This is a genomic window from Streptomyces sp. NPDC006872 (genome assembly GCF_040635845.1).
Lineage (GTDB): Bacteria > Actinomycetota > Actinomycetes > Streptomycetales > Streptomycetaceae > Streptomyces.
Genome location: NZ_JBEYIL010000022.1, coordinates 112,438 through 170,108, shown reverse-complemented (window position 1 = coordinate 170,108; position 57,671 = coordinate 112,438). Strand labels below are relative to the sequence as shown.

Sequence of the window (57,671 nt, the reverse complement as noted above, 5' to 3'; positions counted from 1 at the left end):
TCTTCCTCTACGTCTACGAGCCCGGCGGCAACCGCATCGAGCTGTGCAACCCGCTCACGCGCCTCGTCCTGGCCCCCGACTGGCCGCTGGTCACCTGGACCGAGGAGGAGCGCAAGAAGGGGCAGGCCTGGGGCCTGAAGACGATCGAGTCCTTCCACACGCACGGCACCCCGCCGGTCGGCTAGCCCGTTCCCGGCGCGTGTCGGACCCGGGAACCGATGGTCGATGAGATTGTTGACAAAAACGTTGACACTTTTGGTTCCCGCTCCCTAGCGTGTGCGCACCACGTCCCCTCCAGGGAACGCCTCCTGGACGAGAGGAAAACAACGATGTCCTCCTCCCCCGCTCTGACCGCCCGCGGCAGCAGACTGGCCCTTCTGGTCGTCGGCCTGTGCTGGCTGGCCGTCCTCTTCGACGGCCTCGACATGTTCATCTACGGCTCGGTGCTCCCCCACCTGCTGGAGACGAAGACCTTCGGCCTCACCCCCGACACGGCCGGCGACCTCGGCAGCTACGCCACCTTCGGGATGCTGGTCGGCGCCCTGACCGCGGGCACCGTGGCCGACCGCATCGGGCGCAAGAAGCTGATGGTCGGCTGCGTGATCCTCTTCTCGCTGGCCTCCGGCGTGTGCGCCATGGCGGGCAGCGTCGAGGTCTTCGGCCTCGGCCGGACCCTGGCCGGCGTCGGCCTCGGCGGGCTGCTCCCCACCGCGATCAGCATGGTCTCCGACTACGCACCGCGCGGCCGCGGCGCCATCGTCATCGGCCTGCTGATGACCGCCCACCACGCCGGCGGCATCCTCTCCGCCTACGTCGCCAAGTGGCTCATCGAACCGGCCGGCTGGCGCGCCGCGTTCTGGGTGTGCGTGCTGCCGCTGCTCTTCGCCCCGGTGCTCGCCAAGCTGCTGCCCGAGTCGCTGAGCTTCCTCGTCGCCAAGGGCCGCACCGACGAGGCCCACGAGCTGGCCGCCCGCTACGACGTCGAACTGCCCGCCGCGAAGTCCGCCAAGCAGGGCGCGGCCGACCGCTGGAACGCGCTCAAGAACCTGTTCCGCGGCGGTGAGTGGACCCAGACCCTGCTCTACTGGCTGGCCTCCTTCGGCGGTCTCCTCCTCGTCTACGGTGTCGCCACCTGGCTGCCCACCCTGATGCGCGCCGAAGGCTATGAGCTCGGCTCCGCCCTGTCCTTCGTGGTCGTCTTCAACCTCGGCGGCATCGTGGGCATGCTGGTCGCCGGGCGCGCCGCCGACCGGTTCGGCGCCCCGCGCATCTCGGCGATCTGGTTCGCGCTGACCGCCGCCGGCGTCTTCCTGCTCAGCGTCCACATGCCGATGAGCGTGACGATGGTCGTCGTCTTCCTCACCGGCGTGTTCCTGAACAGCGCCCAGACGATGATCTACGCGACGGTCTCCATCCGCTCCGACGCCGACAACCGGGCCACCGCCGTCGGCTGGACCTCCGGCATGGGCCGCTTCGGCGCGGTCTTCGGCCCGTGGCTAGGCGGCCAGCTGCTCGCCGCGAACCACGGCGACCGGGGGTTCACCGCGTTCGCGATCGCCGGCCTGTCGTCCATGGTCTTCATCGGCATCGCCGCGCTGCGCAGCGCGAAGGCGGCTCCGCGCAGTGCTGACGAGGAGCTGGTCGGCGTTCACTGAACCGGCCCACCGGGGGCGAGGACGGACGCCGGTCGCCGCACGGGGTGCGAGGCCGGCGTCCGGCGTGTTCGTCGGGTGCGGGTGGGTGGGGGCTGGTCGCGCCCACGCGGCGGAGCCGCACATCGATACAGCCCCGCGCCCCTGGGGGTTGCGGTCGCCGGTGTTGTCCGGTGCCCGGTGCTGCTCGGGGTGCGGTCGGGCTCGTCTCGCGGGACGCTCGTCGTATGGGTGAGCGTTGGGATGTGCGGCGGGCGGGGGCGACGGACGCCTCGCACCGGGTGCTGATGATTCCGGGGGCGCTGTGCACGACCGAGTTCTACGCGGACGTCATGGCGGAGCCGGCGGTGGCGGGCCTCGGGATGGTCGCGGCGACCCAGCCGGGGTTCGGGCGGACCGAGGCGCCCGCGAACGTCTCCATGGAGAGCTACGCCCGGCTCATGGCGGACTTCGCCGCCGAGGCCCGCTGCGACGCGGTCGTCGGGCACAGCCTGGGCGCGAACGTGGCGCTCGAGATGGCCGCGCTGGGCCTGTTCAAGGGGCCGCTGGTGCTGCTGTCGCCGACCTTCTCACGCGGTGACGAGGAGCGGTTCCTGACGGTCCTGAACAGCCTGGGCAGAGTGCCGGTGCTCGGCGCTGTGGCTTGGAAGGCCCTGCTCACGCTGCTGCCCCGGGCCGTGAAACGCGAACTGCCGCCGCATCGCGCCGAGGCGCTGGCGGCGGACATGGGCGGCCACGACCCGGCGGTCTGCCGCCAGATCGTGCGCGGTTACTACGCGTATCTGGACCGGTATCCGTCCCTGGTCCCGAGGCTGTGCGAGGCCGGCGTCCCCGCCTGGGTGGTGCGCGGCGACCGCGACGCCATCGGGCTGACCGACGCCGAGCGGCACGGCCTCGAAGCCTGCCCGGGCGTCCGCATGGTGACCGTGTCCGACGCGGGGCATCTCCTCCTCGTCGACCAGCCGGCCGCGATCGCCGAGGTCATCGCGGAGGCGGCCACGGCGTCGGTGCGCTGAAAGCCGTCCCCAGCCGCCTCAGCCGCGTCAGTCGTCCGAGCCCATCTGGTCCTCCGCCGACAGGTGTTCCACCGTCCGGCCGGTCTCGGTGAACGTGCGCGTCACATGACCGGACGAGTACACCCACAGGATCCGCAGCGGGACGTCGCCGATGTTGCGGAACAGGTGGGGGATCGGGGAGGGGACGTACGTGGTGTCGAAGCGCTCCAGCTTCGTCACCTCGCCGTCGACCCACACCTCCGCCTCGCCCTCGAGGATCGTCACGTGCTCGTCGCAGTTGTGCGAGTGCAGAGGGGCGCCGGAGCCGACGGGATAGACGCTCATCCCACTGGTGATCCGGTTCTCGCCGTTCGCCGAGGACGTGGTGACGAGCGGGGTCGACGACACCGCTCCGCCACGGTTCAGCAGCGGGACCGACGCGGCTTTGATGATGGTGGTCATGCCGGACGACGTTAGGTCGCCGCTCGCCGAATGGGGGGCCTCCGGCGTGCAGTTTTACGTTGCGCTCCGAGGTGGGTGAGCTTCTCGGGCACGGCTGTACCTTCACCTGGCACCGCACGGCTTCACGACCCGTGCCCGTAATGCGCCGGAAAGAAAAGGCAGGTATCGGCCCGATGAGGCTCCCCGTTCTCAGCGAAGACGACATGGACGCGCGGCAGCAGGAGCTGGCCGCACGGATCGCCGGCCGCCGTGGCGCGGTGCGCGGTCCCTTCCGGGTCTGGCTGCACAGCCCTCAGATGTGCGAACGGGCCGAGTCGCTCGGCGCGTTCGCCCGTTTCGACTGCAGCCTCCCGAAGCACCTGCGCGAGCTGACCCTGCTGATGGCCGCCCGCAACTGGGACGCGCAGTACTCCTGGAACGCGCATGTGCACCAGGCGATCGAGGCCGGCATCCCGGAGGCCGCGGTGCAGGCCATCGCCGAGAAGCGCGAGGCGGTCTTCGACGACGAGGCGGACCAGGCCTTCTACCGGTTCTGCCGGGAGGTCCTCGAGGAGCACTTCGTCACCGACGAGACCTTCGCCGCGGCCCACGCGCACTTCGGCTCCAAGGGCCTGGTGGACGCCATCGGCGCGCTCGGCAACTTCACCATGCTCGGCATGTGCCTGAACACCTTCCAGGTGGACCTCCAGGCCGACAAGGAGCCCCCCTTCCCCGACATCCGCGGCTACGGACGTCTCGCCCCCGACGGCGACCGGGCATGACGGCCGTTCTGCGCGTCCGGGGCGTCACCAAGAGCTTCGGCGGGGCGGCCGCACTGAAAGGCGTCGACCTCGACCTGTACCCCGGTGAGATCCACGCCCTGATGGGCATGAACGGCGCCGGCAAGTCGACCCTCGTGCAGGTGCTGTCCGGCGTCCACCGGGCCGACGGCGGCACGATCGAGGTCGACGGGCAGGAGCAGCACGGGCTGAGCGTGCGCCGGGCGCGCAGGCTGGGCATCTCGTCCGTGCCGCAGCGCCGTGAGCTGGCCATGGGCCTCAGCGTGGCCGAGAACGTCCTGCTCGGCGATCTGCCCACGCGGGCTCGCGCCGTGCGCTGGAAGGCCGTCGAGGAGGAGGCCGGGCGGGCCCTCGCCGCCCTCGGCATCGTCATCGACGTGGAGCGCGCCGCCGGTTCGCTCACCGTCGCCGAGCAGACCATGGTCGAGGTGGCCCGCGAGGTCCGCCGCGGCGGCCGGATCCTGATCCTGGACGAGCCGACCGCATGCCTGAGCGCCAAGGACGCCGACCAGATCCGGGCCCTGGTGCGCACCCTGCGGGACGAGGGCGTCGCCGTCGTCTACATCTCGCACTACATCGACGAGGTGATGGCCGTCGCCGACCGGCTCACCGTCCTGCGGGACGGGGCCGTGGTGACGAGTGCGCCCGCCGCCGAGCTGGACCACGCGGGACTCGTGCGCGCCATGGTCGGCCGGGACGTCGTCTCCACGCGGCCCGAGCGCCCCGCGCCGAAGCCGGAAGTCGGCCTCGCCGTAAGGGGGTTGAGCGACGGCCGGGCCGTCCGCGACTTCACCGTGGAGGTGCGCAGGGGCGAGATCGTCGCCGTCCTCGGGCCTGCCGGGGACGCCCAGTCTTGGCTGTTCGACCTGTTGTCCGGGCGGCGGCGGCCGGACTGCGGCGACCTGCACGTCGACGGTCGCTCCGTGCCGTTCGGCAAGGTGGCGGCCTCGCTCGGCAGCGGCCTGCGCTGCGTCACCGGCGACCGCCGCGCCCTGGGCCTGGTCCCGGGCCTGTCCCTGGACGAGAACCTGATGCTCGCCGACGACCGGCTCGCCCGCCGCCGCCTGCACCGCCGGGGCGAACTCGCCCGCCGCGCCGCGCCGCCCCGGCTCCGCTACGGGGTCAAGGCGCTGGCCGGGAACCCGCCGGTGAGCGTGCTGTCGGGCGGCAACCAGCAGAAGGTGCTGCTCGGCAAGTGGCTGGAGACCTCGCCCGCCGCGTGCTTCCTGGAGGACCCCACCAACGGCGTGGACATCGCGGCCATGTCCGACATCCACACCCTCGTCGACGACCTCGCCTCGCGGGGCGTGGCCGTACTGCTGGCCTCCTCCTCCGCCGAGGAGGTCATGCGGCTGGCCGACCGGGTCCTCGTCGTGAGCGCCGGCCGCACGGTCGCGGAGCACGACATCACCGCCATCACCCGCGACGAACTCGTCGCCACGGCTCTCGGAGGACAACCGCAGTGAGCGTCAAGACACTTCGCCGTGCGCCCGGCGTCTCCGAACGGAGCGAGACGGCCGACTCCCGTTTCTCCCTGGGCAGGTTGCGCGATCTGCCGCATGCCGGTCTGATCGCCGTCCTCGTCCTCGTCGTGGTGTTCACCGCCGTGCAGAGCGAGACGTTCGCCACCGACCGCAACATCGTCAACATCCTCAGCCAGGTCAGCGTCAACGCCGTACTCGCCGCGGGACTCACGCTGTTGATGACCGCGGGCGGCATGGACTTCTCCATGGGCAGCAACGTCGCCGTCACGGCCGCCGTCTCGGCGAAACTGCTCGCCGACGGCCGGCCGACCGTGTACGCCGTCGTCGTCGCGCTGGTGCTCGGCACCGCCATCGGACTCGTCAACGGGCTGGTGGTGACGTTCACCAGCGTGGCGCCGTTCGTCGTGACGCTGGCCTCGGCCACCCTGCTCGACGGGGTCGCGCTCCTGGTGCACGACGGCAACACCGTCTCCATCGGCACCCGGATGTTCGCGCTCGGCAACGACAAGGTGCTCGGGGTGCCGTATCTGCTCGTCGTCGCCGTGCTGGTGCTGGTCGTGACGGCGCTGGTCATGCGGTTCACGGTGTTCGGCCGGGACGCCTTCGCGATCGGCGGCAACGAGCACGTGGCCCGCCTCAGCGGCATCGACGTCACCGCCCGCAAGCTCACCCTGTACGGCCTCACCGGCACCCTCTCCGGCCTCGCCGGTCTGATGCTGCTGTCCCGGCTCGGCTCCTCCAGCCCGGGCGGGACCGCCGGGCTCTCGCTCCAGCTGGCGGTGGTCGCGGCGGTCGTCATCGGCGGCACCTCGCTGGCCGGCGGACACGGCACCGTCATCGGCACCGCCCTCGGCCTGGTGCTGCTCGGCGTGGTGGCCAACGCCCTGAACCTCCTGGACTTCTCCAGCAACTACCAGCCGGTCTCCGTCGGCGCCGTGCTGCTCGTCGCGGCCGTCGCCAACGAGATGCACAAGGCCCGCTCGGGCTCCGCCCGCCACTGACCGTCCCGCCCGTTCCTGTCTGCCTGCCTGCCTGCCTGTTCCTGCCTGCCCGTTCCTGCCTTCCCTCTCCTGCCTGCCCGTTCATGTTTCGCCCTGAAAGGCGGTTCACCATGAGACTCTCCGCCCGTTCGCGCCACGCGCTGCTCGCCACCGTCGCCGGCTCCACGCTGGTGCTCGGCGGCTGCGGTGACAGCGAGGCCGGCAGCTCCGACAGCGTCTCCCTCGGCTTCGTCAACGGAGGCGACACCAACTTCCACAGCTGTCTGCTGAAGGCCGTCGAGGGCCAGGCGAAGACGGAGGGCGCCAAGGTCTACACGGCCAACTCCCACCAGAACGCCGGGACCGAGCTGTCCAACATCGAGGACATGATCTCGCGCGACGTGAGCGCGCTGATCGTGCAGACCGTCAACGTCGACGCGCTCAAGGGCGACATCGCCAAGGCGAAGGCCTCGGGCATCCCGATCTACCTGACCTCGGTGTCCACCGGCGATGCGAACGACATCCTCGGCGCGGCCGTCGTCGACCTCAAGAAGGTCGGCGGTCTCGACGCCGGCTGGATCGCGCAGGACGCCGGCCCGAAGGAGGTGCAGGTCGGCATCGTCGCCGGCGCCCCCGGCGCGGCCTCGGACCTGCTGGTGGGCGGATTCGAGGCCGGCCTCCCGGCCACCGCGAAGGTCGTCGCCAACCAGCCCGGCATGTTCAATCCGGCGAAGGCCCAGGACGTCGCGGAGAACATGATCCAGGCCCATCCGGACCTCGACTACGCATTCGTCGCCAATGAGGAGATGGCGTTCGCCGTCCGCAAGGCGTTCGACGCGGCCGGCGCCGAGGACGTCAAGATCGTCACCGTGAACGGCACCGAGGAAGGCCTGGCCGCCGTCAAGAGCGGGGACTTCTCGGCGACCGTCGCGAATTCGGCGAAGACGATCGGGGAGACGGCCGTGAAGAACGCCGTGGGTCTGCTGGACAAGCAGAAGGTTGACAAGATTGCCAACATTCCTCTTCTGTTGGTGACCGAGGACAACCTGAGCGAGGCCCCCCAGTACTGCCCGAAGTGAGAAGAAGGACCCATGGACCGCTTGCTGCTGATGCACAGCTTCGTCACCGTCGCCCAGGCCGGAAGCTTCAACGGAGCCGCGAAGAAGCTGGGCTCCTCCGGATCGCTGGTGTCACGGCACGTGGCCGAGTTGGAACGGCAGGTCGGGGTACGCCTGGTCAACCGCACCGCCCGCTCGGTCAGCCTCACCGAGCCGGGCGTGAGGTACGCGGAGTTCGCCGCCCGCATCCTCGACGAGATCGAGGCCCAGGACGCGGCGCTCGCCGACTCGCACGACCGGGCCGAGGGCGCCCTCAGCATCATCTGCCCGAAATGGATAGGCAGCCTGGACCTCGGTGACGCGATCGCCGCCTTTTCCGCGGCCCATCCGAAAATCCAGGTCCGTTTCGAACTCGGCGGTATGTCCGACCGCACCTACGATTTCCTGGACAGCGGATTCGACGTCGCTTTCCACACCCGGGATCTGCGCGACTCCAGCGTCCGGCTGAAGAAGATCTCCTCGCTGCCGTTCGTGCTGTGCGCCTCCGCGGACTACGTCGAGCGGCAGGGTGCCCTCGCGCATCCCAACGACATCGCCGGCCACGACTGTCTGGTGCACGTCAACGACCCGGTGTGGCGCATCGGCCACGGACACGCGAGCACCCTGCACAAGATCCGCAACATCGCCTTCTCGTCCAACTCCTACCTGGCCCTGCAGAAGGCGGCCGTGCACGGCCGTGGCATCGCCCTGCTCCCGCAGCGCCCGGCCTACGACGACCTCGTCTCCGGCGCCCTGCAGGTCCTGCTGCCCGACCTGGCCGTCCCCGACCGCCCGCTGTACGCGATCTACGGCCCCGGGCAGGACACCCCGCGCAAGGTCAGCGTGTTCCTGGACTTCCTCTCCGAGTGGTTCGCGCAGAATCCCATCCCCGCGATCCGGCCATAACCGCAAGAAACGATTGCGCACCTCGTAGAGCTCGGGACATTGAGGCCCGCACACCGAAAACCTACGCTCACGAGGCGACCCGGAAACGAGGAGTCCATGGGAATCCAGAGAATCGAATCGGTCACCTACGGCATCGACGAAAGCATCGACGCCGTCGACGAATGCGTCCGGTTCTTCGACGACTTCGGGCTGTTCCTCGTGGAGCGGACCGACGACCACGCCGTGTTCGAGACGCGCACCGGCCAGACCCTCTGCCTCGACGCCCGTCCGGGCCCGCTGCTGCCGCCCCCGGTGGAGTCCGGGCCCACCCTGCGCGAGGTCGTGTGGGGCGTCGACACCCGGGAGGAGCTGGTGCGGCTGGTGGCCGCCGCGGGCAAGGACCGCGAGATCCGCGAGAGCGCCGACGGCGTCCACCACACCGTGGACGAGACCGGCTTCGGCGTCGGCCTCACCCTGGCCCGCCCGAAGCCGGCGCCCGTCACCCCGCGGGCCGCCAACGCACTCGGCGCCGTGAACCGCTGGAACACCCCGCTGGAGCCGATCGAGCGGGTCCGTCCGCTGCGGATGTGCCATGTGGCCCTCAACATCCCCAAGCCGGGCAAGGACGAGGCCGTCGCCTTCTACACCGAACGGCTCGGCTTCCGGCCCACCGACGTCGTCGAGCCCATGGGCGTCTTCCTGCAGGCCCCCGGCGACGACGACCAGCACACCATGCTGCTGTGCCACCGCCCCGACAAGGCGGGCGTCAACCACATCGCCTACGAGGTGCCCGGCTTCGACGACGTCATCGAGGGCGGCAACTACATGATCGAGCACGGCTGGCGGGAGGCCCGCAGGCTCGGCCGCCACACCGTCGGCTCCAATGTCTTCCGCTTCCTGCACGCCCCCTGCGGCGGCCGCGTCGAGTACGCCGCCGACATGGACCGGGTCGACGACAGCTACGAGACGCGCGTCCACGAGACCACCCCGCCCCACCACATCTGGGCCCTGCGCACCAACCGCGACCAGGAAGCCTCCGCCCGGTCCTGACCCTGAGAGGGCACCCACCCATGACCACCGACCACGGCTACCCCGCCGTCCGCATGTACCTCGCGGGCGAGTGGCGCCAGGGCGGATCCGGCGCCACCGCCCCGATCGTGAACCCGGCCACGGAGGAGGTGATCGGAGAGGTACCGCTGGCCACCGCAGCCGACCTGGACCGCGCACTCGGCGCCGCGGAAGACGGCTTCCGCGTCTGGCGCTCGACCCCGATCGCCCGCCGCACCGCCGTCCTGCACGCGGCCGCCGACCTGATCGCCGAGCGCGCCGTCGAGATCGGCCGCATCAGCACCCTGGAGCAGGGCAAGCCGCTCGCGGAGTCGACCGGCGAGGCCCGCCGCACCGCGGAGACCCTGCGCTGGCACGCCGACGACGCCCGCCGCGCGTACGGCCGCATCATCCCGTCCGAACCCGGCACCGTGCTGACGGTACGACGTGAGCCCATCGGCCCCGTAGCCGCCTTCGTCCCGTGGAACTTCCCCGTGGGCGGCCCGAACCGGAAGATCTCCTCCGCCCTGTCCGCGGGCTGCTCCCTGGTGATCAAGGCGTCGGAGGAGACTCCCGCCACGGCCATGGAACTGGTCCGCTGCTACGCCGACGCGGGCCTGCCCGCCGGTGTCCTCAACCTCGTCTTCGGCGAGCCCGCCGAGGTCTCCGCCCACCTCATCGCCTCGCCGGTCACCCGGCTGATCGCCTTCACCGGCTCGGTCCCCGTCGGCAAACTGCTGGCCGCCGAGGCAGGCAAGGTCATGAAGCCCGCCCTGATGGAGCTGGGCGGCCACGCCCCGGTGATCGTGTGCGCCGACGCCGACCCCGTACCGGCCGCCCGCAAGGCCGCGCAGGCCAAGTTCGCCAACGCCGGCCAGGTGTGCACCTCGCCCAGCCGCTTCCTGGTCCACGAGAGTCTCGTCGAGGAGTTCACCGCCGAGTTCGTGCGGGCCGCCGAGGAGATCGTGGTCGGCGACGGGCTGACGGAGGGCACGAGGATGGGCCCCCTCGCCAATGAGCGCCGGCTCAAGGCCATGGAACGTCTCACCGCCGACGCCGTCGCCCGCGGCGCCAAGGTCCGCACCGGCGGCGAACGGCTCGACCGCGCGGGGTACTTCTTCGCCCCGACCGTCCTGACCGACGTACCCGCGGACGCGGAGCTGCTGCACGAGGAACCGTTCGGACCGCTCGCGCCGATCGTGCCCTTCACCGACCTCGACGAGGCGCTCGCCACCGCGAACGCGCTGCCGTACGGCCTCGCCGCGTACGGCTTCACCCGGTCCGCCGCCACCGCCGAACGGCTCTCCGCCGAGCTGGAGGCCGGGATCCTGTCGCTCAACCACTGCGGCGGCTCGGTCCACGAGGCCCCCTCGGGCGGGGTGAAGGACAGCGGCTACGGCCGGGAGGGCGGCCCCGAGGCCCTGGACGCCTACCTGGTCACCAAGCGCGTCTCCCACCTGCTGGCGCCATGAGGTACACGCGCGTCTCGGTCGACGGCCGGGCGGTGTGGGGCCGGGTGGGGGAGGAGGACGTCGAGCTGCTGTCCGACTCCCCGATCGAGGGCGAGCCGACGGTGACCGGGCGGGTGCCGCGGGCCACGGCCCGTTGGCTGCCGCCCGTCGTGCCGCCCGTGTTCTACGCCGTCGGCCACAACTACCCGCGGCACATCGCGCACGCGGGAGCCGCGACCCCCGAGCGGCCCGAGGTCGGCTACCGCGCCAACAACGCGTTGACCGGGCACGGTTCGCCCATCGTCAGGCCGGCCGAGGTCGAGGGCCGGTTCGAGGCCGAGCCCGAACTCGTCGCCGTCATCGGCCGGACGATCCGGCACGCCACCCCCGAGGAGGCGCGGAGGTCCGTCTTCGGCTGGACCATCGGCAACGACGTCAGCGCCCGCGCCTGGCAGCACCAGGACCGCACGTTCTGGCGCAGCAAGAACAGCGACACCTTCAAGCCGATGGGCCCCTGGATAGACACGGACGTCGACGCCATGGCCCAGACCACCACCCTGCGCGTCAACGGCGAGGTCCGTGCGGAGTTCCCCACCGGCGACATGGTCTTCGACCCCTTCGACTACATCGTCGAGATCACCCGGCACATCACCCTGCACCCCGGCGACGTGCTGTGGATGGGCGCCGAGTCGACCTGCCGACTCGAGCCGGGAGACACCGTGGAGGTCGAGATCAGCGGCATCGGTGTGCTGTCCAACCCCGTACGACTCGAAGGGAATCGAGCATGAGCAAGGAACCCCGCTACATCCACCACGTCAACTTCCCCACCACCGACCCCGACCGGACCGCCGAGTGGTACACGAAGGTCTTCGGGATGAAGCGCATCCAGCCCAAGTCCAACACCAAGGTGGTGCTGATGACCCGGGGCAACTTCGATCTGCACTTCACCCCGGTCGAGGAGATGGAGCGCATGGCGCCCTACCACTTCGCCGTCGAGGTCGACGACTGGGACGACTTCCTGGAGCACCTGGGGGAGTTGGGCATCCGGCACACCCGGCCGATCCAACGCCCCGAGAACCAGTCGAAGTTCTGCTACATCCACGACCCCGACCACACCATGATCGAGCTGGTCTGGCACGGCAAGCGCCCCAACTGACCCTGCACATACGGGAGTTGTTCCCATGCCCATCGCCGACTCCGACGGCACCTCCATCTACTACGAGCGCCACGGCAGCGGCCCGGCGATCCTGTTCGTGCACGGCAGCGGCGGCCACCATGCCGCCTGGTGGCAGCAGGTCGCCGCGCTGCGGGGCGAGTTCACCGTCGTCACCGTCGACCTGCGGGGCTTCGGCAGGTCCGACTCGTCGATGCCCGAGTTCGACGGCCAGGACTTCCCCGGTGACGTCGTCGCCGTCCTCGATCAGGAGGATCTCACCGACGCCATGCTGGTCGGCCAGTCCATCGGCTCCGTCGCCGCCCTGCGCGCCGGTCTGCTGCGCCCCGAGCGGGTCTCCTCCGTCGTCCTCGGTCACTCCCTCGGCGGCATCAGCCACCCCGAGCTGAAGGAGCTGGCCGCCGCGGACCGCGCCGAGGCCGTCAAGCTGCCCGTCATCGACCGGCTGCTCACCGGGCCGTTCCAGCGCGAGCGCGCCGACCTCACCTTCCTGTTCCAGCAGATGGGCACGTTCAACGTCGCCAAGATGCAGGATCTGCGCAACCTCGACACCGACGGCCCCTCCCTGGCCGAGATCGAGGCCTCCGGCATCAAGGTCGCCTTCCTCGCCGGCGAGAAGGACGCGGTGCTCGGCGTCAGGACCGTCACCCGCGCCCATGAACTGCTGCCCGGCTCGCACCTGGAGATCGTCCCGGGCGCGCCGCACTCCATGTACTGGGAGACGCCCGACGCGTACAACACGGCCGTCGCCCGCCTGCGCCGTACCCTCACCGCACCGAAGGAAGCAGCATGAGCAGCCTGACCCTGGCCGCCGCCGAGGAGATCATCGACGCCGCCCACCAACGCGCCCAGGCGATCGGCAAGGCGGTGAGCGTCGCCGTGGTGGACGCCGGCGGCTTCCCCATCGCCATCCGCCGCCCGGACGGAGCCCGCCCCCTCACCCCGGACATCGCCCGGGCCAAGGCGTACACCGCGGCGGTGATGCAGCGGCCCGGCAAGATGCTGAAGAAGTGGCAGGAGAGCCAGCCCGTCTTCTTCGCCCAGCTCTCCCAACTGCCCGGCGCCGCCCTGCCGATCATGGCGACCGAGGGCAGCATGACCATCAAGAAGGACGGCGAGATCATCGGCGGCCTCGGCATCGCGGGCGGCACCGCGGACGAGGACCAGCGCATCGCCGACGAGGTCCTCGCATCCCTCGGCTACGAGCTGGAGTTCGCCGCCTGGGGCGTCACCGGCGGGCCGGCCGGTCCCGGAAAGGACGCGTGACCCATGGCGGACACCTTCAACTACCGCATCGACCACCACGGCAGCCTGGTCCGCCCGGCCGGCCTCGCCAGGATCGGCGCACAGCAGGCGGTCGAGGACGTGGTGGCCTTCCAGCGCAAGCTGCGCTCCACGGTCGTCACCGACGGCGACTTTCCCCGGGAGGACTTCCGCAGCGCGGTTCTTGACGGAGTATCAGGATTCCGTCGTACGGACGAGAGGGGCTCCGACGGCCTGGTCCGGTGGGTCGCCGAGTCCCTGCCGAAGGCCAACGGCCCGCTGGTGGCGGAGTGGGTCGAGCGGCTGGCCGAGCTGACGGTGATCGCGCCCAAGGTGTCGCTGCCGTCCCCGGCGTACCTCGCCGCGACCACCTTCCAACCCGGCCTCGGCGTCTCCTCCGCCCGTGAGCTGGGCGAGGCCCTCGCGGAGATCATTCAGGCCGAGATCGCGCTGCTGGTGTCCAAGGGCGCACGGCTGATCCAGCTCAACAACCCGCTTCTGCTGGGTCAGTTGGGCACCGATCCGGCCGGCCCGGACGCGCTGTCCTTCGAGGACGCGCTCGCCGTCGACGCCCTGGCCGTCCGGCTGGACGAGCGCCCCGAGGGCGTCCGGATCGGCGTCTGCCCCGGCTGGAGCGCACCGGGGGAGGTGGACCGGGCCCGCGCCGAGAAGCTGTACGGCGAGATCGGCGCCGACCGCTGGATCCTCCCCTTCGACCAGGGCACCGCCGCCGAACTCGACCTCGTCAGGGCGCTCCCGGAGGACCGGGACGTCTGCCTGGGCATCGTCGACCCGACCGTGCCCGCGCTGGAGGACATCGACACCGTGATGTCCCGCATCGACGCGGCCGGCGAGTTCAAGGACGTGGAGGACGCGGCCCTGTCCCCGTCGAGGGGCTTCGCCGACGCGGCAAGCCGCCCGTTGCTGACCACCGAGCAGCAGCGCAAGAAGCTGGTCTTGGTGGAGACACTCGCCCGGTACGTCTGGGGAAACGAGTTCTAGAACGCCGTCAGGGGCGCGGGGCTGTATCGATTTGCGGCTCCGCCGCGTGAGCGCGACAAGCCACAGTCCACCCGCGCCCCGACACGGAACACAAGCCAGGCAGACGCTAAAGCACCTCGGCGAACGTAACGGAGCGCTCCGTGAGCAACGGCCACACCGCCCCCACGACCAGCTCCCGGAAGTGGCCGGAGGCCTTGTGCGCCTCGAACCCGGCCCGGTCCGTGTACCGCTCGTAGAGCAGAAAGCCGCCGGGCTGTCCTTCGACCGCGTGCACCTCGTACCCCTCGTTGGCGGGCTCGGCGCGGGTCTGCTCGCGCGCCTTCAGCAGCGCGGCGCGCACGGTCGCCTCGTCGGCGGGGTCGCAGCGGTAGTGGGCGACGACTGCGTAGGACATGAACGTGTCTCCTCGGATCGGGTTCGACCCGGTGATTCCAGCACGGACCCGCCCGTGTCCGACCCGCGCACGGTGCAACCAATGCCTGCTGCCGCGGAGCTGGTGGCACGCCCCCGACATGGTGTGTTGTCGCATTCCGCACCCGTGGCCGACGAAGGAAGTGACCCGACATGCGTACCGTGGAGACCCTCTTGGGCGGGGAGTGGACGGCGAGCGCCGAATGGATCGACGTCCTCGATCCCGCCGACGTCCGCACCCCGATCGCCCGTGTCCCGGCCCTGGCCGCCAAGGACGTGACCCGGGCCTTCGACCACGCGGAGCGCGGGTTCGCCCTCTGGAAGCGCACCAGCCCCTTCGAGCGGGCGCGGGTCTTCACCGACGCGGCCCGGCTGATCCGCGAGCGGGTCGAGGAGATCGCCGCCGACGTGACGGCGGAGAACGGCAAGACCCTCGCGGAGGCGACCGGCGAGACGCTCAAGGCCGCCGACTTCCTGGAGTACTACGCCGGTCTCGCCCGCCAGGGCTACGGCACCCTTCTGCACGACGTACGGCCGAACCACCGCACCCACACCCAGCGTGAGCCGATCGGTGTGATCCTGGTGATCAGCCCGTGGAACGACCCGCTGATCACCCCGGCCCGCAAGCTGGCCCCGCTGCTCGCGGCCGGCAACGCGGCCGTCTTCAAGCCGGCCACCGAGACCCCGATCTCGGGTCTGCACTTCGCCAGGGCCCTGCACGACGCCGGACTGCCCCCGGGCGTGCTGAACGTCGTGACCGGCCGGACCGCCGAGATCGAGGAGGCGCTGCTCGACGACCCGCGGATCGTCGGCATCACCTTCACCGGCTCCAACGCCGTCGGTAACCGTATTCGACGCCGTCTCCTCGACCGCAACGTCCGCTTCCAGGGCGAACTCGGCGGCAAGAACGCCTCCGTGGTCCTCAGGGACGCCGATCTGCCGGCCGCCGCCAGGGCCGTCGTGGCCGCCTCCTTCGGTCAGGCGGGCCAGCGCTGCACCGCCACCAGCCGCGTCGTCGTCGAGCGGCCGGTGTACGAGGAGTTCACCCGGCTGCTGGTCGCCGCGGTCGAGGCGCTCGAGGTCGGGCCGGGGAACGACCCGGCGACCACGCTGTGCCCGCTGTCGAGCCCCAGGCAGCGCGACAGCGTCCTCGCCGACCTGGCCAGGGCCGTGGCGGAGGGCGCGACCGTCCTCACCGGCGGCGGCCCCGACACCGAGGGCGAACGGGCGCACGGCTGCTATGTGCGGCCGACCGTGCTCGGCGAGGTCACGCCGGGGATGGCGATCTGGCGGGAGGAGGTCTTCGGGCCGGTGCTCGCCCTACACGCGGTAAACGGTTTCGACACGGCCGTCGACGCCGTCAACGACTCCGATTTCGGCCTCGCCGCCGCCGTCTTCACCCGCGACCTGTCGAACGCCTACCGCTTCGCCGACGAAGCCGAGTGCGGGCAGGTCGCCGTCAACACCACCACCACCGGCTGGGACGTCCATCTGCCGTTCGGCGGGTTTCACGACTCCGGCACGGCCTACAAGGAGCAGGGCGAGGAAGTCCTGCGCTTCTCCACGCGCGTCAAGACCGTCGCCGTCCACTTCGGCGGCTGACGATCGGCAGCAGCGAGAAAGAGAGAGGAGCTGTCGATGGCTGACGAGACGATCGGCGTCGTCGGCGCCGGCATCGTGGGGCTGGCCACGGCCCGCGAGATCGCCCTGAGCCGGCCCGGCACCCGGGTCGTGGTCCTCGAGAAGGAGCGGGAGGTCGCGCTCCACCAGACCGGCCACAACTCGGGCGTCGTCCACGCCGGCATCTACTACACGCCCGGCAGTCTCAAGGCCGACCTGACCGTCCGGGGCGTGTCCCTGCTGCGCGAGTACTGCCAGGACCGCGAGCTGCCCTACCGCGAGCTCGGCAAACTGGTCGTGGCCGTCCGCGAGGACGAGCTGGGCCGGATGAACGACCTCTACGACCGCGCCCGCAACAACCACGTGCCCGATCTGCGCAGGATCTCCCGCGAGGAGATCCGGGAGATCGAACCGAACGCCGGCGGTGTCGCCGCCCTGCACTCCCCGCGCACCGCGATCACCGACTATCCGGCCGTCGCCCGCGCCTTCGCCGAGGACGTCGTCGACTCCGGAGGCGAGGTGAAGCTCGGCTTCCCGGTCACGGGCGTCACCGAGGTGCCCGGCGGCATCGAGGTGGCCTCCGGGCAGGAACGCGTGCGCGTGGACCGGCTGGTCCTCTGCGCGGGACTGCACTCCGACGCCGTGGCCAGGCTCGCGCAGGACCGGCCGGAACCGCGGATCGTCCCGTTCCGGGGCGAGTACATGCTGCTCAAACGGGAGCGGACGGACCTGGTGCGCGGGCTGATCTACCCGGTGCCGGATCCGCGCTACCCGTTCCTCGGCGTCCACTTCACGCCACGCGTGGACGGCTCCGTGGAGGTCGGCCCCAACGCGGTCCTGGCCCTCGCCAGAGAGGGCTACACACGCACCCGGATCTCCCCCAAGGACCTGCTCGGCCTGGCCGCGTACCCGGGCGCCTGGCGGATGGCGGCCCAGCACTGGCGCACGGGCTTCAGGGAGTACCGCGGATCGTTCTCGGCGGCGGCCTTCATGAAGGACGCCGGGCTGTACGTCCCCGGCATCGGCGTCCAGGACGTCGTACGCGGCGGAGCGGGCGTGCGCGCCCAGGCCCTGGACCGGGACGGCACCCTCCTGGACGACTTCCGCATCCATCGGCTGGGCCGGGTCACCGCCGTGCGCAACGCGCCCTCGCCGGCCGCCACGGCCTCCATGGCGATCGCCGAGCACATCGCCGCCGCGGTTTTCGCAACCGGTTCCACAACAGGGCGCCCGTGAGCCGGGAAACGCCCTGCGAACAGGGCGGATTCACGCAACAACAGCTTGCGCTCCCAGGGGCTCCGCAAGGCCTTTCCGCCCGCCTAGCGTTCCCTCCGCAACGCCCCACCGCCTGCCTGACCGCCTGCCTGACCGAGAGAAGGAAGTACGGGACATGTTCGTCGTCGACACGCAGATCCACATCTGGCTGGAAGAGACCCCGGACCGCCCCTGGGTCCCCGGAGCCCGGGAGCGGATCCGCCTCAACGGCCACCGCGAGGACCCCTTCTCCTACGAAGAGGCCCTGGAGCTGATGGACGAGGCCGGCGTGAACCGCGCTCTGATCCTGCCGCCGTCCTGGGAGGGCGACCGCATCGACTACGCCCTCGAAGCCTGCGAGGCGCATCCGGACCGCTTCGGCATCATGGCCCGCATCCCGCAGAACAAGCCCGCGGAGGGCAAGGCGATGCTCGCCGACTTCGCGCAGAATCCGCACGTCAAGGGCACCCGCCTCACCTTCCACCGGCCGCAGGACCGCAACTGGATGATCGACGGCACCAACGACTGGTACTGGCCGATCGCCGAGCAGCTCGGCATCCCGACCATGGTCCACGCCCCCATCTGGAAGCGGGAGCTGGGACAGATCGCCGAGAAGCACCCCGAGCTGAAGATCATCATCGACCACATGGGCATCATGGCGCGCTGCGTCGACGACTCGATCGGCTACTGGGTCTCGGAGACCGCCGACCTGGCCGCCCACCCGAACATCTACGTCAAGGTCTCGGCGCTGCCGGGCTACTCGACGCAGCCGTTCCCGAACAACAACATCCAGAAGTACGTGCGCGAGATGGTCGACAGGATGGGCCCGCAGCGCTGCTTCTACGGCACCGACATCACCCGCCTGCTGGGCCACGGCATCACCTACACCGACACCATCGAGCAGTTCACCAAGCACTGGGACTTCACGCCCGAGGAGCTGGAGTGGATCATGGGCCGCGGTATCTCCGAGGTCCTGAACTGGCCGATCGAGGGCTGAGGACACACCAGAGATGACGGACAGCACCCACGCGCCCGGCCGTGACGGCGGTGATGCCTTCGTAGCCGCCTTCAACGCCGTCGGCGCGGACTACCTCTTCTGCTCGTCGGGGTCCGAGTGGGCCCCGGTGTGGGAGTCCCTGGCCCGGCGCCACCGCGACGGCGAGCCGGCGCCGCGCTACCTCGACCTGACCCACGAGACCGTCGCCGTCGGCATGGCCACCGGCTACGGCCTGGTCGAGCGCCGCCCGCAGGGCGTACTGCTGCATGCGGCCCCCGGTCTGCTCCAGGGCTCGATGGCCGTCCACGGGGCACTGCTCGCGGGCGTCCCCATGGTGGTCTCCTCCTCGGAGTCGACCACCTACGGCGACGGCCCGGGGCAGGACCCGGGCGGCCAGTGGTACCGCAACCTGTCCATCGTGGGCGGCCCGCACGGCGTCGCGGGTCCGTTCACCAAGTGGGCCAACGAGGCCGCGAGCGTGCACACCCTGCCCACGATGATCACGCGGGCGGCGGAGCTGGCCCGGCGGGCGCCCTCGGGACCGGCGTACCTCAACATCCCGCTGGAGATCCTCCTGGAGGACTGGGACGGCCGTGAGGCCAAGCCCGTCGTGCCGCCGGGCTCCACCCACAGCTCGCCCGAGGAGGTCGACCCGGTCGCACAGCTGATCCGGGAGGCCCGCAACCCGGTCGTCGTGACCGAGACGGCCGGCCGTGAGGCGGGCGGCTTCGAGGCCCTCGTCGCCTTCGCCGAGGCGTGGAGCATCCCGGTCGTCGAGCCCGACTCGGCGGTGTGCGGCAACTTCCCGCGCACCCACCCGCTGCACGCCGGCAGCGACATCGGGCCGTGGATGGACGAGGCCGACCTCATCCTCCTGGTCAACTGCCGCGCTCCCTTCTACCCGCCGTCGCGTCGCCCCTCCAAGGCGCAGATCGTCGTCATCGACCAGGTGCCGCAGCGCCCGCACGTCGTCTACCAAGTCCTGTTCGCGGACCGGTACTTGGAAGGCGACGTCGCCAACACCCTGCGCCAGCTGGCCAAGCGGGCGAAGGATCTCGACGAGAGCGCCGTGGCGGTCCGCCGGGCGGCTCAGCAGGAGCGGCACGCAGCCGAACAGGCCGCGATCGCCGCCGCCGAGGCGAAGGCCGCCGCCCGACCGGACGGCATCGACCCGGTCCTGGTCGCCGCCACCCTGCGCAGGCTGCTCGACGGACATGACGGCATCGTCGTCGACGAGACCATCACCCACAGCCGGACCGTCAGACGCCATGTCCGCACCGACGCCCCCGACTCGTACTTCTATGTGCAGGGCGGCCTCGGCCAGGGCATCGCGGTCGCCCTCGGCGTCAAACTCGCCGCGCGGGAACGGCCGGTGGTGCTCACGATCGGCGACGGCGCGTTCACGTACAACCCGGTCATCCCGTCGTACGACGCGAGCGCCTCCTATCAACTCCCGCTGCTGATCGTGGTGTTCAACAACCGCGTCTACAAGTCCATGAACCTCAACCACCGCAGGTTCTACCCCGAGGGCGCGGCCGCCGAGACGGGGGAGTGGCTCGGCACCGATCTGCACCGGCTGCCCCGACTCGCCTCGTTCGCCGAGGCGTTCGGGATGCATGCGGAGACCGTCGACGCGCCGGATGCGTTGGCGCCCGCGCTGGAGAGGGCGCTCAAGGCTGTCGCCGAGGGCACCACCGCCGTCGTCGATGTGCTCGTCGACCGCTGAGCGCCTTGCGGGACTTGTCGTCCACCCACTGCGGGCCGCCTGTGGCTGGTCGCGCAGTTCCCCGCGCCCCTTTCGGGGCGCTGCAACCCAGGAGGTTTCGTCATCATGTCCGCCACACCCCCCAAAGTCCTGGTGTCTGCAGAGGACCTGCGTTCCTTCTCCGCCGCCCTCCTCGAGAAGGGCGGCCTGAGCGCCGAGCACGCCCGCGTCACCGCCGACGTGTTCGTGTGGGCGGCGCTGCGGGGTGTCGACTCACACGGGATCGCTCGGGTTCCCGCCTACCTGGATCTGCTCGCCAAGGGCGTCGCCAACGCGCAGGCCGAGATCAAGGTCGAGTCGACGACCCCGGCCGCCGCCGTCCTCGACGCCGACCGCGCCCCCGGTCCGGTGGCGCTGAGCGCGGCCGCCGAGGAGGCGGTACGGCGGGCCAGGGCGACCGGCATCGCCTCCGTCGGGGTCCGGCGTACGGTGCACACCGGCGCCATCGGCTACTACGTGTCGAAGATCGCCGAACAGGGCATGGTCGGCCTCGGGTTCGTCGCCGGGATGCCGAACATGGGGTACACGGGCGTCAAGGGCGCGGCGGTCGCCACCAGCCCGCTCGCCATCGCCGTACCGACCGCCGAATCGTCGGCGCACGCCCCGCTGCTGCTCGACATGGCCACCGCGACCATCGCCCTGGGCAAGATCCGCCAGGCGAAGGCGAGCGGCACACCGCTGCCGGAGGGGGCCGCCGCCACCGAGGACGGCACCCCGACCACCGACCCGGAGAAGGCGGTCATGCCGCTGCCGCTGGGCGGGGCGAAGGGCTCGGGCATGTCGTTGGCCTTCGAGCTGCTGACCAGCGTGCTCGTCGGCGCGCCCATCTTCGCCTCGTTCCACTCGGACGACCCGGCCGGCCGTGCGCACCGGCAGAACGCGCTGCTCATCGCCGTCGACCCGGCGGCCTTCGGGGGCGCGGACGCGTTCGCCGAGGCCGTCGACGCCACCCTGGACACGCTCAAGGGCCTGCCGGTCGCGGACGACGCCGAGGGCGTGTTCTACCCCGGCGAGCGCAGTGCCGCCGTGGCCGTCGGACGGGGCGAGAAGGGCATCCCGGTGGCGCCGAAGGTGTGGCGCGACCTCGCCGAGCGCGCCGAGAAGCTGGGCGTCGCCCTCCCGGAAGTCGCCGGATAGGGACTGGCGCGGGGGCCCCGGGGACGCCGAGGGGGCAGCGGCGGGCCGTGGGAGGGGGAGCTTCCGCCTCCCCCGGTCCCTCAGGAGGCCGCCGCGGTCGCCTGTCTGATGTGACGGGCGATCAGGGCGTAGGTGGCGCGGGCCCGTTCGTCGTCCTTGGTGTCGTAGCCGTGGTCGGCTCCGCCGACCTCGTGGTGCTCGACGAGGGCGCCGACCGTGCCGAGGCGCTCGGCGTACCGCGCCGCCTCGTTCCTGAGCAGGTCGTACTCGGCGGTGATCACCAGCGCCGGGGCGATGCCCTTGAGGTCGGCGGTGTCCGCGGCCCCCGCGGGCGAGACGAGCCGGTGGGCGCGCTCGCGAGGGTCGGGCACATAGGCGGTGTCGAAGATCTCCCCCATCCAGGGCCGCAGCATGGGCTTGGCGACGGCCGCCTTCTTGGCCTTCGCGGCGGTCGCCAGGTCCAGCGGCGGGTAGTGCAGCACCTGGAGCGCCATCGCGGGGCCGCCCTGCTCCAGCGACTGCCGGGCCGCGGCCGCGGTGAGTCCGCCGCCGGCGCTCTGCCCGCCCACGGTGAGCCGCCCGCCGTCCCAGCCGTGCTCCGCGCCGTGCCCGGCCACCCAGCGGACGACGTCGTACGCCTGCGTGGTCGGCGCCGGGAACGGGTGCTGCGGGGCGACGACGTACTTGACGTTGACGACGACCACGCCCGCCTCGACGGCGAGGAACCGGCACAGCGCGTCGTCCACCTCCGGCATCGACATGACATAGCCGCCGCCGTGGAAGTTGATGTGCACGGGCGGGCGTGTCGCCGTCCCGGTCGGCGGCGCGTACACCGTGACCGGGGCCGGGGCGACGGAGGTGGGGACCGTCAACTCGCTGACATCGCGCGGGTATTCGGGGAAGCGGGCCTGCCAGGCGGCCGACGAGCCCGGGCCGCCGGAGCGTCGGCTCGCCAGCCCGGTGAGGCCCTGCATCGTCTTGGCGGCGAGGGCGGCCACCCCCGGTCGGGCCAGGATGGACATACGCGTTCCGTTCGTCGAGCCGTACCGGCGATCGCCAGGATTCCTGATGATGGGAACGGGGCGAAGCTAGCACGGCGCGACCCGGATGCGCACCCACGCGTCACTCGCGCCGGGCCACGATCCGATAGGCGTTGGACACGCCCAGCCGGTGCGACAGCGGCCGCACCGCGAACCGGTCGAGCAGGGCGCTCACGATCAGCGCCGGAATCCCGGCGAGCAGCAGCACCCCGCGCACCGTGCGGCGCAGCGCGTTCGGCGGCTCGGGCAGCCACGGCGCGTCCTCGCGCGGCGCCGCGTGGTCCAGCGCCAGCCAGACGGCGGCCAGCAGATCGACCGGGTCGTGCGGTTCGGCGTGCTGCTCCGCCACCACGGTGAAGCCCAGGTGCGAGAGCCGTTCGCGCAGGTTGGCCACCGGCACGAAGTGCAGGTGCTGCGGCTGCAGCCAGGGCAGCCACCAGCGGCCCAGGAGCCGGGCGTATCGGCTCTCGGGGTCCGGCACCTCGATGAGGAGATGGCCGCCGGGTCGTACCGTCTCGCGTGCGGCGCGCAGTTCCCGGTCGGGGTCGGTGCTGTGCTCCAGGTAGTGGAACATGCTCACCACGTCGTAACGGGCGGCCAGTTCGGGCGCGAGGTCGGGGAAGGCGCCCCGGTAGCCGTGCGCCACCCGGCCCTCCCGCTCGGCGAGTTCGACGCCGTCGGTGAAGTCGAGGCCGTCGAACGTCGTGTCGGGCAGCACCTCCTGGGCGGTCGCGCAGAAGTGACCGTGCCCGGTGCCGACGTCCAGCCAGGTCTTCGGCGCGGGGTCGTGCGGCAGCATCGACTCGACCCGCCCCCGGTACATCTTCGTACGGCCCCCGAAGGTGTCGCCGAGCTTCTTCTCGCCCAGCCCGTCGTAGAAGTCCCGGTAGTAGAACTCCAGTCCCGCCGCGCTCAGTCGAGGGTTCTGGAAGGTGTGCCCGCAGCCCCCGCACCGGTCGAGGACGAAGCGGCCCGGCTTGTGCTGGAGCAGGTCGGTGGTGCGCAGCCGGGTGGTCAGCTCCGTCGATCCGCACCAGGGGCAGGCGGTGCGCCGGGGCTCGAAGAGGCGGTCCGGGCCGGCGGCGATGTCCGCCTGGTAGGCGGGCCGCAGCCCGGCGATCCGCTCGGCGGGCTTGGTCTCGTCGCTCATCTGAACTCCCTGGCCAGTTCGTCGAGTCGGTCCGCAGCGGCGGGGGCGCCGCCCGCGGCGCGGAACGCCTTGCGGATCCGGTCGGCCGCGACCCGGTATCCGGGGTCGTCCAGGACGGCGTCGATCGCCGCGCCCACCTGCCGTGCGCCGGCCCGGCCGAACCGCACCCGCACCCCGGCCCCCGCCTGCGCGACCTGCCCGGCGACCACCGGCTGGTCGTCGCGGATGGGGGCCACCACGAGCGGCGTCCCGTGCCACAGCGCCTCGCACACGCTGTTGTGCCCGGCATGGCAGACGACCGCCCCGACTCCCCTTTCCAGCAAGGCGAGTTGGGGCACGGACGGCACGACGAGCACGTCCTTGTCGTCCGTGTCGCCCTTGTCCTCGTCCTGGGCCGGCTGCAGCGTGCCGCCGGGGTCGACGATCACTGCCTGCACCCGGTCGGCCCGCTCCCGCAGCGCGCTTCTGCACACGTCGAGGAACCGGCCGCCGACGTCGGTGTTGGCCGTTCCGAGCGTGACCAGCACGGTCGCTCGACCGGTGTCGCCGGGCGCGTCGCCGCGGGCGTCGAGCCACTCCCAGGGGAAGTCGGACGCGGTCGGGCGGGCGGTGATCGACGGTCCGACCCAGCGGACCCCTGCGCGGGAGTCGCCCGCCAACTCCGGTGTGCTGAAGGCGAGGACGAGATGCGGCGAGAAGCGGGGGTCGGCGGCGCCCGCCGGATCCCCGACGGCGGCCCGCAGCCCGGCCAGTCGCTCGTCCAGCCACCGTCCGATCTTGGGCAGCCCGGAGAGGGGGTCGGTGAACTCGGCCGAGGTGGTCGCCGAGGTCGCCCACGGCAGCCCCAGACGCTCCGCGACCAGCGCACCGGCGAAGGCCTGCTGGTCGGCGACGACGACGTCCGGCCGGAACGCCTCGACGGCCGTCCGCACCCCCGGCGCCATCGCCTCGGCCAGCGGCAACAGGTACCACTCCCACAGGAACTTCAGCGCTTCCGGGCCGCGCAGTTCGGCGGGCCGCTCGCCCGGCGGAGCCCCGGCGCACGCGAAGACCGCCCCGGCCCCGGAACCCGCCAGCCGCAGGACCAGCTCCGGGTCGGGGCACGCCCACGCCACCAGGTGTCCCCGCGCGGTGAGTTCGGCGGCGACGCCGACCGTCGGGTTGATGTGCCCCACCAACGGCGGCACGACGAACAGGAATCGGCTCACCCGGCCGCCTCCGCCGCGACCCGCCCGGCCCCGTCGACGAGGGACAGGATGTGCCCGCCGACCGTCCCCGAGGCCTCCACCAGGACCGAGTGCTCGTGCCCCGGGATCACCACGGTCCGGCAGTCCGGCAGCACCGCCTCCAGCCAGGGCGCCTGACCGGCCAGGTCGGAGTCGCCGCCGTACAGGCCGAGCACCGGGCAGCGTACAGCACCGATCTGATCATCCGTCAGTACCCGGCTCGCCGGGATGTCCCGGCCGAGCGAGGTCTCGCGCACCAGACGGGCGGCTCCCTTGGCGAGGCGGGCGGTGTGGTGGCCGCGGTGGGTGGCGATCCAGTCGATGGTCTCGGACTCGCTGTGGGCGAGCTGCGTCACCACCCGGCTCAGGATGTCGTCCAGCTTCACCGCCCAGGCGGGGGTGGCCGGTTCGGACTCGATGAGACTGACGCTCGCCGCCCGCCCCGGATGCCGGGCCGCGTAGCCGAACGCGATCGTGCCGCCGTAGGAGTTGCCGACCAGGTGCACCGGGCCGCGCACCCCCAGCCGGTCCAGGAGCGCCTCCAGGTCGTCGATGTTGTGGTCCAGGGTGTAGCCCTCGGCGGGTCGTTCACTGCGGCCGTGGCCGCGCAGGTCGTACATGACGACGTCGAGGCCGGCCGCCGCGAACGCGGGCGCGACGGTGAAGTAGTAGCTGGCCAGGCTGTCGGTGAGCAGACCGTGCACCAGCACCACGGTGGCGGTGGCCGGCCGGCCCTCCCGGGGGCCGAGCCGCTGTACGTGCAACCGGACCGTGCCGGTGTCGACCATCGCCATGACTCAGCTCGCCTCCGCGGCCTTCAGGCTCGTCACGACGTACTCGACGAGCCGTCCGACGGTCAGCTCGATGATCTCGTCGAACTCCATGCCGGCCAGGAACTCGGCGAAGTTGACCCGGTCGCCGTACCGTTCCTGGAGCAGACCGGCCAGGGTGACCAGGTCGATGCTCTCCAGCTCCAGATCGCGGTTGAAGGTCGTCCGCATGCCGATCTCGACGTCGTCGAGGCCGTACTCGTCCTCCAGGAGCCGCGCGAGCATGCCGGTGAGATCGGCGAGGACGGACTCCTGATCGGCGGCGATCGGAGTCTCGTCGGCGGCGACCGGGGTGTGGGGGGTGGGAGAGGTCATCGGGCGTCGTGCTCCTTCGTGGTCGGGTGTCCCGTCGTCCATGCCACTACGTAGGCGCGGTCCGGCAGCCGGGGCGGGTTGGCGGCCGGTGCGCAGTGCACGGCGTAGGCGCGTTCCAGGCGGCCCGAGACGGTCAGCCGGTCGCCGGACGGCGCCGCGTCCAGCACGGTGAAGTCCCTCGGCCTGCCGCCGAATCCGGTGCCCTCCGCCTTGGCGACGGCCTCCTTCGCCGTCCAGAAGCGGGTGAACCACAGGGCCTCGGAATCGCCGGTCTCCGCCGACAGCCGGTGCAGCAGCCGCAGTTCGTCCGGGCCGAGGGCGGCGGACAAGGTCTCCGGGGTGCGGTCGGCGACCTCCTCGATGTCGATCCCCGGACCGGGGCCCGGCGTGTGCGGCCGGACGATCGCCGCGCCCGCCTCCGCGCAGTGCGCCAACGACACGTCCAGCGCGGGCAGTTCACGGCCGTGGACGCCGGTGACGTACGGGCGGCCCGTCTCGTCGTTGCGCACCCGTAGCTCCGCCGGGAAGACCGGGCCCTCGCCCTGGTCCCACAGCCACTGTCGCACCGCGTCCTTGACCGCGATCCGGCCCAGCAGCCACTGCCGACGTCCGCGCGGCGCATGCTGCGCGTACTCCGAACGCTCCACTCCGCCGAGGGAGTTGCGCATGATCAGCTCGCGGGAGGCCAGGTCCGGCCAGCGCTCGTGCAGCAGCTGCCAGCCGCCCGGCCGGGACTCGGACAGCGTGTGGCGATCGGGGAAGCGCTCGACGGGCCGGGTCTTCGGATCGTTGTCGAAGCGACGGTCCTGCCAGCCGTACAGCTCCGCCCAGACCGCGCCCCCGACCGTGAGCTGGACGTCGGCCTCCAGGAACGTGTCGGTGAGCGAGGTGATCCGCACCAGGCAGCCCACCTCGGTCCCCGGTGCCGGATGCGGCCCGTGGAAGCGCATCTCCCGCATCCCGACCGGGAACACCACGGTCCGCTCCGTACGGGTCGCCATGATCCAGTAGCCGAGGATCTGGCCGACGTTGTCCAGCAGCGCGCCGGGCGCGGACGGGGTGGTGATGACCCCGCGTACGTGCCGGTCGCCGATCGCGGTGAGTTCCGTGACGCCCTGGAACGCCGGGCCGTGGAACATCCAGCGCTCGTCGTAGAGCTGGGCGGCGGTGTGGTCGGGGGTGCGTTCGGTCGCCGGATCGGTGGTCCAGGGGGCGGGGGGCGGGGCGGGGTGGGCGGCGGCGAGCTCCACCGTGGCGCGGGCCCGGGGGCCGAAGGAGACGGCCACGCGGTCCGGGCCCTCGGGGGTCGCCGTCACCGGCACGTCGACGGCCGGGGTGGCGGTGAGCCACTCCTCGAACCGGGCCCCGTGCACGGCGACCGGCACGGTGCCGGGGGCCGCCGCGCAGGCCGTGTCCACGATGTGCTGCACGATCGTCGTAGCCGGGACCACCGGCCACCGGTCGGCGACGTCCGGCCAGCCGGGGCGTTGGGGGTAGAAGCAGTGGTCCATGAGGTACGGCATGGTGTCGGGGGAGACATGGACGGTGGTGCGGCGCGGGGCGAGCGGGGCCGGCCGGGCCGGGGCGTTCATCAGGGCCGCGGCCGTGTCCGCCGTCTCCCGCAGCAGCGCGCTCAACTCGGCGGCCATCGGCGAGCGTTCGACGAGCGCGTCGAGTGGCGAAGGGCCGCCGGCGGCGGTGCGAGGGCGCAGTCCACTGCGCAGTTCGGCCAGCTTCTCCGGCGGGAGCGACACCAGCGCGCCGCCCAGGTCCAGCCGAACGGGCGGCCGTTGCGCCGTGGCCGTGGCCGCGGTGGCAAGGGCCGGCGCCACCGCCGCTCCCGCCGTCCACAGTGCGGTCGCCGCCCGGCGGAGTTGGGCGAGGCCCGTGCGGTGGGGCGAGTTGGCGGCGACCACCAGGTGGTCCTGGTCGCCCAGGGTGTCGCCGACCAGGGAGCCGAGCTGCCCGGGCCCGACCTGGACGTACACCCGGTGACCGGCCGCGTACAGGGCCTCGGCCAACTGCCGGAAGCGGACGGGTTCCAGCAGGTGCCGCACGAACAGCGCCCGTATCCCCGCCTCGTCCGCGGGGAACGGCGCGGCGGTCGTCCCCGACCAGACCGGGGTGTGCGGCTTGTGCAGCCGGAACCGGTGGGCGGCCTCCTCGATCGGGCCGAGATGGGGGCGCAGCATCGGCGTGTGGAAGCCGGACCGGAACGGCAGTACCTGGCTGAGCACGCCCTGCGCGCGAAAGGCCCGCACGAAGGCATCCACGGCCGCCTCGGGGCCGCACACCATCGACTGGCCGGGCGCGTTGTCGTGGGAGAGCACGAGACCGGCCGTGGTGCCGCCCTCGTCGCGCAGGGCGGCCAGGACGCGCTCGGCGGACGCGCCGATCGCGCCGAAGGCCAGCCCGGGGACCGTCACCGAGTCCGGGTCGAAGCCGGCCATGAACGCGTCGACCTCGTCCCCGGCGTACATCCCGGCCGCCGCCATCGCCGTCCACTCGCCCACGCTGTGCCCCGCGACCGCGTCCGGCACGATCCCGCTGCGGCGCAGCGCCGTGTCGAGGAGGCGGCCCACGGCGACGACGCCGAAGCCGTGCCGGCCGACATCGCCCGCCCGGCCCGCGTCGACCGGGAGGGCGGGCAGGCCGAAGTGGGCGGCCACGTCGTCGACCTGAGGAGTGAAGTCGCCCTCCAGGCCGGGGAACAGGAACGCGAGGCCGCCCCGGCCGGCGCCCAGGAGGGGGCTCGGCCGGAACCAGACGTCGCTGCGGCCGTGCCAGGCGCGCTGCTTGGCGACCGCGCGGCGGGCCAGGGCGAGCCGCTTGGCGGTCGGGTCGACGATGCCGAGGCGGGCCGGGCCCGCGTCCGGGTGCGGGTGGGCGGCGTCGAGTCCGGCGGCCCGTACGGCGCTGTCGTCGGCGTCCAGGAGGGCGGCGAGGCGCGCGGGGGAGTCGGCGGCGAGCAGCAACACCCGCTCGGGTTCGGCGACTTGCAGAGCGGGGGACCTCGGCGTCGGCACGGTCGCGCGGGCGCCGCGTGCGCCCGGCGCCTCCTCCAGCACCACGTGGGCGTTGATCCCGCCGAACCCGAACGCGTTCACGGCGGCCCGGCGCACGGGCCGGCCCGCGCCGGTCTCCCAGTCGGTCGCCTTCTCCAGGGTGCGGAACCGGGTGCGGGCCAGGGCGGGGTGCGGGTCGTCGCAGTGCAGCGTCGGGAGCAGCGTGCGGTGGTGGACCGCGAGGGCGGCCTTGACCAGTCCGGCGACCCCGGCGGCGGGCATGGTGTGCCCGATCATCGACTTGACCGATCCCAGGACCGCGTCGCCGTCCCCGGGCCCGCCGAACACCTCGGCCAGCGTGGACAGTTCGGCCCCGTCGCCGGCCGGGGTCGCGGTGCCGTGCGCCTCCAGCAGACCGACCGAGCCGGGTTCGGCGGGATCGAGCCCGGCCGCCCGCCACGCCTGCCGCACCGCCTGCGCCTGACCGCCTGGATCGGGGTTGACCAGCCCGGCCGCCCGGCCGTCGCTCGCCACGCCGGTGCCCCGGATCACGGCGTAGATCCGGTCGCCGTCGCGCTCGGCGTCGGCCAGCCGCTTGAGGACGACGACGCCCGTCCCCTCGCCGATCAGGATGCCGTCGGCGTCCCGGTGGAAGGGGCGGATGCGCTGGCTGGGGGAGAGCGCGCGCAGCTGGGAGAAGACGCTCCACAGCGTGATGTCGTGGCAGTGGTGGACGCCCCCGGCGAGCATCAGGTCGCAGCGCCCGGAGGCGAGTTCGCCCACCGCCTGGTCCACCGCGACCAGCGAGGAGGCGCAGGCCGCGTCCACGGTGTACGCGGGGCCCCGCAGGTCGAGCCGGTTGGCGACCCGGGACGCGGCGAGGTTGGGCACCAGACCGATCGCCGACTCGGGGCTGTCCGGACCGAGCCGCTCGGTGAACGCCGTGCGCACCCGGTCGAGTTGGTCACCGGTCAGGTCGGGCAGCAACTCGCCCAGGGTGCGCACGAGTTGGCCGGCGGTGCGGACCCGCTGGTCGAGTCGGACCAGACCGGGGGTGAGGTAGCCGCCCCGGCCGAGGACGACGCCGACCCGCCCTCGGTCGGGGAGGCGGTCCGGGCCCCCGGCGTCCTCGACGGCGGCCGCGGCCACGTGCAGGGCGATGAGCTGGTCGGGCTCGGTCCCGGCCACCGAGTTCGGCATGATCCCGAACCGGGTGACCTCCACCTCCGCCAGCCCGTCCACGAAACCGCCCCGCCGCGCGTACACCCGGTCGGCGACGGCCGGTTCGGACGCGGTGCCGGGGCGGTAGAACTCGGCGTCCCAGCGGCCGTCCGGCACCTCGCCGATCGCGTCCACGCCGTCGCGCAGGTTGCGCCAGTAGGCGTCCAGATCGGCGGCCCCCGGCAGCAGCACCGCCATCCCGACGATGGCGACCGGGGTCTGACGTGCCGTCACCGGTGCTTTCACCAGCCCGAGGCGGTGTAGACGACGGCGGTGGCGGACTCCTCGCCCCAGGCCAGCTCCCGCAGCAGCGCCGCGGTGCCCTCCTCGGGGTCGATCAGCCGGATGCCGCGGCGGGCGTACTCGCGGGCCAGCTCCACCCCGACCATGCCGGCGTGCGCGGCCGCGGGCGCCCACGGGCCCCAGTGCACGGTCACCGCACGGCGCCCGGTGCGGGCGGCGAAGGCCGCGCCGAGGGTCTCCAGCGCGTCGTTGGCGGCCGCGTAGTCCACCTGGCCCCGGTTGCCCAGGACGGCCGAGATCGAGCCGAACAGCACGGTGAACGCGGGCGCCGCGGGCAGTTCCTCCAGCGCGGTGAGCAGGGCGTCGGCGCCGGTCGCCTTCGTGCCGTAGACCCGCTGGAAGGACTCGGCGCTCTTCTCGGCGACGAGCCGGTCCTCGATCACCCCGGCCGCGTGCACCACGCCGTCGAGCCGGCCGTGCTCGGCGTGGATCTCCTTGACCGCCTGGAGCACCGCCGCCGGCTCCCGGAAGTCGACCGAGCGGTAACGGGCCCGGCTGCCGAGCGCGGTGAGTTCGGTCAGGGTCGCCGTGATCTCCCGCTGGGCCAGCAGGAGTTCGGCCGCCCGGTTGATCTCGGCGGGCTTCGTGCCGCCGCGGGCGGCGAGCGCCGCGCGCAGGTCGGCCGGGGTGCGCGCGGCCGCGGTGTCCGCGTCCTCGGGACCCTCCGGCGCCGGCGTGCGGCCGAGCAGCTCCAGACGGCAGCGGGAGGCGGCGGCGAGCGCGACGGCGAACTGTGCGGTGATGCCCCGCGCCCCGCCGGCCAGCAGCACCACCGAGTCCTGGTCGAGGCCGAGCGCGGCCGCCTCCGCGGCTCCGTCCCCGGCCGGTCCGGCGCCCGTGGAGCCGAGTGCGCCCAGCGGCGCCTCGACCAGCTCGAAGCCGTGCCGGCCGGCCGCCGTGCGCAGCACGACCGGGGTGCGGTCCGGTGCGACGGCCTCGGCGACGACGGCGTCCGCGACGGCGGACGGCGAGGCGTCGGCGAGTTCGACGACCCGGGCGAGCGTCTCCGGGTACTCGCGGGCCACGGTCCTGAACAGCCCGCGCAGTCCCGCGGTGCGGGCGTCGGGCGTCTCGCCGTCGGCGGCCCGGAGGGCGAGGAGCCGACGCGGGCCGCGCGCCAGGGCCGCCTTCAGGACCGGGAACGCGTCGGGCAGGACGGGCGTGTCGTCGTCACCGGCGAGGGCCCCGAGACACAGCACGCCGTCGACCGGCCCGTCCGCCTCCGTCAGGACGTGATCAGGGGCGCGCACGACGACGTCGGCGCCGTGGGACGCCAGACGGGCGGCGGCCTCGGGGGCGTCCCCGAGGAGGATCCAGCGGGCGCCCGAAAGAACGGCGGCGGGGGCGGGCCGCTCGTCGGGTTCGTCGAGCGGGACCGGCCGCAGCACGTGCCGCCGGGGCGGTTCGCCCGTCACCTCCGGCGGGGCCTGCCGTGCGGCCTCCGTGGTTGTGGGCGCGCGATCCCCGGCCGCCGGTACGGGCGCCGGTCCGCCGATCCGGGCGGTCAGCCAGTCGGTCACCGCGGCGGCCGTACGCGCCTTCGCCAGCTCCTCCAACTCGTCGTCGCCCATCGAGGTCAGGTCGGCGTCCGCCCCGGCGCCGAGGCGCTTGGCCAGCTCGCCCGCGATCTCGGCCCGCTTGATGGAGTCGATGCTGAGGTCCGCCTCGAGGTCGAGGTCGGGCTCGATCATGTCGATGGGGTAGCCGGTGCGTTCGCTGATGATCTCCAGGACGACCTGCTGGACGTCGACCGAACCGGCGGGTTCCACCTCTGCGGCGGACGTCGTGGGCGTCGGCTCCGGTTGTGGCGTGGGGAGTTGGGGGACTGCCTGGATCACCAGTGGCGAGACCGCGGTGGGCGAGGCGATCTGTGCGCCCGGGGCGGACCCGAAGTAGGTGAGCAGCACGTCCCGTTGGGCGGCGATCATCTCCCGGCTGGTGCGCAGGAATTCGGCGACGATCGCGTCCCGGTGGTCGGAGGGGACGCCGTGCGGGGGGTTCGTCGTCACAGTCGTCTCCAGGGTGTGCGGGGTGTGCGGGGTCTCCACGACTCGGCGGGCCGGTGCGAGCGCACCGGGCAGGAGGGCGCCGGCGGCGGTGCGGACCAACTGCCCGTCCACCGTCCAGCCGGGCCGCTTCGGTACGGGGGTCCGCACCGCGTCCACCGCGTCCCGGCCGCGCAGCAGCCACCCGGTGCGCACCGGCAGCCCCGCGACGGCGAGCGCGGCCAGGGCGTCGAGCCAGCCGCGCAGACCGCCGCCGGGCCGGGGCTCGCAGGCCACCGTGCGGTGCGGACGGTCGCCGAGGATCTGGCCGACCAGCCGGGTCAGCACCGACCCGGGACCGGCCTCGACGAAGACGCGGGCCCCCGCCTCGTACATCGCCTCGATCTGTTCGGCGAAGGCGACCGGGGCGCCGATCTGGGCGGCGAGTTCGACCCGTACCGCGTCGGCGTCGGCGGGGTAGGGGGCGGTCGTGCGGTTGGACCACACCGGGAACTCGGGCGCGTGCACCGGGCGATCGGCGAGCGCCCCGGCGAACCGGTCGCCGGCCCCCGCGACCAGCGGGCTGTGGAAGGCGCAGGCGACGGGGATGCGCTTGGCCCCGAGACCGGCCTCGCGCAGCAGCCGTACGGCCTCGGCGACGGCCTCCGACGGTCCCGAAATCACCGTCTGCTCGGGCGAGTTGCGGTTGGCGACGACGACGGAGTCCGGTGCGGACGCCGCCTTGAGCGCCTGCGCCACCTCTGCCGCGCCCGCCGAGACGGCGGCCATGGTCCCCGGATCGCCTCCCCGGTCCGAAGCGGCTTCGAGGATCGCCGTCGCCCGCTCCGAGCTCAGCTCCAGCAATGTCTCGGGCGTCAGGGCGCCGGCCGCGCAGAGGGCGACCAGCTCGCCGTAGCTGTGTCCGGCGGCCATGTCGGGGCGGATCCCGGCCGCGGTGAGCACGGCGTGGGCGGCGAGGCCCGCGATGCCGAGGGCCGGCTGTGCCACCCGGGTGTCGGTCAGCGCGGCCTGCTGACGGCCGCGAACGGCGTCGTCGAAGGCGGCCGGCGGGTACAGGGCGTCGGCGTGGGCGCGTCCGAGCTCCAGGTAGGGGCGCAGCTCGGGGAGGGCGACGAACAGCTCGGCGAGCATGCCGGTGCGCTGGCTGCCCTGGCCGGGGAAGAGGAAGGCGACCTTGGCCTCGCCGGGTGCGTCTTCCTGTGCGGCGCGATGGACGCCCCGTGCCGCACCGTCCTGGGCGGGGTCGGTCAGCGCCCGGCGCAGCTTCTCGATCAGGTCGGCCACGTCCGTCGCCACGAGCGCGAGCCGCGCCGGATCCCCGCCGGCGTCCGACCGCCGCGCCGCGGCGAGCGCCAGGTCCCGCAGCCGCCAGGGGCTGCCCTCCGCCTCCGCCGCCCGCAGGAGCTCCTCCATCGAGCGGCGGGCCGTGGTTTCGTCCCGGCCGCGGAAGACGAACAGCTCGGCCGGCCAGGCGTCCAGTCCCCGCACCGGCGGCACGCCGTCGGCGTAGGCGCTCAGCACCACATGGAAGTTGGTCCCGCCGAAGCCGAACGCGCTGACTCCCGCGACCCGTTCCTCCGCAGGCGTGGCCCAGGGGCGGGCCTGCGCATGGAAGGCGAAGGGGCTGCCGTCCGCGTCCCAGGCCGGGTTGGGGGCCTGGACGTGCAGTGTGGGCGGCCGGACGCCGGTGTGCAGGGCCAGCAGCGCCTTGATCAGGCCGGCCAGTCCGGCGGCGCACTTCGTGTGGCCGATCTGCGACTTCACGGAACCGATCACACAGCCGCCCGGCCGGGCCCCGGCCTCGCCGAACACCTCGCTGAGGATGCGCAGTTCGGTGCGGTCGCCGACGACCGTCCCGGTGCCGTGCGCCTCGACGAGTCCGACGTCGGCCGGGGAGACGCCCGCGTTGCGGTAGGCGCGCTCCAGGGCCGAGCGTTGGCCCTCGGGCCTGGGGGCGGTCAGCCCGAGGGAGCGGCCGTCGCTGGAGGAGCCCAGGCCCTTGATGACGCCGTAGATCCGGTCGCCGTCGCGTTCGGCGTCCGCGAGCCGCTTGAGGACGACGCAGGCCACGCCCTCGCCCAGCGCGATGCCGTCCGCCGAGCCGTCGAAGGCGCGGGAGCGGCCGGTCGGCGACAGGGCGTGCACGGACGAGAAGAGGACGTAGTCGTTGATGCCGTTGTGGAGGTCGGCGCCGCCGCACAGCACCGCGTCGGAGGTGCCGCCGATCAGTTCCTTGCAGGCGACGTCCACCGCGGCCAGCGAGGAGGCGCAGGCGGCGTCGACGGTGTAGTTGGCGCCGCCGAGGTCGAGCCGGTTGGCGATCCGCCCGGAGATGACGTTGGCGAGCATGCCGGGGAAGGAGTCCTCGGTGAGCCGCGGGAGCTGGCCGTCCAGACCCGCCGGGACCTTCCCGTAGTACGAGGGCAGCACCGCGCGCAGCGTCGCCGCGTTCGACAGGTCGCTGCCGGCCTCCGCGCCGAACACCACGGAGGTGCGGGAGCGGTCGAACTCCCGGCCTCCGTCGCCGTATCCGGCGTCCTCCAGTGCGCGCCGTGCGGCCTCCAGGGACAGCAGCTGCACCGGCTCGACGCTGCCGAGGGACGCGGGCGGGATGCCGTAGCGCAGGGGGTCGAAGGGGATGCGGGGCAGGAAGCCGCCCCACTTGGACGGGGTGGACTCGCCGTGGTGGACGGCCGGGTCCCACCGGTCGGCCGGGACCTCGCCGACCGCGTCCACGCCCCCGACGACGTTCGCCCAGAACGTGGGCAGGTCGGGCGCCTGCGGGAACATGCACGCCATGCCGACGACAGCGATGTCGAGCGGCGCGGGCGCGGCCGGCTCCAGCACCTCCTCCGGCAGGCCCAACTCGGACGCGCGCAGGGCGAGATGCTCGTCCGCGCCCGTCGTCACGCAGTGGTGGAGCGCCGCGACCGTGGTGGTCGCCGAGCGCAGCACGGCCACCTCGCCGGCCATGAACATCCCCTCGGCGAGCTGGCGTTGCTCGTCGACGGCGGTGAGGGCGCCGTCGGCGTCCCGGGTAGTCCCCTTGCTGGCGAGGCGCAGCCGGCCGACGTTGAGCCGCTCCAGCTCCTCCCAGATCCGCCGGTCCGGGACGCCCTCGGCGCGTAACCGGGCTTCCTGGTCACGGTAGTCGGCGGCGAACGGGCTCGGCACACAACGCGTGGCGTGCCCCGGCGCCGACTCCAGGAGCGTGGTGCGCTCGGCGTCCATGACCTGCCGCTGGAACAGCGGCTGGATCGCGCCGTGCGCCACCGCCTCCTCGGTGAACAGGTACGCGGTGCCCATCAGCAGGCCGACGGCCGCTCCGCGCGCGGTGAGCGGCGCGGCGAGCGCGGCGACCATCGCGGCCGACCGCTCGTCGTGGACGCCGCCCGCGAAGAACACCTCCACATCGTCGGCGTCGCGGCCCGCCGAGAAGTCGTCCAGGACGGCGAGTTGGGCTTCCCAGAGCGGAAAGGAGGCCCGTGGTCCGATGTGTCCGCCGCACTCCGAGCCCTCGAACACGAACCGGCGCACCCCGGCCTCCAGGAACTGCCGCAGCAGGCCCGGCGACGGCACGTGCAGGAAGGTGCGGATGCCGTCCCGCTCCAACGCCTGCGCCTGGGACGGCCGTCCGCCCGCGATGATCGCGTGCGTCGGCCGCAGCTCCCGTACGGCCTCCAGCTGGGCCGTGCGCACGTCCTCCGGTGCGAAGCCCAGGACGCCCACGCCCCAGGGACGGCCGGCCGCCGCGTCCCGGGTCTCGGCCAGCATCGTCCGCGTCCGCGCGCCGTCCGCCAGGGCCAGCGCCAGGAAGGGCAGCGCGCCGTCCGCCGCCACCGCCGCGGCGAACGCGGGCCCGTCGCTCACCCGGGTCATCGGCCCCTGCGCGACCGGGAGTCGGGTCCCGAGCGCCCGGCTCATCGGCGACCCGGCCCGTAGCGCCCGGCCGGCCGTGTCGTCGCGCAGGGCGTGCAGAGCCGCGTCCCGCAGCCCGCGCACCGTCCGTCGTACGTCGCCCCAGCGCTCGGCGAACCGGGCCGCGAGGAAGCCGTCCTGGCCCACCGGGAGCAGCTGGGTACGGGGGTCCTGCGCGCCCAGCAGCGCCGCCACCGCCTCCGGTCCGGCGCCCTCCGGGATCCGTGGGGCGTCCGGGCCCCGCCGCAGCAGAACGCGGTGACCGGCCAGGACGACGGTCTCCGAGCCGTCCAGGGTGCGCAGCGCCGCCGCGGCCGACTCGGGCGGCGCCGACTCGGCGAGCAGCGCGAGCTGGCTGTCCAGGACGACCCCGGCCGCCCCGCCGGCCACCGCGGCGGCGGTCGTGTGCGGGCCGATGCCGCCGCACGCCCACACCGGCACGCTCACCTCGGGCGCGGCGAGGAGCTGCTGGAGCAGCACGAAGGTGCTCAGCTCGCCGATCCGGCCGCCGGACTCGGCGCCCCGGGCGATCAGGCCGTGCGCCCCGGCGCGCACCGCGTCCCGCGCGCCCGCCAGGTCGGTGACCTCCACCAGCACCCGGTAGCGCGCCGCGAGCTCGGCGATCGGCCAGTCTGCCCCGGCGGCATCTCCGGTTCCCGTCGCATCCGTCGCTTCCGTTGCCTCCGTCGCCTGGGTCGCCCGCGTTGCGGCCGCCGTGAGGACCATGGTGTGGGGGCCGTACGGCTCCAGGTCGGCGGGGGTGAGTCGGCAGTGTGCGCCGACCCGGACGCCGAAGGCGCCGGGCGACGCGCGGCGCAGGCGGGAGAGGGCCTCTCGGGTTCTTCGGTCGCCGGAACCGAGGTCGAGCACGCCTAGCCCGCCGGCCCGGCCGACCGCCAGGGCGAGCCCGGCGTCGGGTTCGCCGAAAGGTGTGATGCCGATGATCATGTCCTCGGAACGCACAGCGGACGTCATGATTCTCCGAATCAAGGGTCAGACAGCACGGTGGGGGGTTCGGGACAGCAATGGCGGCTCACCGGATTCCGGCGGGGAGGGCCGAGGAGGGTCCACCGCGGAACGGCCGTTCTAAAGCGCGTGCTCGAAACGCGTTGAAAGGTAGTGCGCTTGTTACTCACTGGTCAACGTTCGAACGATCGGCCGGTATCCAGCCGCAATGATTCGGTCAGTCGCGGGCGGAGGGCCAGGGCGTAGGAAATCGGATGAATTCCTTTCGCGGGCGGTCTCGTTCACTCTCCACTCACATTGTGGAAACGTGAACGACCGCAGGAAATGCGTTCCTTTAGACCCCATGTCCGACTCGGAACCCACATTCCCGGCATCGCGCGGGCCGCGAGGAAAATTCTGTGTGTCCACCGCGGAGTGACCGGGAAAGGCTTGTCGACATGGCAACCCTCGTGGCTTCCGGCCGTCTCGTGAGACGGGTCTTGACGCGGGCCGGGCTGCCGCCAAGACTGGAATGACTACGTAGTCAAGCCGGTCCTCGGGAGGTCGTCGACCGGTTTGGCTACGTGGTCATGTCGACCGGTTCGGCCACGTGGTCATTCCGTGGCTTCGACCTCGTCCACCAGCCCCCAGCCGGCCGCCTCCCGCGCGGTGAGCGGGACCCCGGACAGAGCCAGCCAGGCGGTGCGTTCACGGCCGATGCGCGGCGGAAGGCTCGCCGTGCCGCCCGCGCCCGGGATCAGTCCCATCCCGATCTCGGGCAGCCGGACCGTCGTGTCCGGTGTGGCCGAAACCCGCCCCGCGAACGCCGCCAGCTCGATGCCCGCACCCACACAGGACCCGTGCAGACGGGCGGTCACCTTCGCCGCGCACCGCTGGAGCAACGCGGCCGGACTGCGCGCCACGCGCACCCGGTGCGCCTCGGCGGGGTCCCGAGAGGTGCCGAACTCGGCCAGATCGCCCCCGCTGCAGAACACCGGGCCCGCGCCGCGCAGTTCGACGCGGGCGATGGAGGGATCGGCCACGGCGACCTCCAGCGCCTCGCAGAGCGCGTCGCGGGTGGCGGCGTCGAACGCGTTGCGCACCCGGGGCCGGTTCAGGGTGACGGTCAGCAACGCGCCGTCCCGGCGCAGCAGCACCGGCTCGGCGGCCGGGCGAGGGGTGCGCGGCCGGGCCTCGGCCAGCCAGGCGCGAAAGCCGCCGCCGCCCTGGAGCGTCGAGTAGGCGAGGGACTCGACGACCAGCCGCTCCGCCGGGCCGAGGGCCGCCCCCATGCGCAGGACCTGCACCAGCGCGACGGCGGCGGCCGGCTGTCGGGCGACGGTCTCGTGCAGGTCGCGGGCGGCGGCGTGCGGATCGGCGCAGCCCACCCATGGCCGCGGCGGATCCGGGACGCCGGTGAGGAGAACGTCGAACTGCCCGGAGACGGGACGCGGTTCGGCCGCCACCCCCACCAGGACGCGGTCCGCAGACGGAGGCGGCTCCGGCTCTGCGGTGCGGTCGAGGTCGACCAGCACGAACGGCGGCTCCATGACCACCGGAGTGTAGTCTTGCCCGACCTGCGAGGAGAAGGGTGTTCACGTCATGAAGAACGCCGCTCTCGAAGATCGTCGGACGCGCGAAGATCGTCAGAAGCGCGGAGACGGTCGGACGCGTGAAGGCCGTCGGGCGTTCGAAGACCGTTGGACGGAGACCGTGGCCCCGCGTCTCGGCCCGCTCACGGCCGCCGTGCGCGACTTCACCGCCCTCACCGGGGTTCCCGTCGACCTGCCCACCGCCCTGTTCCTGCGGGCCCGGCTGGCCGGTCTCGGACTGCCGGGACGCACCTCCGCGGGCGGCTCCTGCCGGCTGCTCGCCACCGCCGACGGCTGGGCCGCCGTCAACCTGGCCCGCCCCGACGACACGGCCGCCCTGCCCGCCCTGCTGGCCCTCCTCGGAGCCGAGGGCACCGATCTGACCACGGCGGCTCGTGGTGTCCAGGCACGGCAACTCGCCGAACAGGCCCAGCTGTTGGGCATCCCCGCCGCCGCGCTCGGCTCGGCCGGGGCGGACCGGGCTCCGGTGCGCGCGGAGCGCCACGGCGAGCGACTCGTGCGCCCGCTGCCCGGCCAACGCGTCGTCGACCTCTCCGCACTGTGGGCGGGACCGCTGTGCGCCCGTCTGCTGGGCCTGGCCGGGGCCCGCGTGGTCAAGGCGGAGAGCGCCGCCCGGCCCGACGGGGCCCGCCGCGGACACCCCGACTTCTACCGGTGGCTGCACGACGGGCACGAGAGCCGCGTTCTCGACTTCGCCACCGGATCGCTCGCCGCCCTCGTCGACGAGGCGGACATCGTCATCGAGGCCTCCCGGCCGAGGGCGCTGCGCCGCCTCGGCATCCGCGCCGAGGACTTCCTCGCCGCCCGTCCCGGACGCGTCTGGGTGAGCATCACCGGGTACGGCCGTGACGACGACCGGATCGCCTTCGGCGACGACGCGGCCGTGGCCGCCGGACTGACCGGCCGCGACCGGCACGGCGACCCGGTGTTCCTCGGCGACGCCCTCGCCGACCCCGTCACCGGCCTGTTCGCCGCCCACGCGGCCGCCCGCTCGCTGGCCGCCGGAGGCGGAGAACTCCTGTGCGTGTCCATGACCGCATGCGCGGCGGCGCTCGCCGGGACGGGCCCGGGGTGAGGCCGGTGCCGGCCCGGGTGCGGTCGTGCTGATCCGGGACGCGGAAGTGGCGGGGCGCGGCCGCGTCGACGTCCGTGTCGAGGGCGGCCGGGTCGTGGAGATCGGGCGGGGACTGGCCGGGCCGGTCGACGTGGACGGGCGCGGCGGCGCACTGCTGCCGGGCCTGCACGACCACCACGTCCACCTGGCCGCCCTCGCGGCGGAGGCGGCCTCGGTGCGGGTCGGCCCCGCCGATGTGCTCGGCCGCGCCGGGTTCGCGGCCGCTCTGCGCGGCGGGGACCCGGGGGAGTGGGTCCGGGCCGTCGGCTACCACGAGAGCGTCGCCGGGGAGCTCGACCGGTGGGCGCTGGACGCCGTGGCCCCCGACCGGCCGGTGCGCGTCCAGCACCGCAGCGGCGCGATGTGGTTCCTGAACAGCGCCGCCCTGCACGCGACGGGCCTCGACCCCGACGAGGGCGAGGACGGCCACCGCGACGGGCGCATCTGGCGGGAGGACGAGCGGCTGCGGCACCTCGTCCCGCCCGTGCGCCTCGACCTGGAAGGGGTCGGGCGGCGCGCAGCCCGCCTCGGCGTCACCGGATTCACCAACGCCGACCCGCACCCCGGGCCCGGCCTGGCACAGACCCTGTCGGTGCTGCCCCAGCGGCTGCTCGTGATGGGCGTCGACCCGCCGACGAAGATCATGCTCGACGACCCCACCCTCCCCACACCGACCGAACTCGCCGCCACCGTCGCGCAGTTGCGCCCCCGGCCGGTCGCCGTGCACTGCGTGACCCGGGTGCAGCTGCTCGTGACGCTGCTCGCGCTGGACGAGGCCGGCCCGGTCGCCGGCGACCGGATCGAGCACGCGGCCGTCGTTCCGGCGGAGACGGTCGACTGGATCCGGCGGCTCGGCGTGACCGTGGTGACCCAGCCGCACTTCCCCGTGGAGCGCGCCCACGCCTACGCCACCGACGTGGACCCGGACGACCGACCGCACCTCTATCGCTGCCGCAGCCTGGCCGAGGCCGGCGTCCCGGTCGCCGCGGGCACCGACGCGCCGTACGGCGCCCACGACCCGTGGGCGGTGATGCGGGCCGCGGTGCAGCGCGCCGACGGGGAGGCCGTCCCGCCCGGGACCGCGCTGCGGATGTTCCTCGGCCGTCCCGAACAGCCGTCGGTCATAAGGACGTTGGAGCCCGGCGCTGCCGCCGACCTGTGCCTGCTCCACACGCCCCTGCGCGAGGCGCTCGACGCGCTGTCCGCCGACGTCGTACGGGCCGCCTATGTCGGGGGCCGGGTGCTTCACCGGCAGTGACCGCCGTCACACGCTGTAGCCGCCGTCCACCCCCAGCGCCTGCCCCGTGATGAACCCGGCCCGGTCCGAGGCGAGGAAGGACACCGCCTCCGCGATGTCCTGCGCCGCCCCGAACCGGCGCAGCGGGATGTTGCGCCGGGTGACGGCGAGGGCGTCGTCGTCCAGTTCGCCCGACTCGATCAACCGGCCCGCGATGCCGTCGGTGAGCATGCCGGGCGCGACGCAGTTGACGCGGACCCCGTAGCGCCCCTCCTCGGCGGCCAGCGCGCGGGCGACCGCCTCGACCGCTCCCTTCGCCCCCGAGGACAGTCCGTCGCGCACCGGGAAACGGCGGGTGGCGACGGTGGTCACCGCGACGACGCTGCCCCGGCTCTCGCGCAGGACCGGCAGCGTGGGGTGCACGAGGTTGTAGAACCCCACTGCGTCCGCCTCGAGTTGGGCCCGGTACTCGCCCGGCGACACCCGGCTCAGATGCCGCATCGGCACATGGGGACCGGCCGCGTACACGAGCGTGTGGATGCCGCCGTACGCCTCGGCGGTCCCGGTGACCGCCCGGGCCGTCGCCGTCTCGTCGGTGAGGTCGAGCTGCAGCGCCGCGACGGCCTTCACCTCCTCAAGCAGAGCCTGCGCGGCCTGCCGGTCGGCCCGGTAGGAGAACGCCACCGCGCTGCCGTGCGCGGCCAGCGTCCGTACGACCGCCGCGCCGATCCCGCCGGTGCCGCCCGCGACGAACGCGACCCCCGATCGACCGGAGAAGTCCTCCATGCCCTCCATGTCCCTCACAATCCAAGCGACTTGGCGATGATGACCTTCATGACCTCGCTCGTCCCGGCGTAGATACGGGTGATGCGGGCGTCCGCGTACAGCCGGGCGATCGGGTACTCCAGCATGTAGCCGTAACCGCCGAAGAGTTGAAGACACCGGTCGACGGCCCGTGCCTGGACCTCGGTGCAGAACAGCTTCACCCTCGCCGCGTCGGAACCCGAGAGCCGTCCCTCCACCAGCTCCAGGACCGCCCGGTCGAGCATCGTCTGCGCCGCCTCCAACTCGGCGGACACAGCGGCCAGTTCGAACTTGGTGTTCTGGAAGGAGGCGACCGTCCGGCCGAACGCCTTGCGCTCCTTGACATAGGCGATCGTGGTGTCGAGCGCCGCCCGGGTCTGGGCCACCGACCCGACCGCGACCGTCATCCGCTCCTGCGGAAGGTTGTGGCCGAGGTAGGAGAACGCGGCGCCCTCCTCACCGAGCCGGTTGGCCACCGGCACCCGCACCCCGTCGAAGGCCAGCTCGACCGTGTCCTGCACCTTGATGCCCAGCTTGTCCAGCACGCGCCCGCGGGTGAACCCCGGCATGCCGTCCTCGACCACGAGCAGCGTCAGGCCCGCCCGCCGGTCCTCGGGGTCGGACGAGGTACGCGCCACCACGATCACCAGATCGGCCAGCAGCCCGCCGGTGATGAACGTCTTCGCCCCGTTCAGCACATACGCGTCGCCGTTCCGCACCGCGGTCGTACGGATCCCGGCGAGATCGGAGCCGGTGCCCGGCTCGGTCATCGCGACGGCGGTGAGCAGCTTCCCGGCGGCCAGCCCGGGGAACCACCGCTCCCGCTGCCCGGCGTCGGCGTAGGCGAGGAAGTAGGGGAGCACCACGTCGAGTTGGGTGCGTACCGTGCCCAGGGTGACCAGCGCCCGGTACGCCTCCTCCTGGAGCACCACGTTGTACCGGTAGTCGGGCAGGCCCGCGCCGCCGTACTCCGCGGGGACGGCCGTCCCCAACACGCCAAGGGAGCCGAGCTGTTCGAAGAACGAGCGGGGTACTCGGCCGGCCCTCTCCCAGTCGGAGTGGTGCGGCACCACCTCCTTCGCCACGACGTCCCGGACCAGGGCCCGGAACGCCTCGTGGTCGGCCGTGAACAGATCCCGGCGCACAACCCCTCCTATCGGTCGGCCAGTTCGACGAGCGTGGCGTTCGCGGTGCCGCCGCCCTCGCACATGGTCTGCAGGCCGTAGCGGATCCCGTGCGCACGCATGTGATGGATCATGCGAGTCATCAGGACGGCCCCGGAGGCGCCCAGCGGATGGCCGAGGGCGATGGCCCCGCCGAGCGGGTTGAGCCGCTCCGGGGCGGCGCCGGTCTCCGCCAGCCAGGCCAGCGGCACCGGCGCGAAGGCCTCGTTCACCTCGAACACCCCGACCTCCGACAGCCCCACGCCGGCCTTCCGCAGCACCTTCTCGGTCGCCGGGATCGGGCCCGTGAGCATCAGCACCGGATCCGAGCCGACCACCGCCCCCGCCCGGTACCGCACGAGCGCCGAAAGCCCCCACCGCCGTGCTCGCTCCGGGGTGGTGACGAGCAGGGCGGCCGCCCCGTCGGAGATCTGGGAGGCGTTGCCGGCATGGATCACCCCGTCCTCCTCGAAGGAGGGCCTGAGGCGGGCCAGCGTCTCGACACCGGTGCTCCGCCGGATCCCCTCGTCCGCCACGACCCCCGCCACCGGCACGATCTCCGCCTCGAAGGCCCCCGCGTCCTGCGCGGCCGCCGCCCGCTCGTGGGAAAGCGCCGCGAACGCGTCGAGCCGGGTCCGCGTGAACCCCCACTTCCGCGCGATCGACTCCGCGGAGATCCCCTGGTCGAAGGCGAAGTCCTGGTACCGGGCGAGGGCCTGAGGCCCGTACGGCGTCCCGCCCGCCCTGGCGGCGCCCAGCGGCACCCGGCTCATGACCTCCACCCCGCCCGCCACGACGAGGTCGTGCTGCCCGGACAGCACCGACTGCACGGCGAACTCCAGCGCCTGCTGACTCGACCCGCAGGCCCGGTTGACGGTCGTCCCCGGCACGCTCTCCGGCCAGCCCGCCGCGAGCACCGCGTACCGGCCGATGTTGCTCGACTGGTCGCCCACCTGGGAGACGCACCCCCAGATCACGTCGTCGACGGCGGCGGGGTCGAGCCCCGTCCGCTCGGCCAGCGCGATGAGCACGGCGGCGGACAGGTCGGCCGGGTGCACCTCCGCGAGCCCGCCGCCGCGCCTGCCGACGGGCGTGCGCACCGCCGCCACGATCACCGCTTCCCGCGTCACGTGCCCTCCGATCGTCCGGCTCCGGTGGTGGAGCGGGGTACCGCCCAGCGGCCCGTGAAGCCGGGCGGGCGTTTCTCCGCGAACGCGCTGAACGCTTCCGAGGCGTCGGTGGAGGCGAAGTTGACCGCCTGCGCCCGGGCCTCGCTCGCGAGCGCCTCCCGCAGGGTGCGGTCGGCCCCCTCGTTGAGCAGCGCCTTGGTCTGGGCGAGCGCGACCGGCGGCCCGGCGGCCAGCCGCGCGGTGAGATCGTCGACGAAGGCGTCCACCTTGTCCCCGTCCACCACCCAGGTGACCAGGCCGAGCCGGTGGGCCTCCGCGGCGTCGACCGTCTCCGCGAGCAGCGCCAGCCGCTTGGCCTGCTGGAGGCCGACGAGCTTCGGCAGCAGCCAGGAGCCCCCGAGGTCCGGGGACAGACCGCGGCGCACGAAGATCTGCGAGAACGCCGACTCGGGCGTCGCGACGACCAGATCGCAGCCGAGCGCCAGATTCCAGCCGGCCCCCACCGCCACCCCGGTCACCTTGGCCACCGTCGGCACGGGCAGTTCGTGCAGCAGCAGCGCCACCTCGGTCAACGGCCGTATCCGGTACAGGGGATGGGCCGCCGTGCCGGCCCCGCTGCGGATGTCCGCCCCGGAGCAGAACGCGCCGCCCGCGCCCGTGAGGACCACGGCCCGGACGCTCCGGTCGTCCCCCGCGTCGACCAGGGCCACCCGCAGCGACTCCCACAGCTCGGCGTCGAGGGCGTTCCTGCGGTGCGGGCGGTTGAGGGTGAGCGTGCGCACCCCGTCGTCGTCGCGTGTCAGCAGCACCGTCATCGCACCGCCCCCTGTCTGCGCAGCGCGTCGATCTCCGCTGGGGACAGGCCGAGTTCGGCGAGTACGGCGTCGGTGTGCTGCCCCAGCGCGGGCACCGCGCCCATCGGCGGGTCGTAGCCGTCGATCACCGGAGGCGGCAGCAGCGCCGGAACCGGCCCGGACGGCGTGTCGATCTCCCGCCAGCGGTCGCGGGCGGTCAGCTGCGGATGGACGAGGACCTCGCGCGGCGTGTTGTAGCGGGCGTTGCCGATGCCGGCCAGGTCCGCGCGGTCCTGGACCTCCGCCAGACCGTGCCGTGCGCACCACGCGCCGATCTCGGCGTCCAGCACGTCCCGGTGCTCGACCCGCCCGGCGTTCGACCGGAACCGTTCGTCGTCCGCGAGGTCGGGCCGCCCGAGCAGGTCACGGGCGAGCCGGTCCCACTCCCGGTCGTTCGTGGTGCCGAGCACGACGGTCTGCCCGTCGGCCGTCGCATACGCCCCGTACGGCGACACCGCCGGCGAACTCATGCCCAGCGGCTGCTGCTCGACGCCCGAGTGCCGGGTGTAGGTCAGCGGGTAGCCCATCAGCTCGGTCATGGTGTCGAACAGGCTCACCGCCACCGACGTGGGGACGTTATGCCCGCGCCCCTTGCCGTGCAGCAGCGCCATGACCGACAGCGCCCCGTACAGCCCGCTGCACACATCGGCCACCGGCGGCCCCGGTTTGGCCGGCCGGCCGGGCCGGCCCGTCACCGCGCACGCCCCCGACTCGGCCTGGGCCAGCAGGTCGTAGGCCCGCTTGTGGGAGAGCGGGCCGCCGGGACCGTATCCGTCGATCTCGACGACGAGCAGGCCCGGGTGGCTCACCGCCAAGTCGGCCGGACAGACGCCGAGTTTGGCGGTCGTGCCGGGGGAGAGATTGGAGACGAGCACGTCGGCGCGGTCCAGGAGCCGCAGCAGGATGTCCATCCCCGCCTGCGACTTGAGGTCCAGGGCGACCGACTCCTTGCCCCGGTTCAGCCACACGAAGTGCGCGCCGAGACCGCCCACGACGTCGTCGTAGTGCCGGGCGAAGTCACCGCCGCGCGGGTTCTCCACCTTGACGACCCGGGCCCCGAAGTCCCCCAGCGTGCGGGTGCACATGGGAGCCGACACGGCCTGTTCGAGCGCCACGACCGTGATTCCCGCGAGGGGCCCGTCCGGCCCGTCCGCCCCCATGTCAACGGCTCCCGAACCGGGCGCGCAGCTCGTGCTTGAGCACCTTCTGGCTCGCGTTGCGCGGCAGTCGGTCGGTGAACCGCACATGGCGCGGGACCTTGAAGTTGGCCATGTGCTCCCGGGCCCAGGCGATCACCGCCGCCTCGGTGACCTCGACGCCCGGATGCGGGACGACGAAGGCGCAGCCCACCTCCCCGAGCCGCTCGTCGGGCACGCCGATGACCGCGACCTGCGCTATCGGCGCACAGCCGAGCAGCAGCTTCTCGATCTCGGCCGGATAGGCGTTGAACCCTCCGACGATGTACAGCTCCTTCTTTCGGTCGACGATCGCCAGGTTGCCGGCCTCGTCGATGTGCCCGACGTCCCCGGTGTGCAGCCAGCCCTCGGCGTCGATCGCCTCGGCCGTGGCCTCGGGATCGTCCCAGTAACCGCTTGTGACGTTGTAGCCGCGGACCAGGATCTCGCCGACGCGCTGCGCTCCGCCCTCCGCTGCGCCCTCCTCCCCGCCCTCCTCCCCGCCTTCCGCTCCGTCTTCGGCGATGCGGATCTCCACGTCGGGGATGGGCCGGCCGGTGGTGCGGGCGACCGTCTCCTCCGTGTCGTCGAGGCGCGTACTGGTGACGAGGGCCGTCGACTCGGTGAGCCCGTACGCGCTCAGGACGATGTCGAAGGACAGCTCCTTCTTCATCGCGCGGATCAGGGACTCCGGGATCGTCGTGCCGCCGGTCATGGAGACGCGCAGGGAGCTCAGGTCGCGGGTGGGGCGCTCCGGGTGGTGGAGCAGGTCGTGGAAGACGGTGGGCGGGCCGAGGAGGATGCTGACCCGCTCCCGCTCGATGATCTCCAGCGCGCGCCCCGCGTCGAACACCGGCATGGGGACGACCGTCACGCCGTGCATGAAGGACGCGAGCCAGCCCGCCTTGTAGCCGAAGCAGTGGAAGAACGGCGGGACGACCAGGAACGTGTCCGAGGCGCGGAAGGCGTACTCCTCGGACATCCAGCCGTAGGCGCGCAGCGACTGGCCATGGGTGAGGATCACGCCCTTGGGGTGACCGGTGGTGCCGGAGGTGAACATCACGTCGCAGACGTCGTCCGGGGTGAGCCGGTCGATGGCCGTATGCGCTGCCGACGCGTCCAACTCATCGCCCAGGCTGAGGAATTCACTCCACGCGAGGTCGGCCGACCCGCGCGGGCCGAGCACCGAGACCGTGCTGTTCAGCGCGGTCAGGTCGGGATCGGAGGCCCTCGACTCGGCGATGTGGTCGGTTCCCAGGAAGGACGCGGCCGCGAACAGGGCCTTCGCCCCGGACTTGCGCAGGATGTAGGAGATCTCCCCTGCTTTGAAGCGGGTGTTGAGCGGGACGACGACTCCTCCCGCGCCCTGGATGCCGAGCGCGGCGGCGATCCACTCCGCCGAGTTCGGCGCACACAGCCCGACCCGGTCGCCCGGCCCGATCCCGAGGACGACGGCCGACCGCACGGACCGGAGCATCAGCTCCTCCAACTCCAAGAAAGTCAACCGGAGTTCGACACCGTCCTCGTCACGGTGGACGAGAGCCGGCGCGTCCCCGAACCGGCGGGCGGCGAGCCTGATGACGTTCGGGATGCTCTGGAACTCCTGGTCGTGGGGCATCAGTCGGCTCCGTTCGGCAGGCGCAGCAGGCGCGCCGCGATGATGTTCCGCTGGATCTGCGAGGTGCCGCCGTAGACGGAGGCGGCCCGTGCGTAGAGGTACTCGGCGAAGACGTCCCCGCCCGGCCCGTGCAGCTCCTCGGGGTGGACCTTCAACGCCGTCTCGTACAGCCGCTGTTCGGCCCGTGTCATCAGCAGCTTGTCGACGGACGACTCCGGTCCCGCGGCCTGCCCGGCGAGCCGCTCGGCGGTGCGGCGGCGGGCGTGCGCCACGAGAACCTCGTAGTCGACGAAACACCGCCCGATCTCCGACAGCAGCCCGTCCGGCAGCTCCCCGCGGCGCTCGCTCGCGGTCCGCCGCAACCGCTCCACCAGCAGCCCGTACTTCGACAGGTGCCCGGTGTCCAGCGCGTTGCGCTCGTACGACACCGTCGTCATCGCCAGCGCCCAGCCGTCCCCCTCGGCCCCGATCCGCTCCGACTCCGTCAGCCGTACGTCGTCCAGGAACAGCTCGCAGAACTCGTCGTCGCCCCCGGCCGCCCGCAGCGGGCGCACGGTCACGCCGGGTCGGTCGAGGGGGAGGACGAACGCGCTGATCGACTTGTGCCGGGGGGCCGTGCGGTCGGTGCGGGCCAGGAGCAGGCAGTAGGTGGAGTACTGGGCGTAGCTGGTCCAGAGCTTCTGGCCGCGCACGGTGTAGTGCCCACCGCTGCCGCTGCCGTCGTCGCCGCGCTCGGCGTACTCGGCGTACGTGGTCATGCCGGCGAGGTCGGAGCCGGTGCCGGGCTCGCTGAAGCCCTGGCACCAGACGTCGTCGCCGGCCAGCATCCGTGGGAGCAGTCGTCGGCGCTGGTCCGGCGAGGCGAACTCCAGCAGCGCGTGGGCGAGGTAGCCGATCCGGGGGACGCCGGGAGCACCGCGCGCCCCCAACTCGTCGCTCACCGCCACCTGGTGGAGTGGCGTCAGTCCGCGTCCGCCGTACTCCTCGGGCACGTCGAGGCCCACCCAGCCGCCGGAGTGCAGCAGGCGGTGCCAGCGGTGCAGGAAGACGGGGACCGGCTCGTCCGGGAGGCGTTCGGGCAGCGGGTGCTCGGCCAGCCAGGCGCGGAAGTCCCGGCGCAGCCGCTCCAGGTCGGCCGGGTCCCCGAAGTCGAGCGGGGTGTCGACGGTCATCGTGCGGCCTCCGGCTCCACGAGGGCGGCCTTCGCCTCCGCCGGGGCGGCCTCCGGCTCCGCCAGGACCGGCAGCAGGTCGGAGGTGGTCGCCAGCACGGTCGCGCCCAGCAGGACCTTGCGGAGGTACAGATGGGCCACGTGCTCCCAGGTCTGCGCGATCCCGCCGAACACCTGCATGCCCGCGTACACCGCCTCCACCGCCGAGACGTCGACCTCGGCCTTGGCGACCCGGGCCGCGGTGAGCGCCCGGCCGGGCGGCTCGTGGTCCAGGCACCAGGCGGCGTACCGGGTGGCGCTTGCAGAGGCCTCCACGAGGGTCGTCGCGTCGGCGAGCAGGTGCTGTACCGCCTGGAAGGAGCCGATCGGCCGCCCGTACTGGCGGCGCTCGCGGGCGTAGTCGACGCTCAGCTCGACGAACGCCTCCGCCGCGCCGACGAGTTCACTCGCCACGATCACCAGGGCGTACGCCTGCCACTGCCGGTGAGCCTGCGGGTTCAGCCGGCCGACGACGGGGCCGGGGTATGCGGTCCGCACGCTGCGCAGCAGGTCGGCGGTCGGGGCGGGCGGCCCCAACTCGGCCTGGGTCACCGTGCCTTCGGCGTCCACGCACAGGGCGCCGTCCGCGCCCTCGCAGTCCCAGGCGACGAGTCGGGAGGGCGCGGGCCCGGGAAAGCGGAGGTCGGGGGCGAGGGCGATCGTGCGGACTGCGCCCGTGGCGGCGGAGCCGTCGCCCAGGAGGCGGGCCGCCTCCGGCGCCAGCAGCACCGTCCCGAGCAGGGACGTGGTCAGCGGCTGTCGGCCGTGCTCCTCGGCGAGCAGCGCGCACTCCTGGACGGTGGCGACCGGCAGCGCCGTGGCGCGCAGTTCGGCGAGGCCCAACTCGTCGAGCGCCTGCTGCGCAGCCGTCCGGGCGGCGGGCTTCACCTCGTCGGCCGAGCCCATCCGGTACCGGGTCGCGAAGGACCGCAACAGGTCGCGGACCAGCAGGAACTCCTCGGACTCCACGGTCAGGCCCCCTCGCCCGCCGACGCCCGGCGGTCGGCCCGGGAGGCGAGTTCCTCGACGATGCGGATGTGGTCCGGGCTCGTCATCGTGGCCCGCTCCGCCAGTAGCGCGGCCTCCATGCCGCCGCGCGAGACCTGCTCGACGACCGCGGCCAGCGCCGCCTTCGTCGCGCGCAGCGCCTCGGCGGGCTGGGCGGCGAGCCGCCGGGCGAGGGCGAGCGCCTCGGCCGACAGGCGATCGTTCGCCACCACCCGGTTGGCCAGGCCCAGTTCGACCGCCGTCGCGGCCGGGATGCGGTCCCCGGTGAAGAGGTACTCCTTCACCCGGAGCAGGCTGGTCAGCAGCGGCCACAGGGTCACCCCGCCGTCGCCCGCGACCAGGCCGACCGAGACATGCGGGTCGGCCAGACAGGCGCCCTCGGCCATCAGCACGAGGTCACAGCCCAGCGCCAGGGAGCAACCCAGGCCCACCGCAGGGCCGTTGACGGCCGCGACGACGGGCAGCGGGAAGCGGATCAGCTCGGTCTGGATCGTCCGGTCCAGGCGGATCGACCGCTCCCGGAGCTCCGGATCGGTGTGATGGCGGCGCAGATGCTCGAAGTCGCCGCCCGCGCTGAACGCCCGGCCCGCGCCCGTGAGGACGACGGCCCGCGCCCCGGTGTCGTCCGCGAGCTCGCGCCACACCTCGGACAGCCTGCGATGCAGCTCTTCGTTCACGCCGTTCAGCCGGTCGGGGCGGTTCAGCGTGACGATACGGACGTCGCCGTCCGCGACCACGGTCAGTACGGGACTCACCTTGCTCATACCGGGATGGTATTAAAGGTCAGACCGAAACTGTCAATGGTGTTGCACTCATTGGAGAATCACATTCTCACTTCGAGAGGGGCTTCGAGAGGGGCTTCGAGCGGGGCTTCGAGGGTGGCTTCGAGAGGAGCTTCTAGAGGAGTTTCGAGGGGAGTGACGTACGGCTGTCCACCTCGGCCGACGCCCGCGCGAACCCGCACACATGCCGCGTCATCCGCCGGGCCGCCGCCGCCTCGTCGCCGGCCCGGATCGCCTCGGTGATCCGGGCATGGGCTCGGGCGGTCACCTCGCGGATGTCCGCGTCCATGAACTGTTCCAGGTCTGTCGCCGCGTGGATGGACTGCGCCAGCGCGCTCATGAACCCGATGAGCAGTTCGTTGGCGCTCGCCTTCGCCACCGCCGTGTGCCAGCGCACATTGGCCCGCAGGAACCGCTGGACGTCGTCGCCCGCGCTCACCAACTCGGCGTGCGCGGCGTCGAGTTCGGCGAGGTCGAGGTCGGTGCGGCGGCGGGCGGCGAGCGCCGCGCAGGTCGGTTCGATCGCCTCCCGCGTCTCGTGCAGGGCGGCCGGCCGGATCCGCTGCCCCCGGATCACCAGCCGCACGGTGTTCGCCAGGGACTCACGCCCCGGCCGGTGCACGAACGCGCCGCCCCCGCGCCCGGGCCGGATCTCCAGCAGCCCCTCGACCTCCAGGACCCGCAGCGCCTCCCGCACGGTCGCCCGGCTCAGTCCCGTCTGCTCCACGAGCTGCCGCTCCGGGGGCAGCGCCAGGCCCTCGCCGAACTCCCCGGACAGGATCCGCTCGCGCACCTCGGCGGCCAGCACGTCCGAGGCCTTCGGGACGGTCAGCGGGTCGAAGCGGGGGGTGGGCTGCTGGGAGCGGGGCACGGGGTCAGGCCTCTCGTCGGGGTCCGTTTCGGTTCGTTTTCGGTCGGACCATTCAACACAGAGGCGACGGCGGATGTCACATGACGGTTCCCCCGTCCACCGGCAGCACCTGCCCGGTGACGAAGGACGCCGCGTCGGACGCGAGGAACACGAACGCGCCCGCGACCTCTTCCGGCTCGGCCCACCGCCCGAGCGGAATACGGGCCAGCATCTGGGGCGCGAACTTCTCGTTCGTGCGGATGGTCTCGGTCATCGGGGTCGCGGCAAGCGGCGCGAGAGCGTTTACCAGGATGTTTCTGCGCGCGAGTTCGCGGGCCAGGGACTTGGTCAGACCGATGATCCCGGCCTTGGCGGCGGAGTAGTTCACCTGGCCCAGCGTGCCGACCAGGCCGGCGGAGGACGTCACGTTGATGATCCGTCCCCGCCCGTCCTCGGGCAGGTGCGGCAGCGCCGCCTGTGCGCAGTGGTAGGCGCCGAGGACATGGACGTCGAGGATCCGGCGGAAGGCGTCCTCCGTCAGCTTCTCGAACATGGCCGGGGCGGTGACTCCGGCGTTGTTGACGAGGATGTGCAGCGTCCCGCCCGTGAGCGCGGCCGCCCGGGCCGCCGCCGCGTCGGCCGCCGCCCGGTCCGTCACGTCGAGCGCGGCGCTGTCCGCCGTGTGCCCGGCCCCGGACAGCTTCCCGGCGACGGCCGCCGCGGCCGCCTCGTCCACGTCGGTCACCAGCACCGCAGCGCCCGCCTGGGCGAGGGCCTCGGCGACGGCCGCGCCGATGCCGCCGGCGGCGCCGGTGACCAGCGCGGAGCGCCCCGTGAGATCGAACAGATGCGATCGACCGGTCATCAGTAGCTCCTCGGAAGTCCCAGTGTGTGCGATCCCAGGTAGTTCAGGATCATTTCCTGACTGATCGGCGCGATCCGCAGGAGTCGCGCCTCGCGGAAGAAGCGGGCCACCGGGTACTCCTCGGAGTAGCCCATGCCGCCGTGGGTCTGCAGCGCCCGGTCGGCGGCCTCGAACCCGGCGTCCGCGCACAGGTACTTGGCGGTGTTCGCCTCCCGCCCGCAGGGCCGCCCGTTGTCGTACAGCCAGGTCGCCTTGCGCAGCACCAGCTCGGCCGCGTCCAGCCGGGCGAGGGCGTCGGCGAGCGGGAACTGCACGCCCTGGTTCATCCCGATCGGCCGCCCGAAGACGACCCGTTCGCGGCCGTACCGCACGGCCCGCTCCAGTGCGACGCGCCCGATGCCGAGCGCCTCCGCGGCGATCAGCATGCGCTCCGGGTTGAGCCCGTCGAGCAGATACCGGAACCCCTGCCCCTCCTCGCCGACCCGGTCCTCGACGGGGATCCGCAGGTCGTCGATGAACAGCTCGTTGGAGGTGACGGCGTTGCGGCCCATCTTCGGGATGGGCCGGACGTCGACGCGGTCGCGGTCCAGGTCGGTGAGGAACAGCGTCATGCCGTCGGTGCGCTTTTCCACCTCGTCGAGCCTCGACGTCCGGGTCAGCAGCAGGATCTTCTCCGACTCCATCGCCTTGGAGATCCACACCTTGCGCCCGCCGACCACGTAGTGGTCGCCGTCGCGGCGCGCGTACGTCGTGATGCTCGTGGTGTCGAGTCCCGCGCCGGGCTCGGTCACCCCGAAGCACACATGCAGGTCGCCGGAGGCGATGCGCGGCAGGGTGCGCCGCTTCAGCTCCTCGGAGCCGTGCACCACCACCGGATGCATGCCGAAGATCGACATATGGATCGCGCTGGCGGCGTTCATCCCGCCGCCGGAGCGCGCGACCTCCTCCAGCAGCAGGGAGGCCTCGGTGATGCCCAGGCCATGGCCGCCGTACGCCTCCGGGATCGTGACGCCCAGCCACCCGCCGTCCGCGACGGCGGCGTAGAACTCCTCGGGAAACGCGTGGGCCTGGTCCTTCTCCATCCAGTACCGGTCGTCGAAGTCCTTGAGCAGCCCGGCGACGGCCTTGCGGATCGTGTTCTGGTCCTCGGTCAGCTCGAAGTCCACGGCGGGGACACCCCTCTGGCGGACGGCCGGATGCGGCCGAACACAGCGCGAATTGTGAAACATATCAAAGGTCAGACCAAAGTGGCTGTCAACTCCTCCGTACGGGTCCGGGGCCGCGCTGTCCGGAGTGTTGGCGTCGGAGCCGGTGTGAAGATCAGCCCATAGTGCGCATATGACGCGTACCCGTACGGCGGTCCTGTGCGCCGCCGCTCTCCTCGCCTCGACTCTTCAGACGGCGGTCGCCGCGGCCGCCCCCGAACGCCACGACCAGGCGTGCACCGCCACCCGCAACCCCGAGGGCCGGGCGCGGCAGGTCATGGACATCGTCCGCCAGGCGCAGCAGGACCTCGATCTCAAGGCCGCCCTGGTCAAGGTCACGGTCGACGGACGTGAACTCGTCACCGGCGCGGTCGGTGAGTCCATGACGGACGTGCCGGCCACCCCCGCGATGCACTTCCGCACCGGCTCGGTCGGCATCGCCTTCATGGGCACCGTGCTGCTCCAGCTCGTCGACGAGCACAAGGTCCGCCTCGACGACCCGGTCTCGCGCTGGCTGCCCGACCTGCCGCACGGCGACGAGATCACCCTGCGCATGCTCGGCGACTCCACCTCGGGCCTGCACGACTACGTCACCGACCCGGTCTTCCTGGAGCGGCTCTACGCCGACCCGTGGCAGCACTGGACGCCCGAGGAGGTCGTCGGGATCTCGTTGAGCCACCCCCTGTGGTACGAGCCCGGCACCAACTGGAGCTACTCGCACGCCAACTTCGTCCTCCTCGGCCAGGCCCTGGAGAAGATCACCGACACCCCGCTGGAGCGGCTGCTCGAGGAGCGGATCCTGAAGCCGCTCGACCTGCGCAACACCCGCAACAACGACACCGCGGTCATCCCGCGTCCCGTCCTGCACGCCTATGACGAGGAGCGCGGCACCTACGAGGAGTCGACCTACTTCAACCCGTCCTGGACCACCGCCCCCGGCGCGATCCTCACCCAGGACATCTGCGACCTCGCCCGCTCCGGGCAGGGCGTCGGCGCGGGCGAACTGCTCTCCAGGCGCGCCCACCGCACCCAGCTCGACCCGGGCACGGTCGGTCTCGGGCAGCCGACGGACACCTGTCCGGCCACCGTCTGTCTGCCGATGACCGAGGACTTCCACTTCGGCGTCGGCGTCGTCGTCAAGAACGGCTGGGTGGTGCAGAACCCGTCCTTCTTCGGCTACGCGGCCGTGATGGCGTACGAGCCGCACGAGCGGCTGTCCATCGCCGTGTCGACGACCGTCGGCCCGGACGCTCCCAGCGGCAACAACGCCCAGACGATCACCGAGCGGATCGCGGATCTGCTGGCCCCCGAGTACCCGCTGGCGGACTGAGCGACCGTCTCAGCGCCCGGCGCGCACCCCGTCCAGGGCGATGGCCAGGACGCGGTCGCGCTGGGCGTCGTCGGTGAACGTCGTCGCGGTGATGCCGGCGACCAGCCGCAGCAGATCGCCGAAGTCCATGTCCTTGCGGGCCGCGCCGGCGTCCTGGGCCCGCTCGAACAGCGGTCCGCCCGCCGCGTACATCGACTCGCGGCAGGCCCCGAAGATCTCCGACTCGTCCTCCAGCGCCTCGCGCACGGCCCGCTTGGTCACCATGTAGCCCGTGAACCGCCCCAACCAGGCCGTCAGCGCCTCCCACGGGGGCAGGTCGCCGAGTTCGAGAGCCGCCTGGCACAGCGCGTTGACCTCGTCCGCGTAGACGCTCTCGAACAGGGCCCGACGGGTCGGGAAGTTCCGGTAGAGCGTGCCGATGCCGACGCCGGCCCGGCGGGCGATGTCCTCCAGCGAGGCCTCCGAGCCGTTCTCGGCGAACGCCTCGCGCGCGGCGTCCAGCAGGGCGTCGTAGTTGCGGGCGGCGTCCTTACGGTGCGGGCGCTGGGCGGCGACGATCTCGCCGACGGGGAACGGCTGGGCCGTCACTGCTGCCTCCTGGGCGGACTCGGTTGAACCGGAGGGGTGCCTCCGCTACAGTGGAGGGGTGCCTCCACTTTAACAGTCGAAGGCCCCGTGCGCCCTCCCCCCATGCCTCCTTTCGCCCTTTCATCCTTTTTTCCGGTTTCCGGGTTTCCGGGTTTCCGAGAGGCTTCTCATGCCCCGCAAGTCCACGCGCCTCACGTTCGCGGTCCTCGCGACCGGTGCGGGCGTGTTCTCCATGCTCCAGTCGCTGATAGCACCGGCTCTGCCCACCGTCCAGCACGCCCTGCACACCTCGCAGTCCACCGCGACCTGGGTGATGACCGCCTACCTGCTGTCCGCGTCCGTCTTCACGCCGATCCTGGGCCGGGTCGGCGACCTGATCGGCAAGAAACGCACCCTCGTCGCGGTCCTCCTGGCCGTCCTGGCGGGCTGTCTGCTCGCCGCGCTCGCGCCGAACATCGGCGTCCTGATCGTGGCCCGGGTGATCCAGGGCATCGGCGGCGCCCTGTTCCCGCTCTCCTTCGGCATCATCCGGGACGAGTTCGCCCCGTCCCAGGTGCCCGGCAGCATCAGCAACCTGTCCGCCGTGATCGCGGCCGGCGGCGGGGTCGGCATGGTCGCGGCCGGACCGATCGTCTCCGCGCTCGACTACCGCTGGCTGTTCTGGATCCCCGTCGGCATCGTGGCCGCCGCCGCCCTGATCGCCCTGCGCTATGTGCCCGAGTCGCCCAACCGGGCCGAGGGCAAGGTCAGTTGGCTCGGCGCGGTGCTTCTGTCGGGCTGGCTGGTCGCCCTGCTGCTGCCGCTCAGCCAGGCGGGCAGCTGGGGTTGGGGCTCGGCCCGCGTGATCGGACTGTTCGCCGTGGCGGTGGCCCTCTTCGCGCTGTGGCTGACCTTCGAGGCCCGCTCGCGCAACCCGCTGATCGACCTGAGCATCATGAGACTGCCGGCCGTGTGGACCACGAACCTCGCCGCGCTGCTCTTCGGCGCGGGCATGTACGCGATCTGGTCCTTCCTGCCGGGCTTCGTCCAGACCCCGAGCACGGCCGGCTACGGCTTCGGCGCGAGCGTCACCGCCTCCGGGCTCCTCATGCTGCCGATGCTGGTCGCGATGTTCGTCTCGGGCGTGCTCAGCGGACGGCTCGAACCCCGCGTCGGCGCGAAGGCGCTGCTGACGACCGGCGCCGCACTCGGCGCGCTCGCCCTGGGCTTCCTCGCGCTCTGGCACGACGAGCAGTGGCAGGTCGCCTTCGTGGCGGGCGTGTTCGGCCTCGGCATAGGTCTTGCCTTCGCCTCGATGGCCAACCTGATCGTCGGCAGCGTCCCCGCCGGACAGACCGGCGCCGCCACCGGGATGAACGCCAACATCCGCACCATCGGCGGCTCCATCGGCGCGGCCGTCACCAGCGTCCTGGTCACCGGCCGCCTCCAGCCGTCGGGCCTGCCGTACGACTCCGGCTACACCCACGGCTTCACGCTGCTGGCCGTGCTCTGCCTGGGCGCCGCGCTCGCCGCCCTGCTGGTTCCGGTCCGCCGCGCGGGCCGCCCCTCGCAGCCGGCCGCACACGGGACGCCGACCGCGGCGCCCACCCCCGTACGGTAAGGTTCACCTGCGTGTTCCCGCAGCTCCCCGCCGCGGAGACATCGCGGGACGTGGCGCAGCTTGGTAGCGCACTTGACTGGGGGTCAAGGGGTCGCAGGTTCAAATCCTGTC

Annotated in this window: 47 protein-coding genes and 1 tRNA gene (2 of these 48 only partly in view); 25 read left to right on the top strand and 23 right to left on the bottom strand. The window is 72.8% G+C overall.

What is annotated here, in order from left to right:
* The 3 genes from ABZ725_RS44355 to ABZ725_RS44345 all read left to right on the top strand — a co-directional run.
* Positions 1-185: the final stretch of a VOC family protein gene (locus ABZ725_RS44355; protein WP_358808037.1), read on the top strand. Its footprint begins 766 nt before the window's first position; 185 of the gene's 951 nt are visible here — the last part of the coding sequence; its start codon lies off the left edge, out of view; it ends in the stop codon at positions 183-185.
* A 144-nt stretch (positions 186-329) separates the two neighbouring features.
* Complete coding sequence (locus tag ABZ725_RS44350; RefSeq protein WP_358808036.1) at positions 330-1,655, top strand: aromatic acid/H+ symport family MFS transporter; 1,326 nt, start codon at positions 330-332, stop codon at positions 1,653-1,655.
* 224 nt (positions 1,656-1,879) lie between these two features.
* The gene (locus ABZ725_RS44345) at positions 1,880-2,668 is read left to right on the top strand and encodes an alpha/beta hydrolase (RefSeq protein ID WP_358808035.1); all 789 of its coding nucleotides are present in this window, start codon (positions 1,880-1,882) and stop codon (positions 2,666-2,668) included.
* Between the two features lie 27 nt (positions 2,669-2,695).
* On the opposite strand, the gene ABZ725_RS44340 is transcribed toward ABZ725_RS44345, so the two are convergent.
* Positions 2,696-3,109, bottom strand: coding sequence for a cupin domain-containing protein (locus ABZ725_RS44340; protein ID WP_351917877.1), 414 nt, complete (start codon positions 3,107-3,109; stop codon positions 2,696-2,698).
* A 203-nt stretch (positions 3,110-3,312) separates the two neighbouring features.
* Between ABZ725_RS44340 and ABZ725_RS44335 the strand changes: the two genes are divergently transcribed.
* The 12 genes from ABZ725_RS44335 (at position 3,313) to ABZ725_RS44280 (ending at position 14,271) form a co-directional block, all read left to right on the top strand.
* Complete coding sequence (locus tag ABZ725_RS44335) at positions 3,313-3,870, top strand: carboxymuconolactone decarboxylase family protein (protein WP_358808059.1); 558 nt, start codon at positions 3,313-3,315, stop codon at positions 3,868-3,870.
* Positions 3,867-5,354: a sugar ABC transporter ATP-binding protein gene (locus tag ABZ725_RS44330; protein ID WP_358808034.1), complete on the top strand. Its 1,488-nt coding sequence runs from the start codon at positions 3,867-3,869 to the stop codon at positions 5,352-5,354. The genes ABZ725_RS44335 and ABZ725_RS44330 overlap by 4 nt, the downstream gene beginning before the upstream one ends.
* Positions 5,351-6,373 carry an ABC transporter permease gene (locus tag ABZ725_RS44325; RefSeq protein WP_358808033.1) on the top strand — a complete coding sequence of 341 codons (1,023 nt, stop codon included), beginning with the start codon at positions 5,351-5,353 and terminating at the stop codon, positions 6,371-6,373. Before ABZ725_RS44330 ends, ABZ725_RS44325 begins: the two co-directional genes overlap by 4 nt.
* Positions 6,374-6,483: 110 nt before the next feature.
* The gene (locus ABZ725_RS44320) at positions 6,484-7,431 is read left to right on the top strand and encodes a sugar ABC transporter substrate-binding protein (RefSeq protein ID WP_358808032.1); all 948 of its coding nucleotides are present in this window, start codon (positions 6,484-6,486) and stop codon (positions 7,429-7,431) included.
* Positions 7,432-7,443: 12 nt separating this feature from the next.
* The gene (locus ABZ725_RS44315; protein ID WP_351917886.1) at positions 7,444-8,355 is read left to right on the top strand and encodes a LysR family transcriptional regulator; all 912 of its coding nucleotides are present in this window, start codon (positions 7,444-7,446) and stop codon (positions 8,353-8,355) included.
* Between the two features lie 96 nt (positions 8,356-8,451).
* Positions 8,452-9,384, top strand: coding sequence for a VOC family protein (locus ABZ725_RS44310; protein ID WP_358808031.1), 933 nt, complete (start codon positions 8,452-8,454; stop codon positions 9,382-9,384).
* Between the two features lie 20 nt (positions 9,385-9,404).
* A complete protein-coding gene (locus ABZ725_RS44305; RefSeq protein ID WP_358808030.1) occupies positions 9,405-10,853 on the top strand; it encodes an NAD-dependent succinate-semialdehyde dehydrogenase in 1,449 nt (482 codons plus the stop codon).
* On the top strand, positions 10,850-11,620 hold the full coding sequence (locus ABZ725_RS44300) for a fumarylacetoacetate hydrolase family protein (RefSeq protein WP_358808029.1): 771 nt from the start codon (positions 10,850-10,852) through the stop codon (positions 11,618-11,620). Before ABZ725_RS44305 ends, ABZ725_RS44300 begins: the two co-directional genes overlap by 4 nt.
* Positions 11,617-11,988, top strand: coding sequence for a VOC family protein (locus tag ABZ725_RS44295; RefSeq protein ID WP_351917894.1), 372 nt, complete (start codon positions 11,617-11,619; stop codon positions 11,986-11,988). Before ABZ725_RS44300 ends, ABZ725_RS44295 begins: the two co-directional genes overlap by 4 nt.
* Before the next feature lie 25 nt (positions 11,989-12,013).
* The gene (locus ABZ725_RS44290; protein ID WP_358808028.1) at positions 12,014-12,799 is read left to right on the top strand and encodes an alpha/beta hydrolase; all 786 of its coding nucleotides are present in this window, start codon (positions 12,014-12,016) and stop codon (positions 12,797-12,799) included.
* Positions 12,796-13,272 carry a heme-binding protein gene (locus ABZ725_RS44285; protein ID WP_358808027.1) on the top strand — a complete coding sequence of 159 codons (477 nt, stop codon included), beginning with the start codon at positions 12,796-12,798 and terminating at the stop codon, positions 13,270-13,272. Before ABZ725_RS44290 ends, ABZ725_RS44285 begins: the two co-directional genes overlap by 4 nt.
* A gap of 3 nt (positions 13,273-13,275) precedes the next feature.
* A complete protein-coding gene (locus ABZ725_RS44280) occupies positions 13,276-14,271 on the top strand; it encodes a methionine synthase II (cobalamin-independent)-like protein (RefSeq protein WP_358808026.1) in 996 nt (331 codons plus the stop codon).
* Positions 14,272-14,377: 106 nt separating this feature from the next.
* Here ABZ725_RS44280 and ABZ725_RS44275 read toward each other — a convergent pair whose 3' ends face one another.
* Positions 14,378-14,665: an antibiotic biosynthesis monooxygenase gene (locus ABZ725_RS44275; protein WP_358808025.1), complete on the bottom strand. Its 288-nt coding sequence runs from the start codon at positions 14,663-14,665 to the stop codon at positions 14,378-14,380.
* A gap of 170 nt (positions 14,666-14,835) precedes the next feature.
* Between ABZ725_RS44275 and ABZ725_RS44270 the strand changes: the two genes are divergently transcribed.
* From ABZ725_RS44270 to ABZ725_RS44250, 5 genes are all read left to right on the top strand, one after another.
* Complete coding sequence (locus tag ABZ725_RS44270) at positions 14,836-16,284, top strand: aldehyde dehydrogenase family protein (protein ID WP_358808024.1); 1,449 nt, start codon at positions 14,836-14,838, stop codon at positions 16,282-16,284.
* A 36-nt stretch (positions 16,285-16,320) separates the two neighbouring features.
* Positions 16,321-17,538: an L-2-hydroxyglutarate oxidase gene (lhgO, locus tag ABZ725_RS44265; RefSeq protein WP_358808023.1), complete on the top strand. Its 1,218-nt coding sequence runs from the start codon at positions 16,321-16,323 to the stop codon at positions 17,536-17,538.
* A 154-nt stretch (positions 17,539-17,692) separates the two neighbouring features.
* A complete protein-coding gene (locus ABZ725_RS44260) occupies positions 17,693-18,553 on the top strand; it encodes an amidohydrolase family protein (RefSeq protein WP_351917909.1) in 861 nt (286 codons plus the stop codon).
* Positions 18,554-18,566: 13 nt separating this feature from the next.
* A complete protein-coding gene (locus ABZ725_RS44255) occupies positions 18,567-20,279 on the top strand; it encodes a thiamine pyrophosphate-dependent enzyme (RefSeq protein ID WP_358808022.1) in 1,713 nt (570 codons plus the stop codon).
* A gap of 105 nt (positions 20,280-20,384) precedes the next feature.
* A complete protein-coding gene (locus ABZ725_RS44250) occupies positions 20,385-21,455 on the top strand; it encodes an Ldh family oxidoreductase (RefSeq protein WP_358808021.1) in 1,071 nt (356 codons plus the stop codon).
* An 80-nt stretch (positions 21,456-21,535) separates the two neighbouring features.
* On the opposite strand, the gene ABZ725_RS44245 is transcribed toward ABZ725_RS44250, so the two are convergent.
* The 8 genes from ABZ725_RS44245 to ABZ725_RS44210 all read right to left on the bottom strand — a co-directional run bounded on the left by ABZ725_RS44245 (position 21,536) and on the right by ABZ725_RS44210 (position 38,964).
* Positions 21,536-22,477, bottom strand: coding sequence for an alpha/beta hydrolase fold domain-containing protein (locus ABZ725_RS44245; RefSeq protein WP_358808020.1), 942 nt, complete (start codon positions 22,475-22,477; stop codon positions 21,536-21,538).
* A gap of 100 nt (positions 22,478-22,577) precedes the next feature.
* A complete protein-coding gene (locus ABZ725_RS44240; RefSeq protein WP_358808019.1) occupies positions 22,578-23,645 on the bottom strand; it encodes a class I SAM-dependent methyltransferase in 1,068 nt (355 codons plus the stop codon).
* Positions 23,642-24,853: a glycosyltransferase gene (locus ABZ725_RS44235; RefSeq protein WP_358808018.1), complete on the bottom strand. Its 1,212-nt coding sequence runs from the start codon at positions 24,851-24,853 to the stop codon at positions 23,642-23,644. The genes ABZ725_RS44240 and ABZ725_RS44235 overlap by 4 nt, the downstream gene beginning before the upstream one ends.
* On the bottom strand, positions 24,850-25,665 hold the full coding sequence (locus ABZ725_RS44230; RefSeq protein ID WP_358808017.1) for an alpha/beta hydrolase: 816 nt from the start codon (positions 25,663-25,665) through the stop codon (positions 24,850-24,852). The genes ABZ725_RS44235 and ABZ725_RS44230 overlap by 4 nt, the downstream gene beginning before the upstream one ends.
* Before the next feature lie 3 nt (positions 25,666-25,668).
* Entirely contained in the window at positions 25,669-25,926 is a 258-nt protein-coding gene (locus ABZ725_RS44225) for an acyl carrier protein (protein ID WP_358808058.1), read from the bottom strand.
* Between the two features lie 86 nt (positions 25,927-26,012).
* Positions 26,013-30,476, bottom strand: a complete 4,464-nt coding sequence (locus ABZ725_RS44220) for a beta-ketoacyl synthase N-terminal-like domain-containing protein (RefSeq protein ID WP_358808016.1) — start codon at positions 30,474-30,476, stop codon at positions 26,013-26,015.
* An 8-nt stretch (positions 30,477-30,484) separates the two neighbouring features.
* Positions 30,485-37,444, bottom strand: coding sequence for an SDR family oxidoreductase (locus ABZ725_RS44215; RefSeq protein ID WP_358808015.1), 6,960 nt, complete (start codon positions 37,442-37,444; stop codon positions 30,485-30,487).
* A 584-nt stretch (positions 37,445-38,028) separates the two neighbouring features.
* Positions 38,029-38,964 (bottom strand): enoyl-CoA hydratase/isomerase family protein, encoded by a 936-nt coding sequence (locus tag ABZ725_RS44210; protein WP_358808014.1) that lies wholly within the window; start codon positions 38,962-38,964, stop codon positions 38,029-38,031.
* Positions 38,965-39,127: 163 nt separating this feature from the next.
* Between ABZ725_RS44210 and ABZ725_RS44205 the strand changes: the two genes are divergently transcribed.
* Together ABZ725_RS44205 and ABZ725_RS44200 are read left to right on the top strand one after the other, a co-directional pair.
* Complete coding sequence (locus ABZ725_RS44205) at positions 39,128-40,102, top strand: CoA transferase (protein ID WP_358808013.1); 975 nt, start codon at positions 39,128-39,130, stop codon at positions 40,100-40,102.
* Positions 40,103-40,127: 25 nt separating this feature from the next.
* On the top strand, positions 40,128-41,399 hold the full coding sequence (locus ABZ725_RS44200) for an amidohydrolase family protein (RefSeq protein ID WP_358808012.1): 1,272 nt from the start codon (positions 40,128-40,130) through the stop codon (positions 41,397-41,399).
* Positions 41,400-41,405: 6 nt separating this feature from the next.
* Here ABZ725_RS44200 and ABZ725_RS44195 read toward each other — a convergent pair whose 3' ends face one another.
* From ABZ725_RS44195 to ABZ725_RS44140, 12 genes are all read right to left on the bottom strand, one after another.
* Positions 41,406-42,164, bottom strand: a complete 759-nt coding sequence (locus ABZ725_RS44195; RefSeq protein ID WP_358808057.1) for an SDR family oxidoreductase — start codon at positions 42,162-42,164, stop codon at positions 41,406-41,408.
* A 14-nt stretch (positions 42,165-42,178) separates the two neighbouring features.
* Positions 42,179-43,327 carry an acyl-CoA dehydrogenase family protein gene (locus tag ABZ725_RS44190; RefSeq protein ID WP_358808011.1) on the bottom strand — a complete coding sequence of 383 codons (1,149 nt, stop codon included), beginning with the start codon at positions 43,325-43,327 and terminating at the stop codon, positions 42,179-42,181.
* An 8-nt stretch (positions 43,328-43,335) separates the two neighbouring features.
* Positions 43,336-44,475, bottom strand: coding sequence for a thiolase family protein (locus ABZ725_RS44185; RefSeq protein WP_358808010.1), 1,140 nt, complete (start codon positions 44,473-44,475; stop codon positions 43,336-43,338).
* The gene (locus tag ABZ725_RS44180) at positions 44,472-45,290 is read right to left on the bottom strand and encodes an enoyl-CoA hydratase (RefSeq protein ID WP_358808009.1); all 819 of its coding nucleotides are present in this window, start codon (positions 45,288-45,290) and stop codon (positions 44,472-44,474) included. The genes ABZ725_RS44185 and ABZ725_RS44180 overlap by 4 nt, the downstream gene beginning before the upstream one ends.
* Positions 45,287-46,489 carry a CaiB/BaiF CoA-transferase family protein gene (locus ABZ725_RS44175; protein ID WP_358808008.1) on the bottom strand — a complete coding sequence of 401 codons (1,203 nt, stop codon included), beginning with the start codon at positions 46,487-46,489 and terminating at the stop codon, positions 45,287-45,289. Before ABZ725_RS44175 ends, ABZ725_RS44180 begins: the two co-directional genes overlap by 4 nt.
* Position 46,490: 1 nt before the next feature.
* On the bottom strand, positions 46,491-48,122 hold the full coding sequence (locus ABZ725_RS44170) for a FadD3 family acyl-CoA ligase (protein WP_358808007.1): 1,632 nt from the start codon (positions 48,120-48,122) through the stop codon (positions 46,491-46,493).
* The gene (locus tag ABZ725_RS44165; RefSeq protein ID WP_358808006.1) at positions 48,122-49,294 is read right to left on the bottom strand and encodes an acyl-CoA dehydrogenase family protein; all 1,173 of its coding nucleotides are present in this window, start codon (positions 49,292-49,294) and stop codon (positions 48,122-48,124) included. Before ABZ725_RS44165 ends, ABZ725_RS44170 begins: the two co-directional genes overlap by 1 nt.
* Entirely contained in the window at positions 49,291-50,301 is a 1,011-nt protein-coding gene (locus ABZ725_RS44160; RefSeq protein WP_358808005.1) for an acyl-CoA dehydrogenase family protein, read from the bottom strand. The genes ABZ725_RS44165 and ABZ725_RS44160 overlap by 4 nt, the downstream gene beginning before the upstream one ends.
* Positions 50,302-50,303: 2 nt before the next feature.
* Positions 50,304-51,104 (bottom strand): enoyl-CoA hydratase/isomerase family protein, encoded by an 801-nt coding sequence (locus ABZ725_RS44155; protein ID WP_358808004.1) that lies wholly within the window; start codon positions 51,102-51,104, stop codon positions 50,304-50,306.
* 133 nt (positions 51,105-51,237) lie between these two features.
* Positions 51,238-51,993 carry a FadR/GntR family transcriptional regulator gene (locus ABZ725_RS44150; protein ID WP_358808003.1) on the bottom strand — a complete coding sequence of 252 codons (756 nt, stop codon included), beginning with the start codon at positions 51,991-51,993 and terminating at the stop codon, positions 51,238-51,240.
* A gap of 76 nt (positions 51,994-52,069) precedes the next feature.
* Entirely contained in the window at positions 52,070-52,837 is a 768-nt protein-coding gene (locus tag ABZ725_RS44145; protein ID WP_358808002.1) for an SDR family NAD(P)-dependent oxidoreductase, read from the bottom strand.
* Positions 52,837-54,003 (bottom strand): acyl-CoA dehydrogenase family protein, encoded by a 1,167-nt coding sequence (locus tag ABZ725_RS44140; protein ID WP_358808001.1) that lies wholly within the window; start codon positions 54,001-54,003, stop codon positions 52,837-52,839. Before ABZ725_RS44140 ends, ABZ725_RS44145 begins: the two co-directional genes overlap by 1 nt.
* 172 nt (positions 54,004-54,175) lie before the next feature.
* Here ABZ725_RS44140 and ABZ725_RS44135 point away from each other — a divergent pair, with 172 nt between their 5' ends.
* Positions 54,176-55,372, top strand: a complete 1,197-nt coding sequence (locus ABZ725_RS44135) for a serine hydrolase domain-containing protein (protein WP_358808000.1) — start codon at positions 54,176-54,178, stop codon at positions 55,370-55,372.
* Positions 55,373-55,381: 9 nt separating this feature from the next.
* Here the strand turns inward: ABZ725_RS44135 and ABZ725_RS44130 are convergent, their stop codons facing one another.
* Positions 55,382-55,960, bottom strand: coding sequence for a helix-turn-helix domain-containing protein (locus tag ABZ725_RS44130; protein ID WP_358807999.1), 579 nt, complete (start codon positions 55,958-55,960; stop codon positions 55,382-55,384).
* 169 nt (positions 55,961-56,129) lie between these two features.
* Between ABZ725_RS44130 and ABZ725_RS44125 the strand changes: the two genes are divergently transcribed.
* Positions 56,130-57,560, top strand: a complete 1,431-nt coding sequence (locus ABZ725_RS44125) for an MFS transporter (RefSeq protein WP_358807998.1) — start codon at positions 56,130-56,132, stop codon at positions 57,558-57,560.
* A gap of 44 nt (positions 57,561-57,604) precedes the next feature.
* Positions 57,605-57,671, top strand: a tRNA-Pro gene (locus ABZ725_RS44120); it runs 7 nt beyond the window's last position.

Bases quoted from the DNA above. Each gene is read 5' to 3' on its own strand.
- ABZ725_RS44350 (WP_358808036.1), top strand. From the start codon at position 330: ATGTCCTCCTCCCCCGCTCTGACCGCCCGCGGCAGCAGACTGGCCCTT.
- ABZ725_RS44345 (WP_358808035.1), top strand. From the start codon at position 1,880: ATGGGTGAGCGTTGGGATGTGCGGCGGGCGGGGGCGACGGACGCCTCG.
- ABZ725_RS44340 (WP_351917877.1), bottom strand. From the start codon at position 3,109: ATGACCACCATCATCAAAGCCGCGTCGGTCCCGCTGCTGAACCGTGGC.
- ABZ725_RS44335 (WP_358808059.1), top strand. From the start codon at position 3,313: ATGGACGCGCGGCAGCAGGAGCTGGCCGCACGGATCGCCGGCCGCCGT.
- ABZ725_RS44330 (WP_358808034.1), top strand. From the start codon at position 3,867: ATGACGGCCGTTCTGCGCGTCCGGGGCGTCACCAAGAGCTTCGGCGGG.
- ABZ725_RS44320 (WP_358808032.1), top strand. From the start codon at position 6,484: ATGAGACTCTCCGCCCGTTCGCGCCACGCGCTGCTCGCCACCGTCGCC.
- ABZ725_RS44315 (WP_351917886.1), top strand. From the start codon at position 7,444: ATGGACCGCTTGCTGCTGATGCACAGCTTCGTCACCGTCGCCCAGGCC.
- ABZ725_RS44310 (WP_358808031.1), top strand. From the start codon at position 8,452: ATGGGAATCCAGAGAATCGAATCGGTCACCTACGGCATCGACGAAAGC.
- ABZ725_RS44305 (WP_358808030.1), top strand. From the start codon at position 9,405: ATGACCACCGACCACGGCTACCCCGCCGTCCGCATGTACCTCGCGGGC.
- ABZ725_RS44300 (WP_358808029.1), top strand. From the start codon at position 10,850: ATGAGGTACACGCGCGTCTCGGTCGACGGCCGGGCGGTGTGGGGCCGG.
- ABZ725_RS44295 (WP_351917894.1), top strand. From the start codon at position 11,617: ATGAGCAAGGAACCCCGCTACATCCACCACGTCAACTTCCCCACCACC.
- ABZ725_RS44290 (WP_358808028.1), top strand. From the start codon at position 12,014: ATGCCCATCGCCGACTCCGACGGCACCTCCATCTACTACGAGCGCCAC.
- ABZ725_RS44285 (WP_358808027.1), top strand. From the start codon at position 12,796: ATGAGCAGCCTGACCCTGGCCGCCGCCGAGGAGATCATCGACGCCGCC.
- ABZ725_RS44280 (WP_358808026.1), top strand. From the start codon at position 13,276: ATGGCGGACACCTTCAACTACCGCATCGACCACCACGGCAGCCTGGTC.
- ABZ725_RS44275 (WP_358808025.1), bottom strand. From the start codon at position 14,665: ATGTCCTACGCAGTCGTCGCCCACTACCGCTGCGACCCCGCCGACGAG.
- ABZ725_RS44270 (WP_358808024.1), top strand. From the start codon at position 14,836: ATGCGTACCGTGGAGACCCTCTTGGGCGGGGAGTGGACGGCGAGCGCC.
- lhgO (WP_358808023.1), top strand. From the start codon at position 16,321: ATGGCTGACGAGACGATCGGCGTCGTCGGCGCCGGCATCGTGGGGCTG.
- ABZ725_RS44260 (WP_351917909.1), top strand. From the start codon at position 17,693: ATGTTCGTCGTCGACACGCAGATCCACATCTGGCTGGAAGAGACCCCG.
- ABZ725_RS44255 (WP_358808022.1), top strand. From the start codon at position 18,567: ATGACGGACAGCACCCACGCGCCCGGCCGTGACGGCGGTGATGCCTTC.
- ABZ725_RS44250 (WP_358808021.1), top strand. From the start codon at position 20,385: ATGTCCGCCACACCCCCCAAAGTCCTGGTGTCTGCAGAGGACCTGCGT.
- ABZ725_RS44245 (WP_358808020.1), bottom strand. From the start codon at position 22,477: ATGTCCATCCTGGCCCGACCGGGGGTGGCCGCCCTCGCCGCCAAGACG.
- ABZ725_RS44240 (WP_358808019.1), bottom strand. From the start codon at position 23,645: ATGAGCGACGAGACCAAGCCCGCCGAGCGGATCGCCGGGCTGCGGCCC.
- ABZ725_RS44230 (WP_358808017.1), bottom strand. From the start codon at position 25,665: ATGGCGATGGTCGACACCGGCACGGTCCGGTTGCACGTACAGCGGCTC.
- ABZ725_RS44225 (WP_358808058.1), bottom strand. From the start codon at position 25,926: ATGCTCGCGCGGCTCCTGGAGGACGAGTACGGCCTCGACGACGTCGAG.
- ABZ725_RS44215 (WP_358808015.1), bottom strand. From the start codon at position 37,444: ATGACGTCCGCTGTGCGTTCCGAGGACATGATCATCGGCATCACACCT.
- ABZ725_RS44210 (WP_358808014.1), bottom strand. From the start codon at position 38,964: ATGGAGCCGCCGTTCGTGCTGGTCGACCTCGACCGCACCGCAGAGCCG.
- ABZ725_RS44195 (WP_358808057.1), bottom strand. From the start codon at position 42,164: ATGGAGGACTTCTCCGGTCGATCGGGGGTCGCGTTCGTCGCGGGCGGC.
- ABZ725_RS44180 (WP_358808009.1), bottom strand. From the start codon at position 45,290: ATGACGGTGCTGCTGACACGCGACGACGACGGGGTGCGCACGCTCACC.
- ABZ725_RS44175 (WP_358808008.1), bottom strand. From the start codon at position 46,489: ATGGGGGCGGACGGGCCGGACGGGCCCCTCGCGGGAATCACGGTCGTG.
- ABZ725_RS44170 (WP_358808007.1), bottom strand. From the start codon at position 48,122: ATGCCCCACGACCAGGAGTTCCAGAGCATCCCGAACGTCATCAGGCTC.
- ABZ725_RS44165 (WP_358808006.1), bottom strand. From the start codon at position 49,294: ATGACCGTCGACACCCCGCTCGACTTCGGGGACCCGGCCGACCTGGAG.
- ABZ725_RS44155 (WP_358808004.1), bottom strand. From the start codon at position 51,104: ATGAGCAAGGTGAGTCCCGTACTGACCGTGGTCGCGGACGGCGACGTC.
- ABZ725_RS44145 (WP_358808002.1), bottom strand. From the start codon at position 52,837: ATGACCGGTCGATCGCATCTGTTCGATCTCACGGGGCGCTCCGCGCTG.
- ABZ725_RS44135 (WP_358808000.1), top strand. From the start codon at position 54,176: ATGACGCGTACCCGTACGGCGGTCCTGTGCGCCGCCGCTCTCCTCGCC.
- ABZ725_RS44125 (WP_358807998.1), top strand. From the start codon at position 56,130: ATGCCCCGCAAGTCCACGCGCCTCACGTTCGCGGTCCTCGCGACCGGT.